The sequence below is a fragment of the Mobilicoccus massiliensis genome (assembly GCF_000826525.2).
In the GTDB taxonomy this organism is placed as follows: Bacteria; Actinomycetota; Actinomycetes; order Actinomycetales; family Dermatophilaceae; genus Mobilicoccus; species Mobilicoccus massiliensis.
Window position 1 is genome coordinate 342,691 of the sequence record NZ_LN651328.1, and the last position, 53,411, is coordinate 396,101.

Sequence of the window (53,411 nt, forward strand, 5' to 3'; positions counted from 1 at the left end):
AGACCGGCGACGTCCTCGTGCAGCACGGTGCCGTCGACGTCGAGCACCCGCAGGACGAACGGGTCACGCAGGACCTCGACGGTCAGGCGCCGACCGCGGAGGCGGACGACGTCGCCCGCGTCCTCGACCTCCACCGGCATCGGCTCGACGCGCACGCGTTCGTCACCGAGCACGGCGTCGAGACGGTCCTCCCAGGCCGTCGTCACGAGGCTGTAGGAGGCCTCCTCGAAGTCGCCGTCGAACCCGGCCCGGAGGCGCACGACGTCGTCGGTGACGAAGACCACGCGCACCTCGACACCGTCGGTGCGGATCCGGGTCCACGCACCCGCGCCCTCGACGGCGATGACACGACGACAGATGCGCATGTGGCTCCTTCGACACTGCTTCGGGCCGGACACGACTCTGAGCGTGAGCCAACCCCGACCGACCCGAGGCGGCCAAGGGGGCGCCACGAGACTCCGTACACCGTTCACCCGGTCGTCACCGTATCGACATCCCTCCGCCACCGGGAGTCCGGGCTATGGTCATCGGCATGTCCGGCGCCAACTCATGGCAACAGCTGGCCCGCCAGGGCGAATCCGGCCAGGCTGAGCCGAGCCCGGCGTTCGTCCGGGCGAGCCCCGATCGAGAGGACCGGCAGAACATGCGGGCCACAGTGCTCACAGCGGCCGCGGTGGGAGGAGCGCTCATGGTCTCCCTCGCCGCCTGCGGCTCGCCACAGGCGACGGGCGCGGGAGCCGACGCGCCCGTGACCCTCCGCCTCGCGCTCAACCAGACCAAGGAACACCCGAGCTACGTGGCGCTCTCCGGGTTCGACCAGCGGCTCCGTGAGGCCACGGGCGGGCGATACCGCATCGACGTGTTCCCCAACGAGGTGCTCGGCGCCCAGCAGGAGATCCTCGGGCTCACCGGCGACGGCATCATCGACCTCGCCGTCATCTCGGGCACGCAGCTCGAGAACATCGACCAGGACTTTCGCGTCTTCAACCTCCCCCGGGTGTTCGACTCCGTCGCCCACCAGAGCAAGGTCATCAACGATCCGAAGATCGTCGGCGACCTCTACACCTCGCTCGAGGCGAGCAAGCACCTCACCGTGCTCGGCGGCTTCACCCAGGGCGAGCGCAGCCTCTACACGAAGAAGCCCGTCAACACGCCCGCCGACCTCGCCGGCAAGAAGATCCGCGTGCAGGAGAGCCCCGTGATGCTGCGCATGGTCACGACCATGGGCGGATCTCCGACACCGATGTCGTACGGCGAGGTGTACACCGCCATGCAGGCCGGGGTGCTCGACGGCGCCGAGAACAACGAGGTCTCCTACTTCACCCAGAAGCACTACGAGGTCGCGCCGCACTTCACCTACACCAGGCACCTCGTGGGGCTCGACTACATCGTCGCGAACACCGAGTCGCTGCAGAAGATGGCACCGGCCGACCGCGCGATCTTCGACCGCGAGTGGACCAAGACCCACCAGGAGTTCGTCGTGCTCTGGGACAAGGCCACGAAGGACGCCATCACCGGCGCGACGGCAGCCGGTGCGCAGTTCCACGAGATCGACACCAAGCCCTTCGACGAACGGCTGGAGAAGATGTCGGAATCGTTCCTGCAGAACGACAACCAGCGACAGCTCTACCGTCAGGCGCGAGAGGCGGCCACGTCGTGATCGCCGCCCGCCACGCCGTCGACCGGCTGCTCTCGTGGGCGTGCGTCGCCCTCTTCTCCCTGCTCGTCATCGTCGTCGTCTGGCAGGTCGTCACCCGCCAGGTGCTCGACTCGCCCGCCGCGTGGACCGACGAGGTGTCGCGGTACCTCTTCGTCTGGGTCGGGTTCTTCGCCACGGCCCTCGTGTTCTCCGAACGCGGGCACCTCGCCGTCGACGTCCTCGGCCGGCTGTTGCCGACGGCGGGACGACGAGCTCTCGGGGTCCTCATCCAGCTCGCGATCATCGCGTTCGCGCTGCTCCTGCTCGTGTACGGCGGCCTGCGCGCCCTCGCCGGGGCGTGGGACCAGCACCTGCAGTCCATCCCCTTCACCCTCGGGCAGATGTACGTCGTCATGCCGATCACCGGGGCGATCATCGCGTTCTATGCGTTCACCGAACTCGTGGAGATCGCACGCGGAAGCGTCGACCCCTTCCCCCCGGAGAGCGACGCCGAGGCCGAGAAGCACCTCGTCGGCGCCGAGGGCATCGCCACGGTTCTCGACGACAGGCGTGTCGACAGCGAACCGGGCGACCGTGAACCCGGCGATAGCGAACCCGACAACGGCGCCCAGCGCGAGAACCGGAGCTGACCCATGGACCCCATCGTTCTCGCCGCCATCGTCCTCGTGGCCGGCATCGCGCTGTGCATCGCCTGCGCCGTCCCCATCGCCGTCGGCATCGGCCTGTCGACGTTCGCCGCGGCGTTCGTACTGCTCGATGCCGAGAAGGCCGCCCTCGTCAGCGCGCAGAAGATGTTCACCGGCATCAACAGTTTCACGCTGCTCGCGATCCCGTTCTTCGTGCTCGCGGGTGTCCTGATGAACAACGGCGGCATCGCCGGCCGGCTCATCGACGCCGCCAAGGTGCTCGTCGGGCGCATGCCCAACTCCCTCGCGCAGACCAACGTCGTCGCCAACGGCATGTTCGGCGCGGTCTCGGGTGCGGCCGTCGCCGCCGCGGCCGCCGTCGGCACCGTGATGACTCCGCGCATGAGGGAGGACGGCTACGACCGCTCGTTCGCGGCCGCCGTCAACGTCGCCTCCGCGCCCTCGGGCATGCTCATCCCACCGAGCAACACGTTCATCGTGTACTCCCTCGTGAGCAGCACCTCGATCGCCGCGCTGTTCATGGCAGGCGTCGGGCCCGGCCTCGTCTGGGTGAGCGCGTGCATGATCGTCGTCCTGCTCCTGGGACGCAGATACAGCGGTGTCCGGATGGTCGAACGCCCCACGTTCGCCCAGAGCATGCTCGTGCTCTGGCGGGCGTTCCCGTCGATGCTCATGATCGTCATCGTCGTCGGCGGCATCCTCGGCGGGTTCTTCACCGCCACCGAGTCCTCCGCCATCGCCGTCGTCTACTGCCTCGTGCTGGGCTTCGCCTACCGCGCGATCAAGGTGCGCGACCTGCCGGGCATCATCCTCGACGCCTCCCGCACGACGGCGATCGTCATGATCCTCGTCGCCGTGTCGACGGCGCTCTCGTTCGTCATGTCGTTCTCGCACATCCCCGACGCCGTGTCCGAGGCGCTGCTCGGCCTCTCGTCGAACCCGACGGTGATCCTGCTCGTGATGATGGCGATCCTGCTCGTCGTCGGCTGCTTCATGGACCCGACGCCGGCGATCCTCATCTTCACGCCGATCTTCCTGCCGATCGTCGAGACGTTCGGTGTCGACCCGCTGCACTTCGGCACGATGATCGTCTACAACCTCTGCGTCGGGGTCATCACCCCGCCCGTGGGCAACGTGCTGTTCGTCGGCGCGCGCGTGGCCGGGCTGCGCATCGAGCCGGTCGTCGCCAAGCTCGCATGGTTCCTGCTGGCGATCGTCATCGGGCTGTTCGTCGTCGTGTTCGTGCCGCAGATCTCGCTCTGGCTGCCGACCGCACTCGGGCTCGCGGGCGACTGACGCGCCACCCCGCCCTCGGGACGCAGAACGAAGACCCGCCAGCCGAGATCACGGTTGTGAGCTCGGGGCCACTCAGGCTCCCCGCCCAGACCTCTTCGTTCGCCAGAGCCAGTTGCGTCGCCTGACCCGTGATGCGGCTGCGCTCACCCCGAGCGGTTTCGCGGGGCTGAAATCGAATTCAGGGCTGTCGGGCGGCAGTCCTGCCCACGCCACGTAGGGAAGATTCCGTCGGCTGAACACGGAGCGCATCGCCGTACCGAAGAAGCCCAACGCTACTAAGCCCTCCATCCCGAAAACGATCGCGTAGGTCAGCCTCGGGACCTTCTGCCACTCGCTGGCCCATCTAGGGCCAGGATCCAGCGTGAGCAACGTGTATACCGCGACCGCCGTGACAAGAATCATGATGAGCCAGAACCGGGCGAAACGGAGGTACGAGCGGACTTGCGGTGAGTCGGCATCCCGAAGTTCCGCCGCGAGCATGCGATCCCAGACTTTTGGGTCTGCTCCGGCCTCCACGAATTGCCTGCGGACGTCCAGTGCCTTTTCCACGCCACGGTAGGGGCTGCGCCGAAGCAGACCACCGATGAAACCCAGCACCGCGGTCACGATGGGGAGGGTGACAGTGAGGACCTTGATCATCAGGTCCATCGTGGGGGCACTCACGCTCGGGACATTAGCTGCTCAACGGCGTCCGGTGTCGCTCGACGCACGCTCGGCTCCGCGGGACGGGCCGTGACCCCGAGTCCAAGACCCGGGTGGGCGGGCGCCATCGACCGATTGTCGATGGCCTCTGAATGCGCGAACGGATCGTGCCCTTGGAGCCGGGCACGACCCCAGGAGCCTAGGCGTCAGCGAGCGAGTTCCTGCAGCTCCTCGGCCAGGCGGAGGACCTCGGCCCGGACCTCGTCGTCGCCGTCGAGACCGAGGCGGCCGAGCACCGCGTCCACGGCGTCCGGCAGCTCGCCGGAGACCAGGCCGGTGAGTTCGTCGGCCTGCGTATCGGCGACCGGAGCTCCGAGACCGCGTAGGTGGCAGATCCACGCGGCGATAGCGCGGCAGGCACCGGTCGGCAGCTCCCCGGCGGCGCGGTCGGCCTTGAGAGCCGGCACGATGCGGATGGGCAGCTTCTGCGAACCGTCACCGGCGATCTGCGAGAGCAGGTGGCGGATGCGCGGGTTCTCGTAGCGTTCGATCAGCGCGGCGCGGTAGTCGGCGATCTCCTGCTCGGGCAGGTCGAGGTGCCGGGCCGCGACGTCCCACCACTGCTCGACCCAGCCGCGAACCGTCTCGTCGCCGATCGCGTCGCTGACGGTCTCGTGGCCGAGGATCGTCGCCGCGTAAGCCATGAGCGAGTGGGATCCGTTGAGCATCCACAGCTTTCGCCGCTCGAGGGGGCGCACGTCGTCGACGATGCGGGCTCCGGCGTCCTCCCAGGCGGGGCGGGCGACGAAATCGCCGGCGAGCACCCACTCGGCGAACGGTTCGGTGACGACGAGCGCGGGGTCGTCGATGCCGGTCGCCTCCGCGACTCGCGCGCGGTCCTCGTCGGTCGTGCGCGGAGTGATGCGGTCGACCATCGTCGTCGCCACGGTGACGTTGCGCTCGATCCACTCGAGCAGGCTCGGGTCGACCTCGCGGGCGAGGTCGGTGACGACGCGGCGCACCATCTCACCGTTGTCCGGCACGTTGTCGCACGGCACGAACGTCAGGGGTGCGTCGTCGCCGTTCGCCTCGCGACGGGCGAGCAGGCCGGCGACGAACCGGCCCGGTGCCGTCGTCACCGTGCCGGTGGCGGGGTCGTCTCGCAGGGCGTCGCGGTCGGCGATGACGTTCTCGTCGCCGAGGTCGAGACCGCCGTCGTCACCGCGCAGGTACCCGGCCTCGGTGACGGTGCTCGTGACGAGGACGACCTGCGGGCTCGCGAGGTACTCGCGCCACGCGACGAGGTCTCCGGCGGGGTGGGCGGCGGTGATCGAGGAGATCACCTCGACGCGGTCACCGTCGGGAGCCTGCACCGCGAGCTGGTACAGCCCCTCCTGCGGTGCGAGTTGGTCGGCAACGGTGGCCGAGCGGCCCGTGAACGCCGCGATCCCCCAACCGTCCGCGTCCGGGGCGTGCTCGGTGTACCAGGCCTCGTGGGCCCGAAAGAAGTTGCCCGCGCCGAGATGGACGATGCGCACCGGCGCGGCGGCGCGGCCGTCCTCCTGGCGGTCGAGGCGTCGAAGAGCATCGGTGTTCACAGCTTGAAGACCTTTCGAGGCGAGTCGGCGACGAGGCCACGGGCGATGGCGGCGGCCTCGTCCTCCGGGAGGCGGTGCTGAGCGACGAGCTCGGCGAGGTGGGCGCAGTCGAGCCGTCGCGACATGTCGTGACGCGCGGGGATGGAGCAGAACGCGCGGGTGTCGTCGATGAAGCCCGAGAGGCGCGAGAAGCCGGCGGTCTCGGTGACCGCCTTCTTGAACCGCATGATCGCGTCGGGGGCGTCGATGAACCACCACGGCACACCGACGTAGACGCTGGGGTAGAACCCGGCCAGCGGCGCGAGCTCACGCGAGTACACGGTCTCGTCGATCGTGAAGACGACGAGGTTGAGGTTCTCTGCCGTGCCGAACCGGGCGAGGGCCGGCTGCAGGGCGCGGGTGACCTCCAGCGACATCGGGATGTCGCCGCCCACGTCGGCGCCGTACCTCTCGAACGAGGCGGTGTGGTGGTTGCGGAACACCGCCGGGTGCAGGGTGAGGGTGAGCCCGTCCTCGGTGGCCATCCGGATCATCTCGAACATGAGGTGGCGACGGAGCGCGGTGCAGTCGGCCTCGCTCGCGCGGCCCTCGCGGGCCTCGGCGTAGATGCGGGCCGCCTCGGCCGGTTCGAGCGGTTGGGTGCCGAGGTCGGCATGGGAGTGGTCGGTCGAGACGGCGCCGTGGGCCTTGAAGTACGCCCGTCGGTTCTCCAGAGCGCGGATGAACCCGTCGTAGGAGCCGACGTCCTCGCCGCTCACCTCGCCGAGCCGGTCGACCCGCTCGTTCCATCCGCCCGCGAAGGGCTCGAGGTAGGGGTCGGGGCGGAACGTCGGAGCCACGCGGCGGGTGAACGAGGGGTCGTTCGCGAGCTGCTCGTGGAAGTGCAGGTCGTCGCACGGATCGTCGGTCGTCGCGATGAACTCGATGTCGAACGCGTCGAGCAGGGCCCGGGGGCGCGAGGTGGGCTTCGCGATCCACTCGGCGATCGTGTCGTAGACCGCGTCGGCGTTCTCGGCGCTCGGCCGCTGCGTCACACCGAAGATGTCGACGAACTGGCTCTCCATCCAGAACCGCATCGGCGTCCCGGCGTAGACGTCCCAGTGCTCGCAGAGGATCCGGAACGCGGCACGGGCGTCCTTCTCGTCCAACGGATCCCGCCCGACGCCGAGGTCGCGCAGCGAGACCCCCGAGGCGTGCAGCAAGCGCGTCACGTAGTGGTCGGGGGTGATGAGGAGCGAGGTCGGGTCACGGAACGGCACGTCGTCGGCGATCCACTGCGGCGGCACATGGCCGTGCGGCGAGACGATCGGCAGGTCCGCGACCTCGGCGTAGAGGCGACGGGCGATGTCACGAGTCGTCGGATCCGGCGGGAACAACCGATCGTGGTGCAATGTCAACGGCTCACTCATGCCGCCATCCTCAGCCGGACTCCTTGTCACGGCAACGGGTTGCCACGTGTTGCTGCGGAAGCGCCTCCGTGCGGGGCAGACGTCATCCATGCACGGGTTCCGCACTGAGGGCACCGCGTGTGTGGGGTGCATAGAGAGCGGATACCGGGCACGGATGCACGTCTCCAGTCGCGGGGTGTTCGGTTTACGTACGTCGAACAGGCTTGCGCACTCATGTGGGTTAACCAGGCTGTGGGTGCGCGACTCAACGTAGAATGGGGTCACTAGTCAGCGCCGTTGTCGAACAGGAGGTGGTTGCCGTGTCGAACAGTGAACCAGGCGAGGCTCACAGCCCTTCGATGACGGCCGTGCTCGAGGCGCCGGCCGAGTGGGGCGTCGGAGAGGTCGTGCCCGCATCCACGTTCGCCTCCTTGAGCGAGGACGCGATGCTCACCGAACTGGCCAAGCACGAACGATGGACGGCGTGGCTGGCCGCCCGCGGAGTCGCGCTCACCGAGGCGTTGACGCGTTCCCGAGAACGTGGCGCGCTGGAACGCCTGGAGCACGAGCAGCCGGATCCCTCTGCCAGGACGCGCAACCTCGCTCGCACCGAGGCACGTGCGTGCATCGAGGACGAGGTCGCCCTCGCCACGGGGCTACCCGCCGGGGTGTGCCGTGCGCGCACGAAACTCGCGATCGGCGACCCGGTGCGACACGGTCCCGTGCGGCGGGCCCTCGCCGAGGGAGAGCTGTCGTGGCACCGAGCCTGGCATGTGCTGCGGAGCACCGAGGAAGCGCCGGCGACCGCTCTGGCCGGGATCGTCGACCGCCTCGTCGCTCCTCACCCTCTGCGCGGGCCGCACGGGAAGGGCGGCCTCCTGGTGCCGCAACCGGTCTTCACGTCGCGCTTGCGCTACCAGCTCGCGAAGGTCACCACCCCCGCCGAACGCCACGAGAACGCCATGGGCAACCGGCGCACCCTCGCGCTCATCCACCCCGAGGACGGCACGGGACAGTTCAGCGTCACCGGACACGCCGCGCGCATCGTCGGCGCTCACGAACGCATCGACCGGATCGCCCGGCGCCTGCGCGCCACCGGCGATGCCCGCACCCTCGCGCACCTGCGTTCCGACATCACTCTCGACCTCATCCTCTACGGGCAACTTCCCTCTCGGACAGGTCTTTTCGACCCCTGTACCGGCCGCGCCACTCATGACGACGAAGGCACGGCGGTCGAGCAGGACCCGGCGTACTCGTTGTTCGCGGGACAGTTGCCTCCCGCGAGGGTCGACGTCGTCGTACCGCTGTCGACCCTGCTCGGCGCCGCTGACCAGCCGGGGATGATCGCGTGCGGAGGCGAGCAGGACTGGCTGGCCGCTCGATTCGTGCGCGACATCGCCTGCACCGCGGGTTCCACCTGGCGGCGGCTCGTCACCGACCCTCTCACCGGGCACATGCTCGACCTCCACGTCAGGGGTTATCAGATCACCGGTGACCTGCGAGAACGCGTCCTGGCCCGCGATCGCGTCTCCCGGGCGCCCGGCTCCACTCGCCCGGCCCGCGCCTGCGACACCGACCACGATCTCGACTACGCCTCGAGTGGGCCCTCGAGCGAATCCAACGTCTCGGCCAAGCACCGTCGCGGCCACAACCACAAGACCCGCCGCACGTGGCACTCGCGACGCGACGCCGGCATCAACGGCGGCATCTCGTGGACCACGCCCACCGGCCGCGTCTACACCACGACTCCCTGGGACTACCGCGATCCCGACCCACCGACCCTCGACCAGATGCGAGCCACCTTCGAACACACCGTCGGGGAATGGAGACGCGCCGAAGGCGGCGTTGCACCGCCTCCCGATACCGACCTCGAAGGGGCCGACGGCGCTCGACACTCTCGCCACACGGACGCGCCGCCGGATCACGACGAAGAGGAGTGGATGCGCCAAGACCTCGACCTCGACCTCGCTCTCGACCTCGAACCCGGTGACGACGTCGGAGCTCGAGCCGCCTCGCCACGGGTGTCGCCGCCGAGCGTGCGGGCGACTCCGCCACCTTCCGAATTCGAGAGGCGACTCACCTCCCTCATCGACGACGCCCACGAACCCTCACCCCTGCACGTCCGTCGTCGGAAACCGAGGGCGGCCCCCAAGGCCGAGCCTCCGCCCTGGGAGCGCCGCGATGCGGGCCCGCCACCGTTCTGACGCGCGGAGTTCCGACGCGCCGAGGCGGCCCTCAACTCCCCTCGCGCGCCGCCCCCCACCCGCTGGTCACCGCCCGCTGCCGGCACGCCAACTCCCGGCAACTCGTTGCGGTCCGGAGGATCTCGTGGCTGACTGGCCACGTGAGTAGCGACACCAGCCCCGACGTTCCCGGCTCGATCACGCCCGACTCAACCGATTCGACCGGCTCGGCTGTCTCGGACAGCGGCATCGCCTGCACGAGCATCGGCGGGCCCCACGAGCACGTCGACGGGGCCGCGCTCGACGCGTTCGTCGGGGAACGCCTGCGTGACCTGGACGTCGACGGCAAGAACGTCGTCCTCGTCGTGCCCGACGGCACGCGCTCGTGCCCGTTGCCGATGCTCGTCGGCGTGATGCACCGCCACCTGCACGGGCGTGTCGGGTCGCTCACCGCCGTGATCGCTCTCGGAACGCACTCGTACATGGAGCCCGACGAGATCGACAGGATGTTCGGGGTGGGCGGCACGAACGCCGACGGCACCTCCCAACCTGCGACGCTCGAGGAGGCGTACCCGGGGCTGAGGGTCGTCAACCACGAGTGGCGCGACCCCGACATGCTCGTCGAGGTCGGCCACATCGCCGGCGAGCGCATCGCCGAACTCTCCGAGGGCCGCCTCGACGTGGGCGCCGACATCGTCATCAACCGGCACGTCGTCGAGTCCGACATCGCGATCGTCGTCGGCCCGGTGTTCCCGCACGAGGTCGTCGGCATCTCCGGCGGCAACAAGTACTTCATCCCCGGCGTCGCGGGGCCGGCGTTCATCGACATGACGCACTGGGTGGGGGCGCTCATCACGAGCAGCGAGATCATCGGCACGACCGGCATCACCCCGGTGCGGGCGATGATCGACGAGGGGGCCCGGCTCATCCCCACGCAGCGGCTCGCGCTGTGCTGCGTCGTCGAATCCGGCACGGGCGAACTCGAGGCCGCGGCCTTCGGTGTCCCCGAGGACGCCTGGGCCACGGCCGCCGCCGTGGCCGCGCAGACCCACGTGACCTACGTCGACAAGCCTTTTCAGCGCGTCGTCGCCGTCATGCCCGAGCGGTACGACGACATCTGGACCGCCGCCAAGGGCTTCTACAAGACCGAGCCGGCCGTCGCCGACGGCGGCGAGGTGATCATCTATGCCCCGCACATCACCGAGGTCAGCGAGACCCACGACGAGATCTACGACATCGGCTACCACTGCCGCGACTACTTCGTGAAGCAGTGGGAGAAGTTCAAGCACATCCACTGGGGCGTGCTCGCCCACTCGACGCACATGCGCGGCCTCGGCACCTACGACGCCGAGACGGGCGAGGAAGACCTGCGCATCGACGTCACCCTCGCCACGGCCATCCCCCGCGAGACCTGCGAGAAGATCAACGTCGGCTACCTCGACCCCGCCACCGTCGACCTCGACGCGCTCGAGGCCGACCCCGACGTCACCGTCGTTCGCAACGCCGGCGAGGTGCTCTTCCGGCTGCGCGACTGACCACGGCTCAACCGAGACTCATCTCGAGGCTCATCTCATCCAAAGGCTCATCCCGCGGGCGCCGCGGTGCTCGCGCGCACGACGAGACGGACCGGCACGACGATCGGTCCTCCGCGACGCGCCTCCGCGCCACCGGCGAGCGCGAGGACGTGCCGCACCGCGGTGTCGCCGAGCGTCGACAGCGGCGCCGCCACGGTCGTGAGGGCGGGGGTGACGAGGTCGGCGGCGAAGATGTTGTCGAAGCCGACGACGCTCACCTCGTCGGGAACAGCGATGCCCAGCTCGCGCAGGCCCGCCACCAGCCCCATCGCGACGAGGTCGTTGTACGCCAGTACGGCACGATCCCCACGTTCGGCGACGGAGACGGCCGCGGCGCGCCCGCCTTCGACCGTCGGTTCGACCGGGCCGACCCGGTTCTCCCGCAACCCGAGTTCGAGCGACGCCTCTCGCAGCGCACGCCAGCGGGCCCCGTCGGCCCACGACGCCTCGGGGCCGGCCACGTAGGTGATCGTCGGGTGCCCCAGCGTGGCGAGATGCTCGACGGCCCGGCGCGCACCGCGGGGTGTGTCGGGCACGACGCTCGGCAGGCCGGCCACCACCCGGTTGAGCACGACCACCGGCACCGACTTCGCGATCGAACGCAGATCGGTGTCCGACAGGCGCGAACTCGCGATGACGAACCCGTCGACGAGCGGCAGGGCGCGACGCAGCATCTCCCGCTCGGTCTCGAGAGACTCCTGCGCGTCGACGAGCAGCATCGTGTATCCGGCGGCGGCCGCCGCATGCTCGGCGCCGCGGATGATCGGGAAGTAGAAGGGGTTGGTGATGTCGGAGATCGCGAGCCCGAGGGTGCGTGTCCTCGGCGAGGTGGCGAAGTGCCGCACCTGATCGCTGCGGTACCCGAGCCGCTCGGCGACCTCGTGCACGTGCTGCGCCGTGCGTGACGACACGCGCCCGGGCCGAGAGAAGGCGCGCGAGACGGTCGAGGGACTCACCCCGGCAGCGCGTGCGACGTCGTAGATGGTCGTCGCACGCTCACCGTCATCGGGGCGCGACATGGCCCGACCCTATGTCGCGAGGGCGGCACAGGGTCGGGTCGGGGGGTGATGGATTCGGTCATTTCGACGGAGGGGCGTCAGTCGTTCCCGTGCGCGTGCGCCGCCTCGGCCTCGCGGTTCCGCGTGACGGCGACGATCTCCTTCAGTCGCGTGTCGGTGAGGGGGTAGGGCAGGAAGATGAGCATTCCGACGAGGGCACACAGTGCGGGCCCCAGCCCGATGGCCGCTCGGATCGCGGTGAGCGCCCCTTCGCTCTGCACCGGCAGCGCTGCGTTGAATCCTCCGAGGGAGAGTGCGTACGCGGTCATCGAACCGCCGATGGCCTGGGAGACCTTGCGAAAGAAGGAGTACACGGCGTAGGTCGCGCCCTCGGTTCGCTCACCGGTGACGTACTGGCCGTATTCCACGGCGTCGGCCTCGAAGGCGAACAGCAACGACATCGCCATGTTCTGAAAGAGCCCGAGAACGAAGAACGTGGCGATGAACAGCGGGACCACCGGAGGCATGAAGAAGATCCACACGCAGACCACCGCGAAACCGGTGCCGCCGATGAAGAACGTCCTCTTCTTGCCGATGCGGGCCACGATGCGCGGGACGAGGGGAACCGCGCAGAAGCTCGCCACCGTCGTCGCCCCCAGCATCGGCACCATGAGGCCGGCGCCGCCGAGGATGTAGGACGCGTAGAAGGCCTGCACTCCCTGAATGGCGAAGACGCCCATGAGGAACACGAGGTTGCTTCCGCAGAGGATGAGCAGCGGGCGATTCTGACGCACGGTCTCGAACGTCTTGCGCAACGTCACGGGCGGCACGTCGTGGTGGATCCGCTCTCGCGCGGTGAAGAAGCAGAAGAGGTAGAGCGCGTATCCGAGGACGACGAACGACAGGGTGAGGGTCGTGAAGAACGTCTGCAGGGCCATCGAGTCGCCGCGCAGTCGTTGGATCTGGGGGGCGACCAGCAAGACGATCGCGAAGATCGTCAGCATCGGCCCGACGCTGCGGTACGTGCCGAGGCGGGAACGTTCCACCGGATCCTGCGTCATCACCGTCGCCAGGGAGCCGTACGGGATGTTGACGAGCGAGTACAACGTGCCGAGAAGGGTGTACGTGAAGTAGGCGTAGACGTACTTGGCGGTGTCGCTGTCGAAGTTCGGCATCGTGAACAGCGCCACGCTCGAGAGCAGCAGCGGCAACGAGACGAACAGCAGGTAGGGGCGGAACTTGCCCCAGCGGCTGTGGGTCATGTCGACGAGCCGGCCGGCGAGAAGGTCGGCGAAGGCGTCCCACACCCGCACGATGAGGAACATCGTCCCGATGGGTGCGGGGTTCAGTCCTACGACGTTGGTGTAGTAGATGAGCAGGAACATGGCCTGGAGCGAGAACGCGAGGTTGTTGGCGATGTCGCCGCTCATGTACCCGAGATAGTTGATCTGTCGTAGTTTCTGCATGGTGTCGCTCACCTTCGAACGAGGAACGCGGCGGGGTCACGCCACTGCTGTTGTCGGCAACTATGGGCGCGCGGGCTCACGGGTGACAGAAGTTGCCCATTGTTGCCTGGAGACGTCCTCGCGCCCGGCCTCCGGCACCCGGCGATCGGGGTTGCAACTTCCGGCAACCCCTTGCCGTGAGAAGGGCGGCCGACTTGATTGGGGTGAGCATCCTCGCCCGCCCATGGGCGCAGTCCCGCCGACCCAGGAGGCCCCCATGCTTCGACCTCAGGACACCGCGACCCGCGAACGAAAGAACCTCGACGGCGTCTGGGATTTCCGCCTCGACACCGACGGCACCGGCCACAAGGAGCGCTGGTTCTCCGCCCCGCTGGCGCAGGCCCGGCCCATGGCGGTCCCCGCGAGCTTCAACGACCTCGTCACCGACCAGGCGACCCGCGACTTCTTCGGTGACATCTGGTACCAGCGCACCGTGCGCGTGCCGCGCGGCTGGGAGGGCGAGCGGATCGTCGTGCATCTCGAGTCCGCGACCCACCGCGCGACGGTGTGGGTCGGCGACGCGGAGGTCGTCTCGCACGAGGGCGGCTACCTGCCGTTCGAGGCCGACATCACCGAGCACGTGACACCGGGCGAGGAGTTCCGTCTGACCGTGTGCGTGAACAACACGCTGTCGTTCCAGTCCATCCCGCCGGGCGTCATCGAGGAGACCGTGAGCGGCCCGAAGCAGCGGTACTGGCACGACTTCTTCAACTACGCGGGCCTGCACCGCAGCGTGTGGCTCAGCGCCACCCCCACGCGGCATCTCGAGGACGTCACGCTCGTCACCGGATTCACCGACGACGCCCGCACGACCGGCGTCATCGAGTACACGACCGAGACCGTCGACGCAGGCGATCTGGGGGTCGAGGTCGTCGTGCGCGACGCCGACGGAGCCGAGGTCGCCCGCGGCACCGGCGCGAGCGGCAGGCTCGAGGTACCGAACGTCCATGCCTGGGGCCTGGGCGACGGGTACCTCTACGACGTCGAGGTACGCCTGCACGACGGTGACGACCTCGTGGACAGCTACCACGTCAAGACCGGCATCCGCACCTTCGAGATCGACGGGCAGCGACTGCTTCTCAACGGCGAGCCGGTCCACCTCCAGGGCTTCGGCATGCACGAGGACCACGTCACCGTGGGCAAGAAGCACGACCCGGCCCTGATGATCCGCGACTTCGAGCTGCTCGAGTGGATCGGTGCCAACAGCTTGCGCACCTCGCACTACCCGTACAGCGAGGACGTCCTCGACTACGCCGACGCCGCAGGCGTGCTCGTCATCGACGAGACCCCCGCCGTCGGACTCAACATGGGCCTCGGCGGCGGCATCTTCGGCTCCCAGGGGTACACGACCTACTCCCCGGAGACGGTGAACGAGGAGACGCAGCGCGTCCACGCCGACGTCATCCGCGACCTCATCGCCCGCGACAAGAACCACCCGAGCGTCGTCATCTGGTCGATCGCCAACGAGCCCGAGAGCGAGACCCAGGGCGCCGAGGACTACTTCCGGCCGCTGTTCGACGTCGCGCGCGAGGCCGACCCGACCCGTCCGGTGGGGTTCGTCAACGTCATGCTCGCGCCGCACGGCAAGGACCGGGTCATGCAGTTCGCCGACCTCGTCATGCTCAACCGCTACTACGGCTGGTACGTCGACACCGGCGACCTCGTCGCGGCCGAGAAGAACATGCGCACCGAGCTCGAAGCGTGGGCCGGCGACGGAAAGCCCGTGATCATGACCGAGTACGGCGCCGACACGATGCCGGGTCTGCACCAGCTTCCGGCCGAGCCCTGGAGCGAGGAGTACCAGCGGGAGTTGCTCGACATGCACCACCGCGTCTTCGACGACATCGACGCCATCGTCGGCGAGCAGATGTGGAACTTCGCCGACTTCGCCACCACCTCCGGCATCATGCGTGTCGGTGGCAACAAGAAGGGTGCCTTCACCCGCGACCGTCAGCCCAAGGCCGTCGCGCACCTGCTGCGCGAACGCTGGACCCGCCGGTGACGACCCTCCCGCCCACGCACCTACCCGAGGAGCCACGATGACGACCAACGATCCCGGCGCAGACCGGGCCCCCGCGCCCGAGACCCCGCAGACCACCGAGGAGACCCTCGACAAGCAGGCCAGAGCCGCCCGCGAGGAGCAGAAGGCCCAGGGCGCGACCACGACGACCACGACGACACCGACGCAGACGGAGGACGCGACGGCGCAGGTCGGCGTCATCGGCATGGCGGTGATGGGCAGCAGCCTCGCCCGCAACATCGCCCGCCACGGCTACCGCGTCGCCGTGTACAACCGCACGTACTCCAGGACCCAGGGCGTCATCGCCGACCACGGCACCGAGGGGCAGTTCGTGCCGGCCGAGGACCTCGCGGACTTCGTCGCCTCCCTCGAACGGCCGCGGCGCATCATCATCATGGTGCAGGCGGGCGCAGGCACAGACGCGACGATCGAATCGCTCATCCCCCTGTTGGAGGAGGGCGACATCGTCGTCGACGGCGGCAACGCGTATTTCGAGGACACCCGGCGCCGCGAGAAGGAGCTGCGCGAGCACGGTCTGCACTTCGTCGGTGCCGGCATCTCCGGGGGTGAGGTCGGCGCGCTCGAGGGGCCGTCGATCATGCCCGGTGGGTCGCCCGAGAGCTACGAGGCGCTCGGCCCGATCCTCGAGGACATCTCGGCGCACGTGGGCGACGAGCCCTGCTGCACCTACATCGGCACCGACGGCGCCGGCCACTTCGTCAAGATGGTCCACAACGGCATCGAGTACGCCGACATGCAGTTCATCGGCGAGGCCTACGAACTGCTCAAGGCCGCGGGACTCGACCACGAGGAGATGGCCCAGGTCTTCGAGCGCTGGAACACCGGCGACCTCGACTCCTACCTCATCGAGATCACCTCCGAGGTGCTGCGACAGAAGGACGCGAAGACGGGCAAGCCGCTGCTCGACGTCATCCTCGACGCCGCCGGGATGAAGGGCACCGGCACGTGGACGGTGCAAAGCGCCCTCTCGCTCGGAGTCGACGTCAACACCATCGGCGAGGCCGTGTTCGCACGTGCCGCCTCCTCGGACGCACCGCTGCGTGCGGCCGCGCGTGCGGCGCTCACCGGCCCCGACCGTCGCTTCGACGACGTCGCCGCCGGCAGCGACCGCGAGGGGTTCGTCGACGACATCCGCAGGGCGCTGTGGAGCAGCAAGGTCGTCGCGTACGCCCAGGGGCTCGACCTCATCCGCATGGCCGCCGAGGAATACGGCTGGAGCATCGACATCGCCGAGGTCGCCAAGATCTGGCGCGACGGCTGCATCATCCGCGCCAAGCTCCTCGAACGGATCCGCAGCGAGTACGCCGCCAACGACCTCGTCACGCTGCTGGAGGCGCCGAGCGTCGTCAAGGAGCTCACGGCCTCCGAGGACGCCTGGCGTCGCATCGTCGCCAAGGCCGCGCTCGCAGGGGTGCCCGTTCCCGGATTCTCCTCGGCGCTCGCCTACTACGACCAGCTCCGCGCGCCGCGCGTCAACGCCGCCCTCACCCAGGGACTGCGCGACTTCTTCGGCGCCCACACCTACCGCCGCATCGACACCGAGGGCAGCTTCCACACCCTCTGGTCCGGCGACCGGTCCGAGATCGAGGTCTGAACCCGAGGACTCGGCGTCAACCGCTGCGTCGTCGTCACGGCGTCATCACGGCGTCGTCACGGCGTCGTCACGGTGAGATGGCAGATGGGATGGAAGCACGGCGGGGGTGATCACCCCACCTGCGCTTCCATCCCATCTGCCACGTCGGCACCGCCGGTGTCACCACAGGGAGCCTCGGCCGGAATCCGCGCGCCTGACAGACTGAGGCGGTTCGCACGTCCCCACGACTCGTGATGAACGGGAGGTCACGCCATGTCCGACGTCCTCGACGACCGGGAACGGCGCGTGCGCGCCCACCTCGCCGGTGTCGGCCGTCTCGGGGTCGCGTTCTCGGGTGGGGTCGACTCGTCACTGCTGCTGGCGCTGGCGGTGCGAGCCCTCGGTGCCGAGAACGTGGTCGCGATCCTCGGTGTCTCCCCCAGCCTCGCCGGTGACGAACGCGACGCGGCGCACGAGGTGGCGCGGGTGATCGGAGCGCGCGTCGTCGAGATCGCCACGCACGAGGGCGACAACCCGGCCTACGTCGCGAACGGCCCGGATCGCTGCTTCCACTGCAAGGACGAGCTGTTCACCCGCATCGACGACGCGCTCGTCGTCGAGCACCGCCTCGACGCGGTCGCGTACGGCGAGAACGCCGACGACGCGCTGCGTCCCGACCGGCCGGGGGCGCGGGCGGCGACGAACCATCGCGTGTTGCGCCCGCTCGCCGAGGCCGGGTTGAGCAAGACCGATGTGCGCGAGCTCGCCCGAGCCCTCGATCTGCCGTGCGCCGACAAGCCCGCCGCGCCCTGCCTCGCCTCCCGTATCCCCCACCACGAGCCGGTGACACCGCAGAAGCTCGCTCAGGTCGAGGCCGCCGAACGGGTCGTGCGCGAACTGGGTTTCGCCGACGGCCGCGTGCGCCACCACGGTGACGTCGCCCGCGTCGAGCTGCTCCCCGCCGACCTGGCCCGCGCCGCCGAACCCGAGATCGCCGGCCGGCTCGTCGAGGGCATTCGGGCGGCCGGATTCCGGTTCGTCGCCCTCGACCTCGCGGGCATCCAGTCGGGCGCGTTCACCCTTCCTCTCGTCGGCGTCACGCATGGGTGAGGAGTACGAGCTCGACTCCGCACGGTTCGAACGTCGTGGTTACGCCGAGGCGGTGTACTGCGAAGGGAAGACCCCCGCGCAGGTCGCGGCGATCGCCGCCGCCGTCCGCGAGGCACACGAGCGTGGCGAGAACACCGGCGCCACGCTGTTCACCCGCGCCGACGACGCCCGCGCCTCCGCCGTTCTCGGCGAACTGCCCGACGCGGTCCACGAGCAGGTGGCTCGCCTCGTCGCCTGGCCCCCGCGGCCGCCCGAACCGGCGGGCGGGCTCGTCGTCGTCGTGTGCGCCGGCACGTCCGATCTGCCCGTCGCGCGTGAGGCCGAGGTGACGGCCCGCTACCTCGGCCGGCGGACCGAGTTCGTCGCCGACGTCGGGGTCGCCGGGCTGCACCGCATCCTCGCGCGGGTCGACCTGCTGCGTTCCGCCCGGGCGATCGTCGTCGTCGCGGGCATGGACGGCGCGTTGCCCGGCGTCGTCGCGGGACTCGTGTCCGCGCCCGTCGTCGCCGTGCCGACCTCCGTGGGCTACGGCGCCGCGTTCGAGGGCGTCGCACCGCTGCTCACCATGCTCACCGCGTGCGCCCCGGGTGTCGGCGTCGTCAACATCGACAACGGTTACGGCGGCGGGCACCTCGCCGCCCAGATCGCCGCCCCCTGACTCCCGCTCACGCTCAGCCGGGTTCTCCCACCGCGCCCACCCAGCGCCGAGACAGCCGCCGTTTCCGACGTGCCCGTCCCGTCACCCGTCAGCTCGGGAGAACGAGCAGGAAACGGCGGGCGTGTGGTGGGCTCATCCGTCGTCGGGGAGGGCCGCGCCGACGACGAACCCGACCGCGACGGCCGCACCGACCGCTGCGGTCATCGCGTCGATCTGTGGCGCCCCCGCCTCGCGGGCCAGAGTCGCGACGTCGTCGAACTCCGGTGTCACGCGGAGGATCCGGCCCTCGACGTGAGCGCACTTGAGCCGGACCTCGCCGCGGTGCCCGGCGCAGTCGACGCCGATCGTCCGCCACGTGCGGTCGAGCGCCTCACGCCGCACGGAATGTTCTCGCACCCCAAGAGTGCTCGTCATCCGGAACATCGCCTCTCGCACCGCGCCTCGCGCCTCGGATTCGGCGAGGGCCGAGACGGTGTGTGCGGGGCGGCCCTTCTTCATGACGATCGGTGTCATCCAGGCGTCGACGGCTCCGGACTCCAGGAGGTCGGCGAGCACCCCTGGCCACAACCGCGGGTCGAGGTCGTCGACGTTCGCCTCCAACACCGCCATCTGCGTCCACCCGGCGTGCTCATCCGCGCCGTCGGACGACCCTCCGGCCGGGTCGGCTAGAGGGTCGAACACGACGACACGGGTGATATTGGGCCAGGGCAGGTCGTCCTTCGTGCCGGCGCCGACACCGACCGTGAGCACGGCACCGCGGGGCAACCCCGTGGCGGGGCGGGCCAGCGCTACAAGCAGGGCCACGCCCGTCGGGGTGGCGAGTTCCCCCACGGGCTCGCTGGTGTCGACCGGCACCCCGGTGGTCACGAGCCCCGAGTTCTCGACGAGGTGCAGCACCGCCGGCACGGGCACCGGCATGATCCCGTGGGCGCCGCGAGCGAACCCGCCCCCCAACGCGATCGGTGAGGTGAGCACGTGTTCGACGGCGAGGTCGGCGAGGGCCGAGCACACCCCCACGACGTCGGCGATCGAGTCCCACGCACCGACCTCGTGAAACTCCACGTCCTCCGGGTCGATGCCGTGCACCCGCCCCTCGGCCTCGGCGAGCACCGAGAAGGTCGCGAGCACGTCGCGGCGCACCCGGTCGGGCAGGTCTGCCCGTGTGAGCCGGGCGCGGATGTCCGACCAGGGCCGGTGCGGGTGGTCCTCGACGACCGTGTCGACGTGCAGTTTGGTCGCCCGCATCACCCCACGAGCGACGGTCTCCACCGAGAGCCGCACGGTCTCGGGGAGCACGGCCTCGACGTCGCGGCGCACCACCTCGAGATCGGCCCCGGCGTCGAGAAGCGCCCCGAGGAGCATGTCGCCCGCGACACCGACCCGCGCATCCACCCACACCCTGCGTCCCATACCGACACCGTAGGCATCGGGTCTGCGACGACGACACGGCCCGCCCCGGAACGCCCTAGAGCGCCCGGAGCGGGCCGTGTGTGGAGGTCGAGCCTCACGCCGCCTTGGCGACGTCCGGAGCGACGAGGCCGGGCAGCGCCGCGTCGAAGAGTCGCGTGAACTCCACGGCCGGGAGGATGTGACCCTTCGGGCGGGCCTTCTCCTGCAGCTGGTAGGCCCAGTTGCCGGCGCGTTCACGCTGGTTGGGCGTGCCGTGGTGGCCAGGGCTGTCGAACTGGCAGTCGCCGATCGTGTAGAAGACGCGCAGGAACTGGGTGACGCGCTTGATCTGCATGCTCGTGCCGCGAGGGTGGGAGAGGAAGTACGCGGAGGCCGCGTCGGCGTGCAACTCGGTGCGGCGGGTGGTCTCGGGGGTGTTCTCCTGCCCGTGCATCCTGAGCTCGAACTGCACGTGGTGCCCGAACTCGTGCGCCAGGATCGCCTGCGGGGCGACGTCGCCGTAGCCGAGTTCACGGTAGGCGCGCAGGATCCCGTCTCCCATGACGATACGATCGCCGATGACACCGATGCCCGGTTCGCTCTCGCCGTAGGTGGTGAAGGCAAACGCGTTGAACGTGAAGATCGGGTGGTCGCCGCCCTGGAAGTGCGGCTTGGAGGCGACGAACGTCGCGACGAGGTCGGCCATCTCCTGAGCGTCGGCCTTGGGCAGGCCGAACACGACCTCGTACACACGCGCGGTGCGCGACCTGTCGAGCAGCATGTCGCCGTGCATGGCCATGAGTTCGATGTCGTCGGTCCTCACGTCCCAGAACTTCTCGAGCTTCTTCATCGTCTTGGTGAGGACCTGCCTGTCCTCTCTCAGGGCGTACCTCGGGTCGTTCTCCGAGCCGAAGACGAGCGCGTCGTAGGTGGGCAGGTCGAGCGCGCCCATCATCTGCAGGATGAGGAGGTCGTACTCGTCCCAGCTCTCGAGGGACTGGGCGACCCAGCGGTTCACCTCGGTCGGGCCGCACTGGTACTGGCTGCCGTCGTTGGCGGCCGGCCCGTCGGTCATGCGGTCGAGCTTCTGCTTGAGCGCGGTCGGTGCCTTCGGCATGAGCCGCTGCACCTTGGCGCGGATCTCCTCGGGACCGGGCTTGGCCGCGGTCGATGCAACGGTGGTGGCGGGGGTGGCCGGTGTCACCGCCGTGGCCGGGGCGGCGGTGGCCAGGCCCGGGGCAGTGGCGAGTGCGGCGCTCAGCGCGATGGCGGCGAACGGGCGAAGATGACGCATTCGAGGGGGTCCTCTCGGAGAGCCGGGGGCCACGCCGTCGTGGCCGAATGGGGTGAATCCTGACCTATCGCCCGGCGATGTGGGGGCCGAAGGCGTTGGGACTGAACGAAACTTGACGATCATCCGGCGCGGCACCCCGGTCGTCGCCCAGCGCACTGCCTCACTCCGCGTCGCCGTCGTCGGTGCCGGGCCGTACGGTGGCACCGGACCCAGGACACCCCAGGATCAGTCGAGGAGTCACGATGACGACGGCCGACGAGAACACACGGGACGACGCCGAAGCACGCGACAGGCAGGACGGCGACGAGGAGCTCACCACCGAGGAGCACCGGGGCGGACAACAGCGGGCCGCTGCCGCCGAGACCGGAACTCGAGTCGGTGCCGCCGAGGAGCATCCGCCGGTCGACATTCCCACGCCGCAGGAGGCGTCGGCCGACATCGGCGTCGTCGGCATGGCGGTCATGGGCAGCAACCTCGCCCGCAACCTCGCCCGGCACGGGTACGCCGTCGCGCTCTACGACCACTGGGGTGAGCGCACGGTCACGATGATGGAGCAGCACGGCGCGGAGGGAACGTTCGTCCCTGCGGGCACGGTCGAGGACTTCGTGCACAGCCTCAAGCGGCCTCGCTCGATCATCCTCCTGGTCAAGGCCGGTGAGGTCACCGATCACGTCATCGACACCCTGACGCCGCTCCTCGACGAGGGCGACGTCGTCATCGACGGCGGCAACTCCTTCTTCGAGGACACCCGCCGACGCGAGGCCAAGCTCGCCCGGCTCGGGCTCAACTTCGTCGGTGCCGGGGTCTCCGGGGGCGAGGTCGGTGCCCTCGAAGGCCCGTCGATCATGCCCGGCGGCCCCGACGAGAGCTACGAGATCGTCGGGCCGATGCTCGAGGCCATCTCGGCGCACGTCGGCGACGAGCCGTGCTGCACGCACATCGGCCCGGACGGGTCGGGCCACTTCGTCAAGATGGTGCACAACGGCATCGAGTACGCCGACATGCAGTTCATCGGCGAGGCCTACGAGCTGCTCAAGGCGGCCGGACTCTCCCTCGAGGAGATGGCCCAGGTCTTCGAGCAGTGGGACACCGGTGACCTCGACTCCTACCTCATCGGCATCACCTCCGACGCCCTCCGCGCCGTGGACCAGAAGACCGGCAGGCCGCTCATCGACGTGATCGTCGACGCCGCCGGCATGAAGGGCACGGGCACGTGGGCCGTGCAGAGCGCACTCGATCTCGCCGCCCCCGTCAACGCCATCGCCGAGGCCGTCTTCGCCCGCGCGGTCTCGGCCGACGACGAGCTGCGCGCCCACTCGCAGGCGGCACTCACCGGCCCCGACGGCACGTTCACCGTCGAGGACCGACAGGCGTTCATCGACGACGTCCGCGACGCACTGTGGTCCTCGAAGGTCGTCGCCTACGCCCAGGGCCTGGACGAGATCCGGCTCGCGGCCGAGGAGTACGGCTGGAACATCGACATGGCCGAGATCGCCAAGATCTGGCGCGCGGGGTGCATCATCCGCGCCAAGCTGCTCGACCGCATCCGCGACGAGTACGCGGCCAACGACCTCGTCACCCTGCTCGAGGCACCCTCGATCAAGCAGGGGCTGGCCGCGTCGCAGGACGGTTGGCGACGCACGGTCTGCCGGGCCGTCGCCGCAGGGGTCTCGGTGCCCGGGTTCGCCGGCGCGATCGGGTACTACGACATGGTGCGGGCACCACGCATCGACGCCGCCGCCCTCATCCAGATCCTGCGCGACTACTTCGGTTCGCACACCTACCGCCGCACCGACGCCGAAGGCAGCTTCCACACCCTCTGGTCCGGTGACCGCAGCGAGATCGCCGTCGACTGAGCCCTGGCGGCTCCGCGCGCATCTCAACCACGAGTCGGGCCACGAGACGGCAGCCGCGCGGCTGCCGTCTCGGTCTCCTGCCCGACGCCCACCCCGGATCGAGGATCTCGTGACGCAGCCCGACGACGTGTTCGAGGGGCACCTGCCCGGCAGCCGTGAGTACCGCCGCATCACGATCTCGCTGTTCCTCGCGGGAGTGGCCACGTTCGCGCTGCTCTACAGCACTCAACCGCTGCTGCCGCTGCTCGCCGACGAGTTCGGTCTCACACCCGGGGTGAGCGCCCTCTCGGTCTCGTTCGCCACCGCCGGTCTCGGTGCGACGCTGCTCGTCGCCGGCCCGGTGTCGGAGATCCTCGGCCGCACCCCGCTCATGCACGCCTCGCTGTTCGCCGCCGCGGTCGTCTCGGTGGCCGGCGGGTTCTCCCCGACGTGGCACACCCTGCTCGGCCTCCGCCTCGTCGAGGGCATCGTCCTCGCCGGCCTCCCGGCGGTCGCGATGGCCTACCTCGCCGAGGAGGTGCATCCCAGCGCGACCGCCCGCGCCGCGGGTCTCTACATCGGCGGCACGGCGATCGGAGGCATGTCGGGGCGTCTCGTCACGGGCGCGTTGGCGGAGTTCGGAGGCTGGCGCGCCGCGCTCGTCGGCATCGGTACGGTCTGCCTGCTCTGCGCGGTGGCGGTGTGGCTGCTCCTCCCCCGCAGCCGCCGCTTCACGCCCGCCCCCGCCACCGCCGGACACCTCGCGGCGGCGACCCGTGCCATCGTGCGCGATCCGGCCTTCCTCTGCCTCTTCGGCATCGGCGGCACCGCGATGGGCGCGTTCGTCGGCGTGTTCAACGCGATGGGACACCTCGCGGCGGCGACCCGTGCCATCGTGCGCGATCCGGCCTTCCTCTGCCTCTTCGGCATCGGCGGCACCGCGATGGGCGCGTTCGTCGGCGTGTTCAACGCGATGAGCTTTCGGCTCATGGCCCCGCCGTACGGGTACACGGTCGGGGTCGTCGGTCTCGTGTTCCTCACGTACGCGCTGGGATCGGTGAGCTCGACGTACGCCGGCCGCGCCGCCTCCCGCTGGGGGCAGCGCACGGTCACGCCCCTCTGCGCGCTCATCATGCTCGCGGGGCTGGTCGGCACGCTCGTCGAGCCCGTGGTCCTCGTCGTCGCCTTCCTCGGAGTGATGACGGCCGGGTTCTTCGCCGTCCACGGCGTCGCGAGCGGCTGGGTGGCCGCCCGTGCGGCGCGGGGCAGCGCGGCCAAGGGTCAGGCCTCCTCGGGCTACCTGTTCGCCTACTACGCCGGATCGTCGGTCTTCGGTGCGATCGCCGGCCGGGCCTGGTCCGACGGAGGCTGGCCCTGGGTCGTCGCCCTCTGCGCCGGCCTCACGGTCGTGACACTGCTGCTCACCCTCGCCCTTCGCCGCATCCCCCCGCTGCCCTCCCCCTCGGCCGCGGCGTCGGCGACCCCGTCCCCCGTCGTCACCCGGCGAGGCGTGGGATCGTGGGGGCGACATCGTTCCTCGCCCCGGGAGGTTCCCATGACCATGCTCACCGTCGCCGCCTGCCAGGTCTCCGCGACGCCCGACCCGGCCGAGAACCTCGCGACGATCTCGTCGGCCGCGGCCGAGGCGGCGAGACGCGGGGCTCGTCTCGCGGTGTTCCCGGAGGCCACGATGGCGTGCTTCGGCACCGACCTCGGCAAGGTCGCCGAGCCGCTCGACGGCCCCTTCGCCGACGGTGTGCGCCAGATCGCCTCCCAGCACGACCTCACGCTCGTCGTCGGCATGTTCGAACCCGCCGATCCCGGCCGTGTCCACAACACCCTGCTCGTCACCGGCGGCGGCGTCGAGACGAGCTACCGCAAGATCCACCTGTACGACGCGTTCGGCAACAAGGAGTCCGACCACGTGGCCCCGGGCTCCGAGCACGTCACGTTCACGCTCCGGGCCGGTGAGGACGACGTCTGCATCGGCGTCGCGACCTGCTACGACGTGCGCTTCGCCGATCAGTTCTCCGCCCTCGGCCGCTCCGGCGCGCAGTTGATCGCGCTGCCCGCGTCGTGGGCCGACGGTCCCGGCAAGGCCGAGCAGTGGGATCTGCTCCTGCGCTCGCGCGCCATGGACGCCCAGGCCTGGCTGCTCGCCGCCGACCAGCCGTGGCGGGCCCCGAAGGGCAATGCCGCGCTCGGCATCGGACGCAGCGCGTTGATCGACCCCCTCGGCGGTGTGCGGGCCCGACTCGACCACCGCAAGGACGTGCTCGTCGAGCGCATCGACCTCGACGTCGTCGCCGACGCCCGGGCGCGCGTGCCCGTTCTCTGACAGGCTGTCCGCGACGACGCGACGCCGGCCTGGCCGCGGGGGGTATCGCCACGACGATCGGGGGAGACGATGAGTTCGTTCGGATGGTTCTCGGCGGGGCCGGCCATGCCCGGCGCCTATGCCACCGCACCGTATGCCTCGCAGTCGAGCCTCCGGCTCGACCCCGCGGGCGACGCGCCCGACCTCGATCGGCCGCCGGAGCTCGCGGACCTGCGTCGACTGGCCCGGCGCGGACTGCGCGGGGCCCTCAAGGTGGCCCGTGCGCCGGAGCGGCCGGTGCCCTCGGGTGCCGTGCGCGAACACCTCGGCGGCAGTGTCGGTGACGTCGTGGCCGAGACCTGGGCGGGGTACGAGATGGTCAACGTCCAACGCGCCCTCGATGTCTGGCTCGGCGAACCCGGCCGCACCCACACCGTTCACGGCGTGCACGGGTACGACGAGGGGATCGACCTCGCCGGGCTCATGGGATCGACGGACCCCGACCAGGCGAGGCTCGGACCGGTCCAGCGCACGAACCGCTCGTGCGGACCCGACGGCAAGACTCTCGCCTGTGTGACCCGGGCGCTCGTCCTCGTCGAGGACGCGCAGGGCTCCCACGCCCTCTACGTGCGCCAGGCCTTCCCTGGTGAACCCCGAAGCGCCGTGGGGATCACCTCGACCGACGCCGGCGCCGGCATCCGCATCGCGGCCGAGCTCAAACGACTCGCCTCGAAGCACAACGTCTTCCGCGGCCAGGTGCTGTCGTTCGGCGGCGACATGTTCGCCGGTGGCGATTCCGTCCTCGCCTTCCACCGGCGCCCCTCGATGACCCGCGCCGACCTCATCCTCGACGACGACGTCCTCGCGGCCGTCGAACGTCAGATCGTCGGTGTCGCCCGGCACCGCGAGGCGCTTCTCGCCGCCGGTCAGCACCTCAAGCGCGGCGTCCTGTTGTACGGCCCGCCCGGCGTCGGCAAGACCCACACGGTGCGCTACCTCGTGAGCACCCTGCCCGGGGTCACGGTCATCGAGGTGAGCGGTGACGCCCTGCATCTCATCGCCGAGGCCTGCTCGGCGGCGCGTTCCCTCGCGCCCTCGCTCGTCGTCGTCGAGGACGTCGACCTCATCGCCGAGGACCGCGGCATGCACCCCGGGCAGCACCCCATGCTGTTCCAGCTGCTCAACGAGATGGACGGCATCGCCGGAGACGTCGATGTGGCCTTCGTGCTCACGACCAACCGCGCCGACCTGCTCGAGCCCGCGCTCGCGGCCCGCCCCGGCCGTGTCGACGAGGCCGTCGCCATCGACCTGCCCGACTTCAGCGCCCGCCGGCGCCTCTTCGACCTCTATCGCGGACACCTGCGCCTCGAGGCGTCCGACGAGCGGATCGACGCCGCCCTCGAGCGCGCGCAAGGCGTCACGGCGTCGTTCCTCAAGGAACTGCTGCGACGCACCACCCTGGTCGCCGCCGAACGCGCCACGGCGACGGCCGGCGACGGCGACTCGAACGGGTCCGGCGATTCAGGAGAAGCTCCCGTCGCCACCGCCGACGACCTCGACGCCGCTCTCGACGGCCTGCTCGCCACCCGCAGCCGCATGACCCGCACCCTGCTCGGGGGTGACATGACCAAGGCGGACGACGACATCGCGGGCTCGCCGGAGGGTGCCGGCGTGGTCGGCGGAGCGGGCTGGACGCCGGATCTTCCCGGTGGCGGATCGGATAGCGGCGCGGCACAGTGGGGCTCATGAGTGACGAGAAGAAGATCACCGTCAGCCGCACGATCGACGCGCCCGCGAAGGACATCTTCGAGGTGCTGACCAACCCCGAACGGCACGCGGAGATCGACGGATCGGGCCAGATCGTCTCCGACGAGAAGACCGACCGCATCACCGCAGTGGGCCAGGTGTTCACCATGAACATGAACGCCGAGCACATGGGCGGCGACTACCAGACCGACAACCACGTCACCGGCTACGACGAGAACAAGCTCGTCGCCTGGCAGACCGCCCCCGCCGGCACCGAGCCCAAGGGCTGGGAGTGGATGTGGGAGCTGCGTCCTCTCGACGCCGGAGACACCGAGGTCACCCTCACCTACGACTGGTCCAAGGTCACCGACAAGGAGCTGCTCAAGAGGGTGAGCTTCCCCCTCCTCACCGAGGAGCAGCTCGAGGGCAGCCTCGCGCGCCTGGCCGCCGCGGTCGCGAGCTGACCGGTTCGCGAGTCCGGAGCACCCGACGCCGAGGGCCCGTCCACCTTCGCAGGTGGACGGGCCCTCGCGGTGCCCGCCGCCATGGACGAGATCTCTCGAGGAGATGCGTTCCGGTCGGATCAGATGATGCCGAGAGCGAGCATCGCGTCGGCGACCTGGGTGAACCCGGCGATGTTGGCCCCGGCCACGTAGTCGCCGGGCATGCCGTACTCCTCGGCGGTCATCATGCAGCTGCCGAAGATGCCCTGCATGATCTCCTTGAGGCGGTCGTCGGTGGTCTCGAACGACCACGAGTCGCGGCTCGCGTTCTGCTGCATCTCCAGGGCGCTCGTCGCCACGCCACCGGCGTTCGCCGCCTTGCCGGGTGCGAACTTCACGCCTGCCTCGCGCAGGACCCGGGTTCCGGCCTGGGTCGTCGGCATGTTCGCGCCCTCGGCGACGACGCGCACACCGTTCCTGACCAGCGTCGCCGCGGCCGCGTCGTCGAGCTCGTTCTGGGTCGCGCACGGCAGCGCGATCTCGCACGGCACGTCCCAGATCGAGCCGTCCTCGATGAAGCGGGCGTTCCGGCCCTGGACGTACTCCGAGATGCGGCCGCGACGCACCTCCTTGATGTCCTTGATCGTGTCGAGGTCGACGCCGCCCTCGTCGACGACGTACCCACCGGAGTCCGACAGCGCGACGACCGTGCCGCCGAGCTGAGAGACCTTCTCGGCGGCGTAGATCGCGACGTTGCCCGAGCCGGAGACGACGACCCGCTTGCCTTCGAACGTCGTGTTCTCGGCGAGGAGCATCTCGTTGACGAAGTAGACGAGCCCGTAACCGGTGGCCTCGGTGCGCACCTGCGAACCGCCCCAGGTGAGGCCCTTGCCGGTGAGCACCCCCGCCTCGTAGCGGTTGGTGATGCGCTTGTACTGCCCGAAGAGGTAGCCGATCTCGCGGCCGCCGACACCGATGTCACCGGCGGGGACGTCGGTGTACTCGCCCAGGTGGCGGTACAGCTCGGTCATGAACGACTGGCAGAACCGCATGACCTCGGCGTCGGACTTGCCCTTGGGGTCGAAGTCCGACCCACCCTTGCCGCCGCCGATCGGCTTGCCGGTGAGGGCGTTCTTGAAGATCTGCTCGAACCCGAGGAACTTGACGATGCCGAGGTAGACGCTCGGGTGGAACCGCAGGCCGCCCTTGTAGGGGCCGAGGGCGGAGTTGAACTCGACGCGGAACCCGCGGTTGATCTGGCACTTGCCACGGTCGTCGACCCACGGCACGCGAAAGATGATCTGGCGTTCCGGCTCGCAGATGCGCTCGATGACCGACGCCTCCACGTACTCGGGGCGCTTGTCGACGACGGGCCGAAGGCTCTCGAGGACCTCATAGGTTGCCTGGTGGAACTCCGTCTCACCGGGGTTGCGACGCAGGACGGTCTCGTAGATCGGGACCAGAGCAGGGTGAAGGTCGTTGGTCATCGGTCCTCCGGAGGGTCTGGATGGGACTACGCGCGCGGTGGGCGGCAGTCTCATCGCGCACCCCGCGCGTTCGCCCCCACTGTAGAACCGGATCGGGACAGCGGATCACCGGCGTCTAGCACACGGACCCCGGGTGCGTCCGACGATTGCCCGATATGGCGTCTCACCTGCGGTACCGCCTCCTTCTCCGGGATTTTTTCAACCGTCGGACGACGCGTCCACGCCTCGTTACGCTGACCGGACAACGGCCGAAAGGAGACGCCATGCCATTGGCGGAGCGGCTGTCGAGGCTCGGCACGGAGACAGCGTTCGCCGTGTCCCTCGCAGCGAACGAGTGGGGGGCCAAGGGCCACCGCATCTATCCCTTCCACCTGGGTGACATCGACCTCGCCACGCCGCGGGTCGTCACCGAGGCGATGAACAAGGCGATCGCCGACGGCAAGACCGGCTACTGCCCCGGTGCCGGCATCCCGGTGCTGCGCGACGCCCTCGCCGAGGACACCAACGCCCGCCGCGGCACGACCTACACCGCCGACAACGTCGTGGTGCAGCCCGGTGGCAAGCCGGTCATCACCAAGTTCCTCCAGGCCGTGATGAACCCGGGTGACGAGGTGCTCTACCCCAACCCCGGGTTCCCGATCTACGAGTCGCAGATCGAGTACCTCGGCGGTGTCTCCAAGGCGTACCGGTACGTGCCCACCGAGTCCGGTTTCGCGATCGACCTGGACCAGGTGCGTTCACTCATCACGCCCAAGACCAAGGCGATCATCTACAACGACCTGCAGAACCCGATCTCCGCGGAGTCCACCGACGCCGAGCGCGAGGCCGTGGCCCAGCTCGCCATCGAGCACGACCTGTGGGTGCTCTCCGACGAGGCCTACTTCGAGATGCGCTACTCGGGTGAGTCCAAGAGCATCTCGGCGCTGCCCGGCATGGCCGAGCGCACGGTGATCCTCTACACGTTCAGCAAGAAGTTCGCCATGACGGGTTGGCGCCTGGGGGCGGCGATCGCACCGCTGGAGGTCGCCAAGGTCATCAGCACGATGAACACGAACAACGAGTCGTGCACGACGCACTTCATCCAGTACGCGGGCGCGGCCGGGCTCACCGGCGACCAGACCGAGGTCAAGGCCATCCTCGACACCCTGCGTGGGCGTCGCGACGCGGCCTTCGACGTGCTGTCGACCACCAAGGGCGTGCAACTCGCCAAGCCGGAGTCGACGTTCTACCTGTTCCCCGACGTCACCGACGCGATGGCGGCCAAGGGCATCGACGAGGTCAACGCGTTCTCCACCGAGGCCCTGCACGCGACGGGCGTCTCGTTCTGCACGCGCAAGCACTTCGGTCGCCCCCAGCCGGGCGAGGACCGCCAGTACGTGCGCTTCGCCTACTCCGGGCTCCCGGAGGAGGACATCCGTGAGGGCCTGGGGCTGCTCAAGTCCTGGATCGAGAGCTGAGGAGCATCATGGCGAAGGTCGTCATCACCAACCGCATCCCGCAGGAGGGCGTCGACCTCCTCGAGGAGCATCACGAGGTCACGGTCTGGGACCACGACGAGTGCATCTCGCGCGAGACGTGTCTCGAGCTCATCAGGGGCGCCGACGCGATCCTCACCCTGCTCACCGAGAAGGTCGACGACGAGTTCCTCGACGCCGCCGGCGATCAGCTCAAGGTCGTCGCCAACGTCGCGGTCGGCTACAACAACATCGACGTGGCCGCGTGCGAGAAGCGCGGTGTCATCGCGACGAACACCCCCAAGGTGCTCACCGAGACTACGGCCGACACGGCCTTCGGTCTCATGCTCATGGCCACCCGCCGCTTCGGTGAGGGCGAGCGGGTCATCCGCAGCAGCACCCCGTGGCAGTGGGGCATGTTCTACATGCTCGGCATGGGGTTGCAGGGCAAGACGATCGGCATCGTCGGCGCCGGGCAGATCGGTGTCGCGATGGCGCGTCGGGCCAAGGCGTTCGGCATGGACGTGATCTACACCGACGCGTTCGAGATGGCACCCGAGGTGGCCGCCGAACTCGGCGCCAAGAAGGTGGAGCTCGACGAGCTGCTCGCGACCGCCGACGTCGTGTCGCTGCACTGCCCGCTCATCCCGGCCGGTCAGGAGGGCTCGACGCACCACCTCATCGACGCCGACGCGCTGGCCAAGATGAAGAAGACGGCCTACCTGGTCAACTCGGCGCGGGGTCCCATCGTCGACGAAGCGGCCCTCGTCGAGGCACTGAAGAACGGCGAGATCGCGGGCGCCGGACTCGACGTGTTCGAGGACGAGCCCACGGTCCACGAAGGGCTGCTCGAACTCGACAACGTCGTGCTCCTGCCGCACCTCGGCTCGGCCACGGTGGAGACCCGCACGGCCATGGCCGAGCTCGCAGCGCGCAACGCCCTCGCGGTGCTCGCCGGGGAGAAGCCGGAGACGCCGGTCACCAAGATCTGAGGCCCGAACCTCGTCGCGACAGCCGTCGCCTCCGGCCCTTCCGGCGTCGAACCCCGGGAGGGAGGGGGCGGCGGCTGTCTCGGTGCTCGGGGGCTGCGCGCCAAAGTCGCTACACAACGGGGCGATTCCGCCGATGTGGGGTGCAACCGTCGACGCGACCTGTCGAAGGTCTCCCGATTCCTCGCAAGGACGGCCGCCGTGACGAGCCCACGATCCCCTCGTACCCGCGTCTTCACCCGCCCCGCCCGCACGGCGGGCGGCCCGCTGCGGCGGCTGCGACTGTGGCAGCAGCTCGCGATCATCGGGGCGATCGGGGTGGTCAGCATCCTCGTGCTCGCCGTTCTCACGTGGGTGGGGGTCTGGCGCATGACCGGCACCTCGTCGGATGCGGTGACGGCCACCTCCGCCGCGAGCGCGGCGCGTCGTGCCGACGACCTGCTCGCCGCCGCGAAATCGGCCCAGGTCTCCTACGTCACCGACGTCCACACCTACGGTGGCGAGCTGGGCGCGCGGGACGACCAGCAGCGGCGGGCGACGTTCCTCGACGTCGTCGCGCGTTCACAGGCCGCTCTGGACGAGTTGGCCCAGGCCGAGCTCTCCCCCGAGCGGCGAGCCCTCGTCGACAAGACCCGGACCGCGTTCGACCAGTTCGTCGCTCTGGACTCCGAGGCGGCCGGTGCGTACCGCAAGGGCGGCCCGGAGGCGTTGGTCGCGGGCGACGACGCGTTCCGCCGGTCGGCGGAGGTGTACACGGGCCTGCACGAGCACCTCGGGCAGCTGCGCACCGACGCGGAGTCCGACGTGTCCGCGGCCCAGGACGCGGCCGCGTCGACTGCCGTCGAGATGCGGATCGTCTCGCTCCTTGCCCTGCTCACCGCGGTGATCGCCATCGTGCTGACGACGGTGATGGTCTCGCGACGGATCCTGCGCTCGGTGCACTCGGTGCGCGATTCGATGTCCGCGATGCAGCACGGCGACCTCACCGTGCCGGCGCTGGCGATGTCGGACGACGAGATCGGCGAGATGGCGAAGTCGTGTGACGACACCCGGGTGGCGATGCAGAACCTCATCCGTCAGGTGTCGGAGTCGTCGAGCACGGTCGCCGATGCCTCCGACGAGTTGCGCGGCGTCGCCGACCGGGTGCAGGGCTCGACCGACACGGCGTCGAGCCGGATGGCGCAGGTCGCCGCGGCCGCCGACGACGTCTCGGGCAGTGTCGCGACGGTGTCGGCGGGCACCGAGGAGATGGACGCGAGCATCCGCGAGATCTCGCGCAGCGCCAACGACGCCGCCGGTGTGGCCGCCTCGGCCGTTCAGGCGGCCGACCAGGCGAACTCGACGGTCTCGGCCCTCGGGCAGAGCAGTGTGGAGATCGGCAACGTCGTCAAGACGATCACGGGCATCGCCGAGCAGACCAACCTGCTCGCCCTCAACGCGACGATCGAGGCGGCCCGCGCGGGCGAGGCGGGCAAGGGCTTCGCCGTCGTCGCGGGCGAGGTCAAGGAGCTCGCGCAGGAGACGGCCCGCGCGACCGAGGACATCTCCGAGCGCATCACCCGCATCCAGCTCGACACCGAGACCGCGGTGGCGGCGATCGGTGAGATCGCCGCCGTCATCGCGCGGATCAACGACAGCCAGGCGACGATCGCGTCTGCCGTGGAGGAGCAGACGGCGACGACCACGGAGATGTCGCGCAGCGTGGGTGTGGCCGCCGACGGATCGCGGGACATCGCCGGTGCCGCCGCCGACGCCTCTCGCGCTGCGAGCGACTCTTCCGCCGCCTCGGGCGACCTGCGCCGTTCGGCCGAGAGGCTCACCGACGAGTCCGCCCAGCTGCGCGAGCTCGTCGGTCGATTCCAGTACTGAGCAGGGCCTCGGACACGGCGGGGGTCGACGCCCTCGTTCATTCGTGACCCGGGCACGGCACGCGAGGGACCGGCCGTCAGGCCAGGAAGTCCTCCGGCCGCTCAGACCTGATCTGCGCGACGAACGCGGCATCGTCGGCGTCGACCTTGTGGGCCTCGGCGAGGACCTCGTCGATACTCGCCGCGGGGATCACGACCGCGCCGGACGTGTCGGCGTACACGTAGTCTCCCGGCTGCACCGTGACCCCGGCGATCTCGACGGCGACGTCCGCGGCGAACGGCATCACGGTGTCGCCACCCCACCTGGTCGCTTCTCCTCGGCACCAGGTGGCGAACGGGTAGGTGCGCAGTTCGTCGAAGTCACGCAACAGGCCGTCGGCGAGCACCCCCGCGATCTGCTGGGTGACTCCGCGGGACAGCTTGGTGCCCCCGCCGTGCGAGATGGCCGGGTAGCCGCCGCTGGACAGCACCAGCACTCGCCCCTGCGGCTCGGATCCGAGGGCTTCGTAGAAGAGGTCGGCGAAGCCCTTGTCTGCTTGGGGCAGGTCGTCGCGGAAGGGCAGGTAGGCGATCGTCGAGACAGGCCCGAACAACGGCCGGGTCGGGTCGGGGCTGCTGAACGGCGGCAGATGAGCGCGGTGGGAGTGGTGGCGTCCCATCGCGTCCACCAACGCGGCGCATCCCACCGCGGCCGCCTGTGCAGCTCGGTCGTTGAACTCGTCACTGTTCACTCCGACCATACTAGGGGCGGCCGCGGCGGGTGGCCCGTGCGCGAACTCCGGGCGCTCGCGGGCGTTCTCGGGCCTAGAAGAAGCCCATCGGGTTGGTGTCGTAGCTGACCAGCAGGTTCTTGGTCTGCTGGTAGTGCTCGAGCATCATGAGGTGGTTCTCGCGGCCGATGCCGGACTGCTTGTACCCGCCGAACGCGGCGTGGGCCGGGTAGTGGTGGTAGCAGTTGGTCCACACCCGGCCGGCCTTGATGGCGCGGCCCATGCGGTAGGCCCGGTGGGTCGAGCGGGTCCACACCCCGGCGCCGAGACCGTAGAGGGTGTTGTTCGCGATGTCGAGCGCCTCGGCGTCGTCGGCGAACGAGGTGACCGAGACGACCGGGCCGAAGATCTCCTCTTGGAAGATCCGCATGGCGTTGTTGCCCTCGAACACCGTCGGCCGCACGTAGAAGCCGCCGGAGAGGTCGCCGCCCAGGTCGACCGGCTCGCCACCGGTGAGGACCTTGGCGCCTTCGTCCTTGCCGATCTTGAGGTAGCTCGTGATCTTCTCGAACTGGTCGTTGCTCGCCTGCGCGCCCATCATCGTGTCGGTGTCGAGGGGGTTGCCCATCTTCACCTTCTCGACGCGCGCGATGCCGTCGGAGAGGAAGTCGTCGTACATCGACTTCTGGATGAGGGCGCGGCTCGGGCAGGTGCACACCTCACCGGAGTTGAGCGCGAAGAACGCGAACCCTTCCTGCGCCTTGTCGTAGAAGTCGTCGCGCTCCAGAGCGATGTCCTCGAAGAAGATGTTCGGGCTCTTGCCGCCGAGTTCGAGGGTCACGGGAATGATGTTCTGGCTCGCGTACTGCATGATGAGCCGGCCCGTCGTGGTCTCGCCGGTGAAGGCGATCTTGGCGATGCGCGGGCTCGACGCGAGCGGTTTGCCGGCCTCGGTGCCGAATCCGTTGACGACGTTGACGACGCCGGGCGGCAGGAGATCTCCGATGATCTCCATGAGCTTGAGGATCGACCACGGCGTCTGCTCGGCCGGCTTGAGCACGACACAGTTGCCGGCCGCGAGCGCGGGGGCGAGCTTCCACGTGGCCATGAGGATCGGGAAGTTCCACGGGATGATCTGGCCGACGACGCCGAGCGGCTCGTGGAAGTGGTAGGCGATCGTGTGCTCGTCGATCTCGCTGAGGCCGCCCTCCTGGGCGCGCAGGGCTCCGGCAAAGTAGCGGAAGTGATCGACGGTGAGCGGCATGTCGGCGTTGAGGGTCTCGCGTACGGCCTTGCCGTTGTCCCACGTCTCGATGACCGCGAGATCCTCAAGGTGCTCGGCGATGCGATCCGCGATGTCGAGCAGCACCTGAGCGCGCTCGGTGACCGACGTGCGGCCCCACGCGTCGGCGGCCGCGTGAGCCGCGTCGAGGGCGGCGTCGATGTCCTCGGCCGTGCCGCGCGCGACGTGGGTGAACACCTGGCCCGTGACCGGGGTGGGGTTGTCGAAGTACTCGCCCTTGACCGGCGGCACCCAACGGCCGCCGATGTAGTGGTCGTACCGGTCCTTGACCTCGATCTTCGAGTCCGCGGATCCGGGCGGGGCGTACACGGTCATGGGCTGCGCTCCTTTGCGACGGGACGGGCCGACCAGCGTCTGGACGCCGCGTCGGATGCACCGCACCCTAACCGCGATGTGACCTGCTGCACAGTGCCTCGCGGGGGCGGCTCCGCGCCCCAGTAGCGCCGGGGACTCGACTCCGTTCGTACGAGGACGAATCCGCGCTGGTCCCTCGGCGGCCGTCTCGGTGGCGGCGGGCCCGCAGACCGAGGGAGGGTCAGTCGAAGGTGTAGGTCTTCACCGGATTCCAGGCGCCCTTGCCGAGGACGTTGACCGTGACGACGCGCGGCGTGATGTCGCCGTACTGGTCGAACGCGACCTTGCCGCTCGTGCCGTCGAACGTCACCGAGGGCATCCCCGCGACGGCGGCCTTGCGGGCGCTCGCGGCGTCGGAGGCGTCGGGCAGCGCACTCTTCAGCGAGGCGAGCACGGCGTTCGCGGCGTCGTAGGCGAGCGGGCCGTACGACGTGGCGGACTCGGCGAATCCGCCGGCACGGTAGTCGGCGAGGTAGCGCTTGCCGGCCTCGACGTCGGTGAGCGGCTTGCCGGCCATGGTGCTGATGTCCCCCGCCGCGATGGGCCCGGCCTTGGGGACGTACTGCTCGGTGTTGAGCGCGTCGCCGCCGACCATCGGCCCGCGCATCCCGGCCTCGCGCAGTTGCCCGGCAAGCGGCCCACCCTGGGGGTCGTTACCGCCGAAGACGACTGCCTGGGGTTTGTCGCCGAGCAGGTCCTTGACGAGGGTGGGGTACACGGCCGGAGCCTCGGGGTCGAGCTTGCGCCCGGAGACGACCTTGCCCTTCTCGGCGGCGAAGGCCTTTGCGAAGGCCGCGGTGAAGCCGACGCCGTAAGCACCCCCGTCGTTGACCGTCGAGACGCGCTGGACGCCCTTCTCGGTGAGGAACTTCGCGACCGCCGGTGCGTGCGCGTCGTCGGGGGCGATCATCCGGAAGAACGAGCCGTAGCGCCGCTTCGGAGCCCGGTCGAAGGCGTCGCCCTTGGTCAGTGTCGGGTTCGTCGCGGTCGGAGAGACGTGGAGGATGCCGTGGGAGGCGAGCACGGGCTGGATCGACTTCGTGAGGCCGGAGTAGATCGAGCCGATGACCGCGACGGTCTTCTCGTCGGCGGCGGCCTTCTTCGCGGCCTCGGCCGCCTTGGCCTCGTCTGAGGTGTCGTCGATGGCCACGACCTCGAGATTCCAGCCGGGCAGATCACCCCGTGCCGCGGCCTGGTCGACGGCGAGCTGCACCGAGTTGCGGACGCCGAGGCCGAGCGCCGCCTCGGCGCCGGTCTGCGGGGCGATGACGTAGATGCGAGCGGCCTTCCCCGCCGCGCCCTGGCCGGTTCCCGACCCTGTCTCAGTGGACGGCGAGCCCGAACAGGCCGTCAACACCATCGTGCCGACGAGCAACATTCCTGCGCCACGCGCGAAGCGACGACCGACTGTCACCGTGCCCTCCAGGGTGCGCCGACGGCGTCTCCGGCGGCTGCTCCCCCTGTCGGCCCGAACGCGCTGATTCCGAGCGCTTCACACCCGAAACCACTCCGGCCGGTGGGTTTCGGAGCCGGAAGAGTCGTCAGAGGTCGGTGCGTGAGTAGGCGGCAGGCTCACGCCACGGCGCTTCGTGAGGCGAGGTGCTCGAGGTAGTCGGCGAGTTCGTCGTCCAGGGGCTGACGCGGCGCACCGAGCAGCGCACGCAGGTAGAGCCCGTCGCCGACGAGCATGATGAGGCGTCGCAACACCGGGTCCTCGATCGACTCGGCCAGCACACCGGTCCAGTGGTCGAGGGAGTCGACGATCGCGCTCTCGACGTCGAGTCCCGGGGTGCCGATGAGCCGCATCGCCGCGAGCAGCGTGCGCGTGTAGGCCTCCTGGGCCTTCGATGAGGTGGCGAAATACGCCGCCACGACACTCTCGTCGCCGTCGTACTGCGCGTCTGCGGCCCCGAGCTCGCGTAACCGGTCGAGCAACCCGTTGAAGAGCGCCTCCTTGCTGCCGAAGTGGTACAGCAGACCACCCTTGGAGATGCCGGCCTGCGCCGCGACGGACTCGAGCGTGGCGCCACCCGGACCCGAGGCCGCGAGCACCTCCTCGAGCGCGTCGAGGATCCGGCCTCTGGTGTCGCTCACGTCGCTGCCTCCTTCGTCGCCTGGTCATCGCGCCGCCTGCACCACTTCTGTCGAGTCGTCTGCACGAATCGTCGATTGGTCGGGCGCCGACCGATGGCGATACTGTACCGCCTGGACGGTTTTTGTTGATATGTCCCGTAAGGAGGCGCTTTGACCACCATGACCACTCACCCGACGGCGCCTCCTCGCGCAGGACTGCGCGGCTGGGCCGCCCTCGTCGTCCTCATGCTCCCCGTCTTCGTCGTGAGCATGGACAACACGGCGCTGTCGTTCGCGGTCCCACAACTCGCGACCTCACTTCAGCCGAGCGCCAAGCAACTGCTGTGGATCGTCGACGTCTACCCGCTCATCCTCGCCGGGCTGCTCATCACGATGGGGATGCTCGGCGACCGCATCGGCCGCCGCCGCCTGCTCATGCTGGGCACCGCCGGATTCGGCGCGGTGAGCATCTACGCGGCCTTCGCGCCGAGTGCCGACCACCTCATCGCCGCCCGCGTATTCCTCGGAGTGTTCGGAGCCACGCTCATGCCGTCGACGCTGTCGCTGCTGCGCAACGTCTTTCTCCACGACGGCGAACGGAGGCTCGCGATCGCGGTCTGGGCCTCGGGCTTCTCCGGCGGTTCGGCCCTCGGCCCGATCGTCGGCGGCTGGCTCATCGAACACTTCTGGTGGGGAGCGATCTTCCTCATCTCCCTGCCCGCCGCGCTCGTGCTCCTCGCCACCGGCCCCTTCCTGCTGCCGGAGTCGCGCAACCCCGACGCCGGCCGCCTCGACCTGTGGAGCGTCGCCCTCTCGATCGCCGCGATGATGCCGATCGTCTACGCCATCAAGCACTCTGCGATGGAGGGCCTCGACCTTCTCGGGGTCACCACGGCCGCTGCCGGCCTCGCGGCAGGCGCGATCTTCGTGCATCGCCAGCTCACCCGCACCGACCCCCTGCTCGACCTGCGCCTGTTCACCCGGCCGGTGTTCGCCGCATCGATCGCCGCCAACTTCCTGTCGATCTTCGCGTTCGCCGGGCTGATCTTCTTCCTCTCCCAGCACCTGCAGTTCGTGGAGGGAAAGACACCGATCCAGGCCGCGATCGCGCTCATCCCCGGCGCGGTCGCCTCGATCGTCGTCGGCCTGCTCGCCGTGGCGCTCGCGAGAGCCGTCGCGGTGCACCACCTCGTCGGGCTCGGGATCCTGCTCGCCTGCGCCGGGTACCTCGTGGGGTCGACGATGACGGTCGACTCCCCCGCCTACGTCATCGTCGTCGTGTTCGTGCTCGTCGGCGCCGGCGCGGGACTCGCCGAGACCCTGACGAACGACGCGATCCTCGCCTCGGTGCCGGCCCAACGCGCCGGCGCCGCCTCGGGGATCTCCGAGACGGCCTACGAACTCGGGGCCGCGCTCGGCGTCGCCGTCCTCGGCAGCCTGCTCACCTCGGTGTACCGGTCGTCGATCGTCATCCCCCGCGGGCTTCCTGCGTCTGCACGCGACGAGGTCCAGAACATGATCGGCACGGCCATGGCTGCTGCCGACACCCTGCCGGGGCCTCTCGGGCAGGCCACCCGCCTGGCCGCGCAGCGTGCCTTCGAGGCCGGCGTCGCAGCGACGTCGCTCGCCGGTGCCGTGCTCACCGGCGTCACCGCCGTCGTCGTGTGGTGGGTCCTGCGCCGCGACGCCCACCGCAGCGACCTGACCCGCTGAGGACCCCCCCACCCGCGATCGATCGGCGCGAGGCCGGCCTCGAAGGGGCGTTCCGACGCGGGAGCAGTTCGACCACGCCGGAAACGGCGGCTGTCTCGGCGTCGAAGGGGTTCAGTGAGGACCGGCTTCCGGGGCGTAACGCCGTCTCCACGCAGGGGCATCGCCGATCTCGCGCAACAAAGACCGGTCACTGACCGCCCCGTGACCGCGCCTCGCGGCAACATCGCTGGTCAGCGGCTTTCGGCCGTACGGGCCCGAGTCTCTGACCGGTCTTTGTTGCGCGAGTTCTCCCGGCACACGCCCGCGGGCGGCGTCGACCAGGTGCTCAGGTGGTCGATCACGGCCCCGACGGAGTCCTCCCGAGCCATCTCGGCCGCGATCTGTCTCGCACGGCCGCGGATCGACGGGCGTGTGACCTGCTTGGCGGCCCGGCGCACGTCCGTGACGGTGAGGCGCCGCCGATCGAGCGGTTCGCTCGCGACACCGGTGGCCGCGAGGCGCCGCGCCCAGAACGGCTGGTCGGCGGCGAAGGGCACGGGGATCGACGGGATGCCGGCGCGCGCTGCGGCATGCGTCGTCCCGGCTCCGCAGTGGTGGACGGCCGCGGCGCATCGCGGCAAGAGCCAGGAGTGCGGCGTGGGGCCGATGACGTGCACATAGTCGGGCAGCCCCTCTATGCCAGCCCCGTTCCACCCCGGGTTGAGCACGATCCGTCGCCCTTCCCACGCACCGAGGCCGTCGAGCACGGTCCGGGTGACGTCGTCGGTGCCGACCATGCTGCCGAAACCCACGTAGACCGGGGGCTCGCCGGCTGCGAGGAAGTCCGCGAGCGCTTGCGGCGGAACCCAGTTCGGCTCGTCGAGGTGCCAGTCGCCGCAGACACGGACGTTGGAGCGCCAATCGTCGGGAGTCGGCAGCAGCGTCGGTGAGTACCCGTAAACGGCCGGCACGTCGTTCCAGATCGCCGTGAACCGCCGCAGTCCGAGCGCCCGCCGTGCCCGGTCGACCGGCCGACGGAACGCCGACCACATGAGCTGCGTCGCGACGTGGTGGGTCGCGAGGTTGAGCCACGCCGGCGGCATGCCCGGTGAGACGACCGACGGGAACGCGCGCGTCGGGGCGAGGGGAAAGGCCCCGGCCGTCGCGAACCGCACTACGCTCACCTCGGCGGCGGCGTGGGCGGCCCAGACGGTGAGCCCGGATCCGATGACGACGTCCGGGCGATGCTCGCGAATCGCCATGCGGATCATCGCGATCCAGCGTGTGGTGTAGGAGCGGGCGAAGTCGGCGAACAGCCTCAGACCGTCGAATCCGCCGTCGGAGGTCGCCCGCGCGAGCGCCTCCTCGCCGCGGCCGCCACGCATGTGGCTGCGCATGTCACCGGCAAGCTCTCGGTAGGCAACGCCGAGCCGATCGGCCTCCTCACGTCCGCTGCGATCGAGGCACACGAGCGTCTCGTGGCCCCGAGAGGTGAGGCCGTCGGCGAGTGCGAGGAACGGGCGGGTGTCGCCCTCCGATCCGAAGCTCGTGACGATCAGGCGCATACCGCCCATCCTCGCAGCGTGGCGGCGGCAGCCCGCCCGGCTCAAGCCATCCCCGCCAGGCGGGCGAGCGCGGCCGCGACGGTGCCGACCACGACGACCCCGATGAACGGAACTCGCAGCACCAGGGCGATCGCCGCCGCCACCAGGGCGACGACCCGCGCGTCGAGCACGAGCTGCTGCCCGGAGCCGAACGTGTTGGCCATGACGAGGGCCGTGAGCAGCCCGACCGTGGCGGCCGCGGAGCCGTTGCGGATCGCCGGGGAGTCGAGCAGCGTCTCGGGCACGAGGAAGCCGAGAACCTTCGTGCCGAACGCGATGAGGCAGGCGAGGCCGAGCCAGATCCACGCACTCACGCGTGCTCACCTCCGGCGCGAAGATCCTGTCGATGGCGCAACCAGGAGATGAACACGGCGACCGCCGCCGCGAGGACGATGGGGATGCCCGGCGGCACGAACGGGGTGGCGATGAGGGTCGCCGCGGCGCAGACCGCGGCCACCTCGACCGGCCGGCGACCCTTGAGCCGCGGCCACAGCAGGCCGAGGAACGCGGCCACCGCGGCGCCGTCGAGGCCCCAGGCCTTGGGGTCTCCGAGCGAGGCTCCGGCAAGTGCGCCGACGAAAGTCGCGAGGTTCCAGAACGCGAACACCGCGAGCCCGGCGGTCCAGAAGCCGCGGCGCTGTTCGTCGGTCGCCTCCTGACCGAGAGAGGTGGCCGTCGACTCGTCGATCGTCAGGTGCGCCATGAGGATTCGCGTCAGGCCGCGCGGTCGCAACAGCTCGTTGATCTGCACGCCGTACACCGCGTTGCGCACTCCGAGCAGGGAGGCGGCGGTGACCGCGGCGGGCCAGGTGCCGCCCCCGGAGAGGACACCGACGAGAGCGAACTGGGAGCCGCCGGTGAACATCAGCAGAGACAGCGCGCACGTCTGCGCGACGGTGAGTCCGGCCGCGACGCCGAGGGCACCGAAGCTGAGTCCGTACAGGCCCGTGGCGACACCGATGGACAGACCCATCCGCTGGGCCGGCGTGAGGGTTCGGGTCATCACTGCGGCATCGTAGGGGCCCGCCTCCCCCGCCGAGCGCCTCGACCGTCGTCTGGACATCGGAGTGCCGGCGCGCACGATTTCATCCCGGACAACACGCAGCGCCGAGACAGCCGTCGTTTCCGACCCTTCTCATCCCAGCGGAAATCCATTGAGCCGTAAGGCGGGACGGGCGGCTGTCTCGGCGCTTTCCCCGTCACATCAGCAGGCAGCAGCCGCCGGCGCACACCACGACATGACGACGCCCGGACCGGGTGGTCCGGGCGTCGTTCTGCGGGTGGGACTACTGCATGAGGGGGTTGCGGTAGAGCACGAGCGCGCGGGAATCGTTCTTGCGGCCGCGAGGCCGCTCCCCGGCGCGGACGGCGACGACGTCACCGGCCCGGCCGGCGGCGAAGACCCGGCGTCCGGCCTCGGCCATCGCCTGGGCTTGCGCGAGTTCGACGCGCAGCTCGGTGACGCGGGAGCGCAGTGCCTCGACCTCGTTCTCGAGGTCGAGGATGCGCTGGATGCCGTTGAGGCTGACGCCTTCCTCCTGGGAGAGGCGTTGGATCTCGCGCAGTTGTGAGATGTCGCGGTTGGAGTACCGCCGGCCGCCCCCACGAGTGCGGGAGGGCGTGACGAGCCCCAGCCGGTCGTACTGCCGCAGCGTCTGGGCGTGCATCCCCGCGAGCTGGGCCGCGACGGAGATGACGAAGACCGGCGTGTCGTCGTCGGGGGTGAAGCCCGGGGCTGCGGTCATGTCATCTCCTCTCATGTATCAGTACATCGGTTCGGTGCGCCGATGTCGGTACCTCGAACTCAGTACATCCGATGCTCGGCCCGCGATGGGTGAACTCAGGCGCGAGCCTTGCGGAACAACTCCTCGCGGGGGTCGACGCCCGCCTCCTGCCGGCGCAACGCTTCGACCGCGGCTCGGGCTTCGTCGGTGAGCCGCTGCGGCACGGTGACGGACACCTTGACGAGCAGGTCGCCCGTGCGGCCCTTGCCCTTGACGCCACGCCCCTTGACGCGCAGCGTCTTTCCGCTGGCGATGCCGGCGGGCAGCTTCACCTTGACCGAGTCGCCCGCGAGCGTCGGCACGCTGATCGTCTCGCCGAGGACTGCCTCGGCGAACGTGACGGGCACGTCGATGCGCAGGTTGTCACCGTCTCGGGTGAAGACCTCGTGCGGGTGCACGGTGATCTTGAGCAGGAGGTCGCCCGCGGGCGCGCCGCTCGGCCCGGGCTCGCCCTTGCCGCGCAGCCGGATCGTGGCGCCGTCCTTGACGCCCGGGGGGATGCGAGCCGTGATCGGCTTGCCGCCGCCGACACCGTTGACGACGACCGTGTCGCCCTCGACGGCCTGACGGAAGCTCAGCCCCGCGGTGGCGTGGATGTCGCGTCCCTTGCGCGGCTGGCGGAACCCGCCGCCGAAGCCGCCGGGGCGCCCGCCGGGTGCTCCGTACTGGGTGCCGGTGGAAGAGAATCCGCCTGCGCCCTGCCCGAACATGTTGAGCAGGTCCTCGAGGTCGGGATCCTGGCCCGCTCCGGCGCCGAAGCCGCCCTGGCTGGTGGTGAATCGGGTGCCCCCGCCACCGGTGTTGAAGAGCGTGCTGAACACGTCCTCGAACCCCGCGCCGCTGGGACCACCCGCCCCGCCCGGGCCGCCCGCGGTGAAGCGGGCGCCGCCGCGCGCCATGGAGCGCACGGCGTCGTACTGCTTGCGCTGCTCGGGGTCGGAGAGCACGGAGTACGCCTCGCCGATCTCCTTGAAGCGCTGCTCGGCCGCCGTGTCACCGGGGTTGCTGTCAGGGTGGTACGTACGAGCGAGCTTGCGGTACTTCGCCTTGATCGCCTTGGCGTCGGCGTCGGCCGAGACACCCAGCACGGCGTAGAAGTCCTTGTCGAACCAGTCCTGGCTGGCCATCTCGCCTCCTCAGTCGTGTGTGGTGGGTGGTGTGGTCGGATGAATGGTGTGAGCGTTAGCTCTGCCGCCGCGGATCACGCGGGATCCGCGACGGAGACCCGCGCCGGGCGCACGACGCGCTCGCCCATGCGGTAGCCGGGCTGCATGACCATGACGACGGTCGTGTCGGTCGTGCCCTCCGGCAGATCGGCGGTGGTGTGCATGAGGGCCTCGTGCACCATCGGGTCGAAGGTCTCGCCGGCCTCACCGAACATGGTCACGCCGTACTGCGCGAGGATCGCCTCGAGCTTGGCCGCGATCTTGGCGAACGGAGTGCCCTCGGTCAGCTCGCCGTGCTGGCGGGCGAAGTGGATCTCGTCGAGCACCGGCAGCAGCGACTCGACGACGTTCTGCGTCGCGCGGTTGCGGTCCTCCGCACGATCGCGGTCGACGCGGCGCTTGTAGTTGACGTACTCCGCGTTGAGGCGCTGGTAGTCGGCGAGGCGCTCGGCGGCGAGTTGCGCGTCGGCGCTGCGGGGTTCGGTGTCGCGGGTCGGCTCGGTGATCTGGCCGGCCTCGGCGAGGAAGGCCTCGGGCGTGATGTCGTCGTCGGACTGGCCTCCGTGGGCGGGGTCGCCCGCGCTCGGCACGTCGGGCTCGACTGGGGTGGGCTCCTCCGTGGACGCCGCACCCCGGGGTGCGTGCTCGTACGCGGCGCGCGCGGCGGCCGCGGCGGCGGCACCGGTGGCGGGCGACGTCGGGCGGGACTGGGTCATGCCGTCCACGTCCGCGTCATGCCGCTGGTCCTGACCGGGACGGTCGAACTCGTCGTCGCCGGTCTTCTTCTCGTGGTTGCTCATACTCGGCTCCTTCTCGGTCGTTCCCGGCGGCCGTTCCGGTCGATCGGGGTTCGCGCAGCTCGGGACGCAGCGAGGTCCGGGATCGAAGACGGGTGGGGCTCCGCCCCGGCCTCACTCGTGGTGAGACCGGGGCGGAGGTGGTGAGTCACTTCTTGTCGTCGTCCTCGACGACCTCGGCGTCGACGACATCGTCGTCGCCACCGGTCGTGCCCTGATCGCCGGTGGGCTGCCCGGCACCGAAGTCCTCGGCGCCCGGGAACGGTCCGGTCTGCGGCTGCTCACCGCCCTCGGCCTGCGTCGCCGCGTACATCGCGGCGCCCATCGCCTGGGAGACCTCGTTGAGCTTCGCGACCTTGGTGTTGAGGTCCTCGGCGGAGACGGCCTCGTCACCGGTCTTGCCCAGCGCGACCTTGAGGTCGGTGAGGGCCTCTTCGACCGGCTTCTTGGTGTCCTCGGGCACCTTGTCACCGTTCTCGGAGATGAACTTGTCGGTCGAGTACACGAGCTGCTCCGCGTTGTTGCGGGCCTCGGCGTCCTCGCGACGCTTCTTGTCCTCCTCCGCGTGCTGCTCGGCCTCGCGGACCATGCGGTCGATCTCGTCCTTCGGCAGCGCGGAGCCACCGGAGATCGTCATCGACTGCTCCTTGCCGGTGCCGCGGTCCTTGGCCGAGACGTGGACGATGCCGTTGGCGTCGATGTCGAAGGTGACCTCGATCTGCGGCACGCCACGGGGCGCGGGCGCGATGCCGGTGAGCTCGAACGTGCCGAGCGGCTTGTTCGCGCTGGCGAGCTCACGCTCACCCTGGAACACCTGGATGAGCACCGACGGCTGGTTGTCCTCGGCCGTGGTGAACACCTCGGAACGCTTGGTGGGGATGGCCGTGTTGCGCTCGATGAGCTTGGTCATCAGGCCGCCCTTGGTCTCGATGCCGAGGGAGAGCGGGGTGACGTCGATGAGGAGGACGTCCTTGCGCTCACCCTTGAGGACACCGGCCTGCAGGGCCGCACCGACGGAGACGACCTCGTCGGGGTTGACTCCCTTGTTCGGCTCCTTGCCGCCCGCGAGCTTCTTGACCAGCTCGGTGACCGCCGGCATACGGGTCGAACCGCCGACGAGCACGATGTGGTCGATCTCGTTCACGGAGATGCCCGCATCCTTGATGACCTGCTCGAACGGCTGCTTGCAGCGCTCGAGGAGGTCGGCGGTCATCTGCTCGAACTGGGTGCGGCTGAGCGACTCGTCGAGGTGGATGGGGCCGTTCTCGCTCATCGAGAGGTACTGCAGGCTGATGTTGGTGCTCGTCGCGGTGGAGAGCTCCTTCTTGGCCTGCTCGGCCGCGTCGCGCAGACGCTGCATGGCGATCTTGTCGTTGCTCAGGTCGGCACCGGTGTTGTTCTTCACGGTGGTCAGCAGGTGCTTGACGATGCGGTCGTCCCAGTCGTCGCCACCGAGCTTGTTGTCACCGTGGGTCGCGCGGACCTGGATGGTGGAGAAGCCGTCCTCCGGGTCCTTGCCGACCTCGAGAAGGGACACGTCGAACGTGCCGCCACCGAGGTCGAAGACGAGGATGAGCTCGTCCTCCTTGCCCTTGTCGAGGCCGTACGCGAGGGCCGCAGCGGTGGGCTCGTTGACGATGCGCAGGACGTTGAGGCCCGCGATCTCGCCGGCCTCCTTGGTGGCCTGACGCTCGGCGTCGTCGAAGTACGCCGGGACGGTGATGACCGCGTCGGTGACGGGCTCACCCAGGTACGACTCCGCGTCGCGCTTGAGCTTCATGAGGATGCGGGCGCTGATCTCCTGCGCCGTGTACTTCTTGCCGTCGATCTCGGTGCTCCAGTCGGTGCCGATGTGGCGCTTGACCGAACGGATGGTGCGGTCGACGTTGGTGACGGCCTGACGCTTGGCGATCTCGCCGACGAGGACCTCACCGTTCTTGCTGAAGGCGACCACGGACGGGGTGGTGCGGCCACCCTCGGCGTTCGCGATGATCGTGGGCTCATTGCCCTCGAGAACGGAGACGGCCGAGTTGGTGGTTCCGAGGTCGATGCCTACTGCACGAGCCATGGATGAATCACTCCCTACGTGTCGGGGTGGTCGGGTCGAACGGGCGGGCTGCCACCTGCTCGGGGCCGCGACCTCGCTGCTCGTGCTGCGACGTCACGCCCGGTGCCGGGTCCCACGGACCCGATCAAGAGGCCTCTCGCCCGATCTCACCCGACCGAGGTCTGGGTTGATCGGACTGCGCTCAACTCTGCGCGCCGGGCCTGAGGCTGTCAAACTCGGACTCTGCAAAGTTGCGCTCACTAGGCTCAACTCTTGGTGGCGTCGGATCATTCCCGGGGTGGGGAGTGGTTCTCGGAGGGGTGTTGTGTAGGTTGACGCGCATCTTGTCGGATTGCCAATAACTTGTCGGGTGCGTGTCGGTCTGCCAACAAATTGTCGGCAGGGTTCATGCTGGCCTTGTACGGCCGCCGAAGGCGCTTGGATCGACAGAACTGCGGTACTGCACCGCCTCTGGCGACGAGGTCGTGACGAGCCTCGCCGATGTCGAGGTGGCGGCGGTCGTGGGCGGATCTCCGGTGCGTAAGTTTTCGTGGCGGCCTCGGCAGGGCAACTACCCGGGCTGGTTGTGGACGTCGACGACGAGGACGCTCGTGGGCTACGAGAGCCTGCTGGAGCGGGATCGGGTCCTGCTGGCCGACCTCGACGTTTCGGTGACGGGGATCGCCAGTCAGCCGTTCTGGCTCAGTGGCCGCGACGAGGGTGTGCAGCGCCGGCACGCTCCGGACTATCTCTTGGCCTGTGCGGACGGCTCGGTCGTCGTGGTGGATGTCAAACCTGCCCGCATGTGTCAGGAACCGCAGGTGTCCGCGGTCCTTGAGTGGACCGGCAGGCTGTGTCGAAGCAGGGGCTGGCGCTATGAGGTGTTCCACGGCGGGGACGCGGTCGTGATGGCGAACCTGCGCTTCCTGGCCCAGGGGCGGCGGTCGATGTTCTTGGACGAGGAGTGCGTCTCTGCGGTGTCCGCATCCGGACGTTCTGGAATGACGTTGGGTCAGATCGAAGCGCGCGTTTCCGGTTTCGACCCTATGGACGTCCGGGCGTCCGTCCTGGCACTGCTGTGGCGACAGGCGTGGACGACCGACCTGGGGCGGCCTTTGTCGCGCGCCTCGGTGATCTCGGTACCGGTGAAGGCGGAACGATGCCGCGTGGCGTCCTGACGCTCGAACCAGGCGCGCGGTTCTGGTGCGAGGGCGAGGTGTGGGAGGTCGACACCTTCCTCGGGGACCAGGTGCGATTGCGCCGCGGCGCCACCGTCCGGTCGGTGTCGACGACCGCGCTGCTGGAGACGGCAAGTCCCCTCGATGAGCCCGGGACAGGGCAGAGCGCACCTGATGATCTGTTCACCCTGCCCGCGGTCGTCCTGGCCGCCCTCACCGTGAAGCAGCGCCGTGAGGCGGAGCGCAAGGTTGAGGAGTTACGGCCGCTGCTCAAGGCAGCGCCCGACGACGGGCGCAGCCTCAGGCAGCGGGTCGCCGATCGAGCCAGTGAGCTGGGGGTCTCGGTGCGGACCTTGGAGCGGCGCCTGGCACGTTTCGAGGATCGGGGACCGGCCGGCCTGGTGGATGAGCGACTGCTGAAGGAGACCCGGCGGGCTGTCGACCCGGCCTGGGACGAGGCCTGCCGCCAGGTGCTGTCCTCGTTCGTGACCGAGTCCACCCCGACCCGCAGGACCGTCATCGCCCGGACGAACCGGGCCTTCTTGGAAGCTCATCCGGGGGGCCGAGTGCCGTCGACTCGGGTCGCCTATCGCCGTGTGAACGAGCTGGCAAGGGGGCGGTACATCTTCGGTGACGCCAAGCAGCGACGCTCTGTCGACGAGCGACCCGCGGGCCCGATGGGACGGCTGCGGGCTACCCGCCCGGGGGAGTTCTTCGTCCTCGACTCCTACCGGCTCGACGTGTTCGCGCTCGAGCCGGTCACCCACCGCTGGGTCAACACCGAGCTGACGGTCGCGATGGACATCTACGACCGGGCCGTCAAGGGTCTGCGGCTGCGGCCGGTCGCGGCGAAGTCCGCGGACGTCGCGAGCGTGCTGTTCCAGGCCATGACGCCGCAACGGTGGGGGTACTTGCCGGACGCGCCGGAGGGCCCGTACGCCGGCATCCCCGAGACGCTGTACGTGGGAGAGACCTGCATCGCCCCAGACACGATCGTGATCGACCACGGGAAGATCTACATGTCCGAACACACCGCCAGTGTGTGTCGGCGGCTTGGCATCTCGATCCAGCCCGCGCTGACCTACAAACCCACCGACAAGGCGGTCCTGGAGCGGTTCTTCCGCACCGCCCGACAGAGCCTGTTGGACAAGCTGGCCGGCTACAAGGGCCCGGACATCGCCTCCCGCGGGGAGGACACCGAGGACCAGGCGTTCTACTACGTGTCTGAGCTGGAGCAGATCCTGCGGGAGTGGGTCGGGCAGGTTTACCACCACACCCCGCACGACGGTCTGCCCAAGCCGGAGTCGCCGCGGGAGTGCATGACCCCGGCGCAGGCGCACGCCCGCGGCATGGCCCAGTGTGGCCGGCTGCGGCTGCCGGTCAAGCAGGACCTGTTCTACGACTTCCTCGAGGTTCATTGGCGCAAGATCCACCACTACGGTGTCGAGGTCGCCAGCCAGCGTTACGACGGCCCGGGCCTGAACCCCTACCGCAACCAGAGCTCCCCGTACGGGGGAGCGCATGCGGGGAAGTGGCCGATCCTGCTCGATGTCGACGACGTGCGCTACGCCTACTTCCAGGACCCGGCCGACGGCGCCTGGCACCAGTTGCCTTGGGAGCACGCTGCCACCCTGACCGCCCCGTTCAGTCAGGATGCCGCCGACTTCACCCGCGCCCTGAGCCGCCGGCAGGACAAGTTTGTCGACCCCGGACAGGCCATCGAGGACCTACTGGCCCGCTGGCAGGCCAGCGCGGTCACGACCCGCCGGGAACGCAACCTGGCCATCCGGTTGGCTGCGCAACAAGCCCACCAAGCCGACGTCGGCGACGGAGCCCAGAGCGGCACCGAGAGCCACCCGGACACCGCGTCGGTACCCGGCGTCATCGACTTCCTCCAGCACCGGACCCGCCGAGCCAAGGAGCCGCTGCCCGACGACCTGGACGTGTTCGAGCGGTACTACCAGGACCACCCCGAAGGCGGGTTGGAGGTGCTGGACGAATGAGCTTCTCCTACGCCCAGTGGGTCGCCCAGAATCGGACCGCCCGGTACCGACTGTCCCGCAAGTCCGGGTGGCTCGCCTACTGCGACAGCGGCCCGCGCGTCGACCTCCCCATCCTCTCCCGCGCCGAGACCGCTCTGCTTGCTGAGGACGACCTGGAGGACTACAACCTCGCCCGGCGGACCTGGGTGTCCAACCTTCCCATCGTGCGCACCCAGCAGGTGCACCACGCGTTCACGGTGCTGGACCAGGTCACCGCCTCCACCCTGCGCGACGGGGACCGCGTCCGGGCCACAGCCGTCCTGGACGGTCCGTCCGGACTGGGCAAGACCACCGTGGCGATGAGCTACTGCCGCCAGTTCCACCGATCCACCATCCGCGCCCTCGGGTCACACACCGCGACCGGTGACCAACGGCTCCCCGTTGCGGCCGTCCAGCTCGGGCACAAAACCACGCCCAAGGGCCTCCTGGTCAAGCTGGCCTCCTTCTACACCGAGAACGTCGCGACCTCGATCAACTCTGACAGGCTCGCCGAAGTCGTACTCGACCTCGTCACCTCCTGCGAAACCGAGATGATCGCGATCGACGAGCTGCACTTCATCGACCCGCGGACCAAGGACGGCAAGGGCCTGAGCAACCACCTGAAGTGGCTGGCCAACGAGCTGTCGTGCGCGTTCATCCTCACCGGCATCGGTCTGGCGAAGAAGCAGTTCTTCACCGAAGGCCTGCCCGGTGACGAGGCCAACGCCACCGCTCAGACGTCCCGGCGGTCCACCGCCATCCCGATGGTGCCGTTCACCATCGTCACCCCCGCAGGCCAGCGCGGCTGGAAGGACCTCCTCAACCAACTTGAGCCACACCTGAAACTGGCCGAGGCGGAACCGGGCGTGCTCACCGACCATGCCGACCTGCTGTTCGCCCGCACCCAGGGCCACATCGGCTCCTTGACGACCCTGCTCGAACGAGCCTGCGGGATCGCCTACCGCGCCGACATCGAGACTCTCACCGAAGAAGTGCTCACCCGTGTCGTTCTCGACAACGCCGCCGAGCTCAGCCGCCGCGCCGGCTGAGCTCGGCCGCACCCCGGCGGAGCCCCACCGCCAGGGGCCGCGACTGACCGGCGCCGGTGGGACCGACCCCCACCGGTGGCCGCTGACCGTGCCCCGCCACCCCGGCGAAGCCTTTGAGAGCTGGCTCGGCCGCCTGGCCCACCGCTACGGCCTCACGCCCCGGGCCACCCTGCGCCTGCTCGGCGCCGCCGTCCTACCGCAACGGCTGCTGCGGCTGGCGCCCCTGCTCGAGAGCGTCGGACTCGACACCATCACCGACAAGCTCGGGCTCGAGCCCGCCAGCCTCGCCCCAGACCCCCTCCTGGACACCCTCGAGCGCACCCGGCGAGACTATCTGGACCGGTTCCACGCATACCCACAGTTGGAACCGAAGGGACTGCGGTTTTGCGCAGCATGCCTGGACGAGGACGGCTACTGGCAGGCCTCCTGGGCCAGCCCGCTGCACGCTGTATGCGTCCGACATGGGAAGCGGCTGGCGTCCACGTGCGCCCAGTGCGGCAACGTCCCCTTCGAGTCCCCGGTGTGGCTCACCAGCGTCAGCCCCACACGGTCCTGTCCCGGACTGTTCGAACCGTCCAGGACTCCAGGCGCCCGGTACCGGCCTGGATCGCCCCGGGTTCAGTGGAGAGCGGGTTGTGCCGCCCCGGCGGGTGCCGGGGCGCTGGCGTGTTCAGCGTAGAACAGGTCTTCGTACTCGATGGGTGGGATGTCGCCGCAGTGTGAGTGAAGGCGGTCGTTGTTGTACCAGTCGACCCACTCCATGGTGGCGAGTTCGACGGCATCCAGACCGCTCCACGGCCCACGTTTCCAGATGAGTTCCTTCTTGTAGATTTTGTTCAACGCCTCGGCAGCGGCATTGTCGTAGGAATCGCCGGTCGATCCGACCGAGGGTTCGATTCCGGACTCAAGGAGCCTCTCGGTGTAACGAATAGAGACGTATTGGCAGCCGCGATCCGAGTGGTGCACCAGGCACGACAGGTCTCGCTGGTGTCGGCCACGTTCCCACAAGGCGTGTTCCAGGGCGTCCAGCGCCAGATCGGTCCTTAATGAGTTCGATACCCGCCACCCGGTGATCCGGCGGGAATACAGGTCCATCACGAAAGCCACGTACACGAACCCGGCCCATGTGGCGACGTAGGTGATGTCGGCTACCCACCGGTGGTCCGGCGCCGGCGCGGTGAAGTCCCGCTGGAGCCGGTCGGCCGGGCAGGCCTTCGCCCGCGCGGGTCTGGTGGTCCGGGTGGTGCGCGCGTTCGGCACGCCAGCCAGGCCCAACGCTCGCATGCGACGTTCGATGGTGCATCGTGCGACCGGCTCACCGGGCCAGGCCCGCAGATAGGCCTTCCACATCTTGCGGACCCCGTACACGCCGAAGTTCTTCTCGTGCAGCTCCTGCAGACGTTCGTCGATGACGGCATCACTTGTGGCCCGCTTCGAGACAGGCCTACTCTTGCGGGCATAATAGGAGCTTGGGGCGATCGCGATTCCAGTCTCTTTCAGGACCTCGCAGATCGGCTCGACCCCATGCTCGTCGCGGTGCGCGGCAATGAACGCATCGACGTCTACGGTCGGCGGTCGAGCTCCGCCTGAGCGAAATAGGCACTCGCCTGGCGCAGAATCGTATTCGCGCGCCGCAGTTCGCGGTTCTCCTTCTCCAACTCTGCGATCCGGGCCGCGTCCGTACTCGTTGTGCCGGGGATCTCTCCGTCGTCGATCCGTTCGCGTTTGACCCAGTTCCGCAGCGTGTCGCCGTTGATCCCGAGCTGCTCACCGGTCAACCGGCACGCACGCGAGACCGCCAAGCCGGGCTCGGCGGCGATCCGGTCGCGAACCAACCGGATCGCTCGTTCACGCAACTCGTCGGGGTACCTCTTCGGTGCAGGCATGACTCCATCCTCCTGGGGAGATCAAGCCCTCCACCCTTCCCGGGGCGATCCA

Annotated in this window: 42 protein-coding genes and 1 other annotated feature (1 of these 43 running past the window's edge); of the genes, 21 read left to right on the forward strand and 21 right to left on the reverse strand. The window is 69.5% G+C overall.

What is annotated here, in order from left to right; genetic code table 11:
* Window positions 1-365, reverse strand: the 5' end (the start) of a protein-coding gene (locus BN1197_RS07630) for a glycoside hydrolase family 31 protein (RefSeq protein ID WP_040157838.1). It extends 2,131 nt beyond the left edge of the window; only the first 365 of its 2,496 coding nucleotides appear in the window; its start codon is at window positions 363-365; its stop codon lies off the left edge, out of view.
* Window positions 366-532: 167 nt separating this feature from the next.
* Here BN1197_RS07630 and BN1197_RS07635 point away from each other — a divergent pair, with 167 nt between their 5' ends.
* The 3 genes from BN1197_RS07635 to BN1197_RS07645 are packed head-to-tail and all read left to right on the forward strand — an operon-like array spanning window position 533 to window position 3,603.
* On the forward strand, window positions 533-1,660 hold the full coding sequence (locus BN1197_RS07635) for a TRAP transporter substrate-binding protein (RefSeq protein WP_245851849.1): 1,128 nt from the start codon (window positions 533-535) through the stop codon (window positions 1,658-1,660).
* A complete protein-coding gene (locus BN1197_RS07640; RefSeq protein ID WP_082043714.1) occupies window positions 1,657-2,289 on the forward strand; it encodes a TRAP transporter small permease in 633 nt (210 codons plus the stop codon). Before BN1197_RS07635 ends, BN1197_RS07640 begins: the two co-directional genes overlap by 4 nt.
* Before the next feature lie 3 nt (window positions 2,290-2,292).
* The gene (locus BN1197_RS07645; RefSeq protein ID WP_040157842.1) at window positions 2,293-3,603 is read left to right on the forward strand and encodes a TRAP transporter large permease; all 1,311 of its coding nucleotides are present in this window, start codon (window positions 2,293-2,295) and stop codon (window positions 3,601-3,603) included.
* Window positions 3,604-3,675: 72 nt separating this feature from the next.
* Here the strand turns inward: BN1197_RS07645 and BN1197_RS07650 are convergent, their stop codons facing one another.
* The 3 genes from BN1197_RS07650 to uxaC form a co-directional block, all read right to left on the reverse strand.
* Complete coding sequence (locus BN1197_RS07650; RefSeq protein WP_141397242.1) at window positions 3,676-4,266, reverse strand: hypothetical protein; 591 nt, start codon at window positions 4,264-4,266, stop codon at window positions 3,676-3,678.
* Between the two features lie 185 nt (window positions 4,267-4,451).
* Window positions 4,452-5,843, reverse strand: coding sequence for a mannitol dehydrogenase family protein (locus BN1197_RS07655; RefSeq protein ID WP_040157846.1), 1,392 nt, complete (start codon window positions 5,841-5,843; stop codon window positions 4,452-4,454).
* Complete coding sequence (uxaC, locus tag BN1197_RS07660) at window positions 5,840-7,252, reverse strand: glucuronate isomerase (protein WP_040157848.1); 1,413 nt, start codon at window positions 7,250-7,252, stop codon at window positions 5,840-5,842. The genes BN1197_RS07655 and uxaC overlap by 4 nt, the downstream gene beginning before the upstream one ends.
* Before the next feature lie 338 nt (window positions 7,253-7,590).
* On the opposite strand from uxaC, the gene BN1197_RS07665 reads away from it, so the two are divergent.
* Window positions 7,591-9,435, forward strand: coding sequence for a hypothetical protein (locus BN1197_RS07665; protein ID WP_040157850.1), 1,845 nt, complete (start codon window positions 7,591-7,593; stop codon window positions 9,433-9,435).
* 140 nt (window positions 9,436-9,575) lie between these two features.
* Entirely contained in the window at window positions 9,576-10,949 is a 1,374-nt protein-coding gene (locus BN1197_RS07670) for a lactate racemase domain-containing protein (RefSeq protein WP_245851850.1), read from the forward strand.
* 47 nt (window positions 10,950-10,996) lie between these two features.
* Here BN1197_RS07670 and BN1197_RS07675 read toward each other — a convergent pair whose 3' ends face one another.
* Window positions 10,997-12,007: a LacI family DNA-binding transcriptional regulator gene (locus BN1197_RS07675; protein WP_040157853.1), complete on the reverse strand. Its 1,011-nt coding sequence runs from the start codon at window positions 12,005-12,007 to the stop codon at window positions 10,997-10,999.
* A gap of 77 nt (window positions 12,008-12,084) precedes the next feature.
* Complete coding sequence (locus tag BN1197_RS07680; RefSeq protein ID WP_040158172.1) at window positions 12,085-13,452, reverse strand: glycoside-pentoside-hexuronide (GPH):cation symporter; 1,368 nt, start codon at window positions 13,450-13,452, stop codon at window positions 12,085-12,087.
* Between the two features lie 256 nt (window positions 13,453-13,708).
* Here BN1197_RS07680 and uidA point away from each other — a divergent pair, with 256 nt between their 5' ends.
* From uidA to larB, 4 genes are all read left to right on the forward strand, one after another.
* Window positions 13,709-15,493 (forward strand): beta-glucuronidase, encoded by a 1,785-nt coding sequence (gene uidA / locus BN1197_RS07685; RefSeq protein ID WP_040157855.1) that lies wholly within the window; start codon window positions 13,709-13,711, stop codon window positions 15,491-15,493.
* 37 nt (window positions 15,494-15,530) lie between these two features.
* On the forward strand, window positions 15,531-17,126 hold the full coding sequence (gene gndA, locus BN1197_RS07690; RefSeq protein ID WP_040157857.1) for an NADP-dependent phosphogluconate dehydrogenase: 1,596 nt from the start codon (window positions 15,531-15,533) through the stop codon (window positions 17,124-17,126).
* Between the two features lie 252 nt (window positions 17,127-17,378).
* Window positions 17,379-18,215: an ATP-dependent sacrificial sulfur transferase LarE gene (gene larE / locus BN1197_RS07695; protein ID WP_040157859.1), complete on the forward strand. Its 837-nt coding sequence runs from the start codon at window positions 17,379-17,381 to the stop codon at window positions 18,213-18,215.
* Window positions 18,208-18,873 carry a nickel pincer cofactor biosynthesis protein LarB gene (larB, locus tag BN1197_RS07700; protein WP_040157861.1) on the forward strand — a complete coding sequence of 222 codons (666 nt, stop codon included), beginning with the start codon at window positions 18,208-18,210 and terminating at the stop codon, window positions 18,871-18,873. The genes larE and larB overlap by 8 nt, the downstream gene beginning before the upstream one ends.
* Before the next feature lie 132 nt (window positions 18,874-19,005).
* Here the strand turns inward: larB and larC are convergent, their stop codons facing one another.
* Both larC and BN1197_RS07710 read right to left on the reverse strand, forming a co-directional pair.
* Window positions 19,006-20,283 carry a nickel pincer cofactor biosynthesis protein LarC gene (gene larC, locus BN1197_RS07705; RefSeq protein WP_040157862.1) on the reverse strand — a complete coding sequence of 426 codons (1,278 nt, stop codon included), beginning with the start codon at window positions 20,281-20,283 and terminating at the stop codon, window positions 19,006-19,008.
* 94 nt (window positions 20,284-20,377) lie between these two features.
* Window positions 20,378-21,556 (reverse strand): hypothetical protein, encoded by a 1,179-nt coding sequence (locus BN1197_RS07710; protein WP_040157865.1) that lies wholly within the window; start codon window positions 21,554-21,556, stop codon window positions 20,378-20,380.
* Between the two features lie 242 nt (window positions 21,557-21,798).
* Here BN1197_RS07710 and gndA (BN1197_RS07715) point away from each other — a divergent pair, with 242 nt between their 5' ends.
* The 4 genes from gndA (BN1197_RS07715) (at window position 21,799) to BN1197_RS07730 (ending at window position 27,918) form a co-directional block, all read left to right on the forward strand.
* On the forward strand, window positions 21,799-23,412 hold the full coding sequence (gene gndA / locus BN1197_RS07715; protein ID WP_082043715.1) for an NADP-dependent phosphogluconate dehydrogenase: 1,614 nt from the start codon (window positions 21,799-21,801) through the stop codon (window positions 23,410-23,412).
* A gap of 109 nt (window positions 23,413-23,521) precedes the next feature.
* Window positions 23,522-25,729 (forward strand): MFS transporter, encoded by a 2,208-nt coding sequence (locus BN1197_RS17740; RefSeq protein WP_245851851.1) that lies wholly within the window; start codon window positions 23,522-23,524, stop codon window positions 25,727-25,729.
* Window positions 25,730-25,798: 69 nt separating this feature from the next.
* Entirely contained in the window at window positions 25,799-27,457 is a 1,659-nt protein-coding gene (locus BN1197_RS07725) for an ATP-binding protein (RefSeq protein WP_052466198.1), read from the forward strand.
* On the forward strand, window positions 27,454-27,918 hold the full coding sequence (locus BN1197_RS07730; RefSeq protein WP_040158183.1) for an SRPBCC family protein: 465 nt from the start codon (window positions 27,454-27,456) through the stop codon (window positions 27,916-27,918). The genes BN1197_RS07725 and BN1197_RS07730 overlap by 4 nt, the downstream gene beginning before the upstream one ends.
* Window positions 27,919-28,037: 119 nt before the next feature.
* Here BN1197_RS07730 and gdhA read toward each other — a convergent pair whose 3' ends face one another.
* Complete coding sequence (gene gdhA / locus BN1197_RS07735) at window positions 28,038-29,384, reverse strand: NADP-specific glutamate dehydrogenase (RefSeq protein ID WP_040157868.1); 1,347 nt, start codon at window positions 29,382-29,384, stop codon at window positions 28,038-28,040.
* Window positions 29,385-29,647: 263 nt separating this feature from the next.
* Between gdhA and BN1197_RS07740 the strand changes: the two genes are divergently transcribed.
* From BN1197_RS07740 to BN1197_RS07750, 3 genes are all read left to right on the forward strand, one after another.
* A complete protein-coding gene (locus tag BN1197_RS07740; protein ID WP_040157870.1) occupies window positions 29,648-30,841 on the forward strand; it encodes a pyridoxal phosphate-dependent aminotransferase in 1,194 nt (397 codons plus the stop codon).
* 8 nt (window positions 30,842-30,849) lie between these two features.
* Window positions 30,850-31,830 carry a 2-hydroxyacid dehydrogenase gene (locus tag BN1197_RS07745; protein WP_040157872.1) on the forward strand — a complete coding sequence of 327 codons (981 nt, stop codon included), beginning with the start codon at window positions 30,850-30,852 and terminating at the stop codon, window positions 31,828-31,830.
* Window positions 31,831-32,028: 198 nt separating this feature from the next.
* Window positions 32,029-33,696 (forward strand): methyl-accepting chemotaxis protein, encoded by a 1,668-nt coding sequence (locus BN1197_RS07750; RefSeq protein WP_040157875.1) that lies wholly within the window; start codon window positions 32,029-32,031, stop codon window positions 33,694-33,696.
* 76 nt (window positions 33,697-33,772) lie between these two features.
* Here the strand turns inward: BN1197_RS07750 and BN1197_RS07755 are convergent, their stop codons facing one another.
* From BN1197_RS07755 to BN1197_RS07770, 4 genes are all read right to left on the reverse strand, one after another.
* Window positions 33,773-34,426 carry an RraA family protein gene (locus tag BN1197_RS07755; protein ID WP_217991169.1) on the reverse strand — a complete coding sequence of 218 codons (654 nt, stop codon included), beginning with the start codon at window positions 34,424-34,426 and terminating at the stop codon, window positions 33,773-33,775.
* A gap of 73 nt (window positions 34,427-34,499) precedes the next feature.
* On the reverse strand, window positions 34,500-36,023 hold the full coding sequence (exaC, locus tag BN1197_RS07760) for an acetaldehyde dehydrogenase ExaC (protein ID WP_040157878.1): 1,524 nt from the start codon (window positions 36,021-36,023) through the stop codon (window positions 34,500-34,502).
* Between the two features lie 220 nt (window positions 36,024-36,243).
* Complete coding sequence (locus BN1197_RS07765) at window positions 36,244-37,476, reverse strand: branched-chain amino acid ABC transporter substrate-binding protein (protein WP_141397243.1); 1,233 nt, start codon at window positions 37,474-37,476, stop codon at window positions 36,244-36,246.
* Window positions 37,477-37,634: 158 nt separating this feature from the next.
* On the reverse strand, window positions 37,635-38,156 hold the full coding sequence (locus tag BN1197_RS07770; RefSeq protein ID WP_040157883.1) for a TetR/AcrR family transcriptional regulator: 522 nt from the start codon (window positions 38,154-38,156) through the stop codon (window positions 37,635-37,637).
* Between the two features lie 159 nt (window positions 38,157-38,315).
* Between BN1197_RS07770 and BN1197_RS07775 the strand changes: the two genes are divergently transcribed.
* On the forward strand, window positions 38,316-39,848 hold the full coding sequence (locus tag BN1197_RS07775) for an MFS transporter (protein ID WP_040157885.1): 1,533 nt from the start codon (window positions 38,316-38,318) through the stop codon (window positions 39,846-39,848).
* 230 nt (window positions 39,849-40,078) lie between these two features.
* Here the strand turns inward: BN1197_RS07775 and BN1197_RS07780 are convergent, their stop codons facing one another.
* From BN1197_RS07780 to dnaK, 7 genes are all read right to left on the reverse strand, one after another.
* Window positions 40,079-41,392: a glycosyltransferase gene (locus tag BN1197_RS07780; RefSeq protein ID WP_052466199.1), complete on the reverse strand. Its 1,314-nt coding sequence runs from the start codon at window positions 41,390-41,392 to the stop codon at window positions 40,079-40,081.
* A gap of 41 nt (window positions 41,393-41,433) precedes the next feature.
* Complete coding sequence (locus BN1197_RS07785) at window positions 41,434-41,745, reverse strand: AzlD domain-containing protein (protein ID WP_040157887.1); 312 nt, start codon at window positions 41,743-41,745, stop codon at window positions 41,434-41,436.
* Window positions 41,742-42,434, reverse strand: a complete 693-nt coding sequence (locus BN1197_RS07790; protein WP_040157889.1) for an AzlC family ABC transporter permease — start codon at window positions 42,432-42,434, stop codon at window positions 41,742-41,744. Before BN1197_RS07790 ends, BN1197_RS07785 begins: the two co-directional genes overlap by 4 nt.
* 283 nt (window positions 42,435-42,717) lie before the next feature.
* Window positions 42,718-43,176, reverse strand: coding sequence for a heat shock protein transcriptional repressor HspR (locus tag BN1197_RS07795; RefSeq protein WP_040157891.1), 459 nt, complete (start codon window positions 43,174-43,176; stop codon window positions 42,718-42,720).
* A 95-nt stretch (window positions 43,177-43,271) separates the two neighbouring features.
* Window positions 43,272-44,342: a DnaJ C-terminal domain-containing protein gene (locus BN1197_RS07800; protein WP_040157893.1), complete on the reverse strand. Its 1,071-nt coding sequence runs from the start codon at window positions 44,340-44,342 to the stop codon at window positions 43,272-43,274.
* Window positions 44,343-44,416: 74 nt separating this feature from the next.
* Window positions 44,417-45,181, reverse strand: a complete 765-nt coding sequence (locus tag BN1197_RS07805; RefSeq protein WP_052466201.1) for a nucleotide exchange factor GrpE — start codon at window positions 45,179-45,181, stop codon at window positions 44,417-44,419.
* A gap of 145 nt (window positions 45,182-45,326) precedes the next feature.
* On the reverse strand, window positions 45,327-47,246 hold the full coding sequence (gene dnaK / locus BN1197_RS07810) for a molecular chaperone DnaK (RefSeq protein WP_040157896.1): 1,920 nt from the start codon (window positions 47,244-47,246) through the stop codon (window positions 45,327-45,329).
* A gap of 464 nt (window positions 47,247-47,710) precedes the next feature.
* Here dnaK and BN1197_RS07815 point away from each other — a divergent pair, with 464 nt between their 5' ends.
* The 4 genes from BN1197_RS07815 (at window position 47,711) to BN1197_RS18110 (ending at window position 52,152) form a co-directional block, all read left to right on the forward strand.
* The gene (locus tag BN1197_RS07815; protein ID WP_052466203.1) at window positions 47,711-48,403 is read left to right on the forward strand and encodes a TnsA-like heteromeric transposase endonuclease subunit; all 693 of its coding nucleotides are present in this window, start codon (window positions 47,711-47,713) and stop codon (window positions 48,401-48,403) included.
* Window positions 48,385-50,406, forward strand: a complete 2,022-nt coding sequence (locus tag BN1197_RS07820) for a DDE-type integrase/transposase/recombinase (RefSeq protein ID WP_040157899.1) — start codon at window positions 48,385-48,387, stop codon at window positions 50,404-50,406. The genes BN1197_RS07815 and BN1197_RS07820 overlap by 19 nt, the downstream gene beginning before the upstream one ends.
* Window positions 50,403-51,473, forward strand: coding sequence for a TniB family NTP-binding protein (locus BN1197_RS07825; protein WP_040157902.1), 1,071 nt, complete (start codon window positions 50,403-50,405; stop codon window positions 51,471-51,473). The genes BN1197_RS07820 and BN1197_RS07825 overlap by 4 nt, the downstream gene beginning before the upstream one ends.
* Window positions 51,474-51,561: 88 nt before the next feature.
* Window positions 51,562-52,152, forward strand: a complete 591-nt coding sequence (locus BN1197_RS18110; protein ID WP_176489723.1) for a TniQ family protein — start codon at window positions 51,562-51,564, stop codon at window positions 52,150-52,152.
* Here the strand turns inward: BN1197_RS18110 and BN1197_RS07835 are convergent.
* Window positions 52,092-53,359 (reverse strand): IS3 family transposase gene (locus tag BN1197_RS07835; protein ID WP_095999816.1). Its coding sequence is split into 2 segments (ribosomal slippage): window positions 52,092-53,062 and window positions 53,062-53,359, totalling 1,269 coding nucleotides; the frame shifts between segments, so codons are not numbered across the junction. The genes BN1197_RS18110 and BN1197_RS07835 overlap by 61 nt on opposite strands.
* Window positions 52,944-53,075, reverse strand: a sequence feature (AL1L pseudoknot). Its footprint overlaps the gene before it by 132 nt.
* Window positions 53,360-53,411: the final 52 nt, after the last annotated feature.

Excerpts from the sequence above, each read along its gene's own strand:
- BN1197_RS07665 (WP_040157850.1), top strand. The coding sequence starts at position 7,591 with ATGACGGCCGTGCTCGAGGCGCCGGCCGAGTGGGGCGTCGGAGAGGTC.
- dnaK (WP_040157896.1), bottom strand. The coding sequence starts at position 47,246 with ATGGCTCGTGCAGTAGGCATCGACCTCGGAACCACCAACTCGGCCGTC.
- BN1197_RS07800 (WP_040157893.1), bottom strand. The coding sequence starts at position 44,342 with ATGGCCAGCCAGGACTGGTTCGACAAGGACTTCTACGCCGTGCTGGGT.
- BN1197_RS07710 (WP_040157865.1), bottom strand. The coding sequence starts at position 21,556 with ATGCGTCATCTTCGCCCGTTCGCCGCCATCGCGCTGAGCGCCGCACTC.
- uxaC (WP_040157848.1), bottom strand. The coding sequence starts at position 7,252 with ATGAGTGAGCCGTTGACATTGCACCACGATCGGTTGTTCCCGCCGGAT.
- gdhA (WP_040157868.1), bottom strand. The coding sequence starts at position 29,384 with ATGACCAACGACCTTCACCCTGCTCTGGTCCCGATCTACGAGACCGTC.
- BN1197_RS07645 (WP_040157842.1), top strand. The coding sequence starts at position 2,293 with ATGGACCCCATCGTTCTCGCCGCCATCGTCCTCGTGGCCGGCATCGCG.
- BN1197_RS07635 (WP_245851849.1), top strand. The coding sequence starts at position 533 with ATGTCCGGCGCCAACTCATGGCAACAGCTGGCCCGCCAGGGCGAATCC.
- exaC (WP_040157878.1), bottom strand. The coding sequence starts at position 36,023 with ATGACCGTGTACGCCCCGCCCGGATCCGCGGACTCGAAGATCGAGGTC.
- gndA (WP_082043715.1), top strand. The coding sequence starts at position 21,799 with ATGACGACGGCCGACGAGAACACACGGGACGACGCCGAAGCACGCGAC.
- BN1197_RS07740 (WP_040157870.1), top strand. The coding sequence starts at position 29,648 with ATGCCATTGGCGGAGCGGCTGTCGAGGCTCGGCACGGAGACAGCGTTC.
- BN1197_RS07790 (WP_040157889.1), bottom strand. The coding sequence starts at position 42,434 with ATGACCCGAACCCTCACGCCGGCCCAGCGGATGGGTCTGTCCATCGGT.
- BN1197_RS07820 (WP_040157899.1), top strand. The coding sequence starts at position 48,385 with ATGCCGCGTGGCGTCCTGACGCTCGAACCAGGCGCGCGGTTCTGGTGC.
- gndA (WP_040157857.1), top strand. The coding sequence starts at position 15,531 with ATGACGACCAACGATCCCGGCGCAGACCGGGCCCCCGCGCCCGAGACC.
- BN1197_RS07675 (WP_040157853.1), bottom strand. The coding sequence starts at position 12,007 with ATGTCGCGCCCCGATGACGGTGAGCGTGCGACGACCATCTACGACGTC.
- BN1197_RS07805 (WP_052466201.1), bottom strand. The coding sequence starts at position 45,181 with ATGAGCAACCACGAGAAGAAGACCGGCGACGACGAGTTCGACCGTCCC.
- larC (WP_040157862.1), bottom strand. The coding sequence starts at position 20,283 with ATGGGACGCAGGGTGTGGGTGGATGCGCGGGTCGGTGTCGCGGGCGAC.
- uidA (WP_040157855.1), top strand. The coding sequence starts at position 13,709 with ATGCTTCGACCTCAGGACACCGCGACCCGCGAACGAAAGAACCTCGAC.
- BN1197_RS07680 (WP_040158172.1), bottom strand. The coding sequence starts at position 13,452 with ATGCAGAAACTACGACAGATCAACTATCTCGGGTACATGAGCGGCGAC.
- BN1197_RS07730 (WP_040158183.1), top strand. The coding sequence starts at position 27,454 with ATGAGTGACGAGAAGAAGATCACCGTCAGCCGCACGATCGACGCGCCC.
- BN1197_RS07825 (WP_040157902.1), top strand. The coding sequence starts at position 50,403 with ATGAGCTTCTCCTACGCCCAGTGGGTCGCCCAGAATCGGACCGCCCGG.
- BN1197_RS07745 (WP_040157872.1), top strand. The coding sequence starts at position 30,850 with ATGGCGAAGGTCGTCATCACCAACCGCATCCCGCAGGAGGGCGTCGAC.
- BN1197_RS07725 (WP_052466198.1), top strand. The coding sequence starts at position 25,799 with ATGAGTTCGTTCGGATGGTTCTCGGCGGGGCCGGCCATGCCCGGCGCC.
- BN1197_RS07780 (WP_052466199.1), bottom strand. The coding sequence starts at position 41,392 with ATGCGCCTGATCGTCACGAGCTTCGGATCGGAGGGCGACACCCGCCCG.
- larE (WP_040157859.1), top strand. The coding sequence starts at position 17,379 with ATGTCCGACGTCCTCGACGACCGGGAACGGCGCGTGCGCGCCCACCTC.
- BN1197_RS07795 (WP_040157891.1), bottom strand. The coding sequence starts at position 43,176 with ATGACCGCAGCCCCGGGCTTCACCCCCGACGACGACACGCCGGTCTTC.
- BN1197_RS07775 (WP_040157885.1), top strand. The coding sequence starts at position 38,316 with ATGACCACTCACCCGACGGCGCCTCCTCGCGCAGGACTGCGCGGCTGG.
- larB (WP_040157861.1), top strand. The coding sequence starts at position 18,208 with ATGGGTGAGGAGTACGAGCTCGACTCCGCACGGTTCGAACGTCGTGGT.